Consider the following 57,671-nt stretch of genomic DNA (forward strand, 5'->3'; position numbering starts at 1 on the left):
AAAGCTACTAAACGAAAATGAATAAGGAATAGAGACAGAAATAAGGCACTTCCTGTTCAAAATTGAACAAGAAGTGCCTTATTTTTATCTGAAAAGGGTTCGCTTTTATGAAAACGTAAGTTTTTCAGTGCCCTCATTATGAGTGGTGGCTTTTTATTATGACATGACATCCGATTGATGTATCGAATGGACTTCGTAAATAGAACAATTAACCGATGTGGAAGTGTCTTACATGCGCCAACGCTTGCATACAGTGTTTGGAAGCGTATATTTGAAAGGTTGTGAGGGTAAATGAAAGTAACGGTTAAAGAATGGCGTGCAATGTCTGATCGCAACAAACAATTACTTTTAAATGCGGTAGCAACTAAATAAAACATAGATGAAAAGTGGAGTGAGAACATGCAGCAACAAACACAACACATATTAAAAACGATTGTACAAAAAAATAGCTACATTGGTTATGGATGGTTATACAAGGGGCAGTAGGGAGATTATAAGAACGCATTGACGGTATTGTTCACAAAGGTTGGGGTAAAAGAGAAATAAAAAAGGACTAGGGTATTATTCCCAATCCAAATTAATAAAATATAAACTTGCCCCCAGCAACGTCATGTTAGATAAAACCGTACTCATTCAATGTTAAAAATAGCTGAATAGCTTGATAAACCTTGGTATTACTGCACTATAAAAATAAAGAAGCCAGACTAAACAATGTCTGACTCCATGCGTGCATAACCTTTTAAATCATCAAAAAGCTCTAATGCAAATGAATTGGAATCTGCTTGAGGGCTAACACCCTTTTGAACAAATACTAAAAATTCATCTATCGCTTTTTTTGAACCTTCTACTTCAACCTCAATTTGATCTTGACCATTTAGTTTACAGTAACCTTTTAATCCTAGCTCAATCGCTTTTTGTTTAATGAAAAAACGGTAACCAGTTCCATAAACATCTCCGAAAAATTTAATTAGCGCTCGCTTGTTCAAGCTAACACCTCCTACTAGTTAAGAGGGGAGAGCCCTCCTTTTTGCTTAGTGCATTACACGTTCTTTTTCTAAATATGCAATTAAATTATTGATATAGTAGAGAACCTGCTTCGAAGCTTGATCTACTTCTTTTAAATGAACTTCAGCCTGTTGAATATTCCCAACCTTATAAGCCTCAGCTGCTAACTTCGCCGATTCATGAACACGTAAATGATAGGCGTCTAATTCACGATACTCCTGCAAGTGTCCGAAACGTTCTACAGAGCGAGCAGATGTATACCATTTACCGAGACGACAATCTTTATGCGAAGAAACATCACTTGGCTCGACATTTTCAAGTCCAAGGAACATATTATAAATTCGCCATTTCCATAAAATATGATCGGCCTTTGATAATTGTAAAAGTGCTATAGACGATAGCTGAACATTATTATTCGAAATAATATCATTGCGGAAACGATTAATTTCTTTCCCTAATGCGTGAATATCTCTAGATGTGTTATGGCTATATTCACGAATATCATCTTGAAGGTTAGAAATTTCAATCATTCTTGCTGATACTTCATCAATAGCTGCTGCCTGCTCCTGTGAGATTGCAGCTGTATTTGTAACATCCAGATTAATACCCTCAATGGCACTTACAATCGCATTTAATAATGGTAACGATTCTTTTGCTTCCACTGTTGCATCTTTTATAATCTCTGTCGTTTCCGTAATTGATACTGATACATCATTTGAATAGCTCTTTAAATGATGTACATTTGTAGATACTTCACTAAGTGCTGATACCGTGCCCTCAGCGAGCTTTCGAACTTCCTGTGCAACTACGGCAAAACCTTTACCATGTTCACCTGCACGTGCAGCCTCAATAGATGCGTTCAAAGCAAGTAAATTCGTTTGATCGGCAATTTGGTTTATTAACGTTACAACATTTTCGATATCATTTACCCGTTTTTGTAATTCTGCAAAGGACTCAACAATCGTTGTAAATGTCTCTTCTGTTTTAAAGATTTCAGAAAGGGCATGCTCAATTGCATTTTTTCCTTGTACAGCGTGATCAACAGATTCAGTTGTTTTTTCAGAAATTCGGGAAGACATTCGAGCAACCTCATTAATAGAAGCGGCAATTTCTTCAGTTGCTGCGGTAGAGGATTGGATTTCTTCGTTTTGTTTATCTAAGCTAAATACTAAATCTTTCATGTACATGATTTTTGCGTTGACATCCATTAAAGAAGAAATTTCAGCGACCACATTTTCAATTGTACGTTCTGTTAATACTTCAACGAGTAATTCCTGATCAACATTGACTGCAGATTGGAAAGATTTCATATATTCAAATGCCTTCTTAGGTTTTAAACCAAAATTATGTAATATGTATGTTGTAATATAAAATGCGAATTGATTGAAGATGACGATTAACTTACCAGGCTCATATTGATTCTTTCTGAATAAATTGAAAAATTTAACGGTTTCATCCACATATTCATCATCACGAGTAGCTAAGAAAAACTGAGTTAAGTATCGATTAATATTGTCTTCACTAATCGTTAGCTGAGAGGAGAGAGAGATCTCACTTAAATAGCTATTAAAAATAGCGTTCATTGAAGGCGTGATATCTTTTAATTTATTGAAGAGAGTTTTTAAATTCTCTTCATCTTGAGAATTGAAATGGTTAAATGCAAGTGTTTTATGAAAACGGCCTGTTGCATTTAAATTTGTACCACGCTTTAATAGTTCGTCGAGTTCGGCCTTAGGTCGAATACTTGAAAACATAAAAAAAATACCTCCCAAAAATAATGAATAATAAGGTAATAATAGCATATTACAGAGTGTTTTAATAGACATTTCAAATGTGTTTGCTAAAATGAAAATATCTTATTACAGCAGGGAATGTGGCAAATATGTATACAATCATTTACATGAAAGCTGATTATGAGCCTTGGTGGAAGTTTGAAGGCTGGGAGGCTTTTATTCAAACAAATGAAATCTTTGAAACGGAGGAGCAATTTGAGTCAGCGTTGCAAAGAAAACTGCAGCACTTCCGATTAACATATGACAATGAGGTAACGAAAGAAGGGGGATTTTGGGCCTTCTGGTCAGACGATGAAAGTGTTTTTTGCGAAGCCTGTGATGATGATGTACAAATTTATCACGGTATTATCGCTTTGAAATCTGAGTCATAGAAATAAAATTTTGACATTTTAAAAAAAACAATTTTCTTTATTTGACAAAATTATGAATGCCGGTTATACTTAGGTTAACAATTTAATTGCTTCACCGGAAACATGAATTCACATATTACAAAAAGTGATCGCGTTAGTTCGGTACTCTTTGTAATATGTGAATTTTTTCATACGCTGAAGAAATTACATATTGTTCACTTTTATTTTTTTGGAGGTTTTCTTAAATGAAACAAGGTACAGTAAAATGGTTTAACTCAGAAAAAGGTTTTGGATTCATCGAAGTAGAAGGCGAAAACGACGTATTCGTACACTTCTCAGCTATCGGTGGCGAAGGTTTCAAAACTCTTGACGAAGGTCAAAAAGTGGAATTCGAAGTTGTAGATGGCAACCGCGGACCACAAGCTGCTAACGTAACTAAACTTTAATTCTCAGTAATTAAAAATACTTCGTTAAACTTAAGGCATCCTATTGATATAGGATGTCTTTTTTTGTATTCAAATAGATTTAGGTGATAGGGAATAAACAAAACGCTATGAGCTAGTTTTACGAATAAAATATAATATAATTTTATTATGTAAACTGAATAAACCCATTTAAAGAATGTTGTTTTCGAGCCATTTAATGTAATTAAGTGTATTTATAAAATACTTTCACAATTGAGGGAAAAGAAGAGGAGCTGTCTTACACAAAATATATTATGGTCAAAGAAATTCTGTGATATAATTTTTTTGATATAAAGCATAGATCCTACGGGAAGCAAGAGCACGAGCAGGGAGCGTTAGCGAAACTGTGTTTTATTGAAGTTTGAGTGAACGCAGTGTCAGGAACACAGTGATGTGGCTCGTGTCTTGTCCGCAGAATGCGAAGCGGATTTTTATCATATACAATTATGCTAGAATTCTTATATAGGACTTTTCAAGCCCTTTTTCATTAATTTAGGATGGACAATTTTATTCTTTTTGTTTTATCTCCATATATTTTTTACCCCATTCTCCCATAGTGTTCAATACTGGTATAAAGCTTTTCCCTTGTATTGTTAGCGAGTATTCAACTTTAGGAGGAACTTGTTTATACACTTCTCTGTGAACCATTCCGTCCTCTTCTAACTCTCTCAGTTGTCTTGTCAATATTCCTTTTGAAATGCCTGGTAACAACCTTTGAAGTTCGTTAAATCTTCTTGTTCGCCGACTTAGATACCATAAAATAATAATTTTCCATCTTCCAGCGATTACATTTTGGGTAAGTGTCAAAGAACATACTTCTTCTTGTTCTTCGCTAGGTGGTTCTCCTTGAAAATTAAATCGAGCCATTGATTGTATGATTCCTCTCTCATAAGGTATCTTTTTTGTGACTATGTCATAAAAAAATGCCTACTTTTATTATTGTGACTGTGGATATAGTATATACCTAGATTTCATTTTTCAAAATGAAAATTTAATTGGAGGTAAAAAAATATGAAAATACTAGTTACAGGTGCAACGGGAAAATTAGGGTCAAAGGTAGTAGAAGCATTATTAAAAGTTATACCGGCGAGTGATTTGGTCGTTAGTGTTCGAAATCCAGAGAAAGCAGAAGGATTGCGAGCTCTCGGAGTAGAAGTTCGACACGGAAATTTTGATCAACCAAAAACGTTAGATTCTGCTTTTTCAGGAATCGATCGACTATTAATTATATCTACGTTTGGGGATTATGAAATAATAATGAGACAGCATACGAATGCCGTAGCCGCTGCTGAACGTGCTCAAGTGAAATTTATTGCTTATACTAGTGTAACAAATGCGAGTGAAAGCAAATTTTTCCTCGCTTCATCTCATAGAGCCAGAGAAGAAGCTATTTTGAAAACAGGTATTCCTTACTCATTTTTACGAAACAATTGGTATTTTGAAAATGAAATTGGGAGCATTCAGGGCGCGATGCTAGGGGCACCTTGGGTTACATCCGCAGGGAAAGGAAAAGTAGGCTGGGTACTTCGACAAGATTTAGCGGAGGCAGCAGCGAATGTATTGACTGGGAAAGGACACGAGAATACAGTTTACGAGCTTTCTGGTAAGCTAATGACTCAAGAGAAATTAGTATCTGCTCTTGGAGATGTATTAGGGAAAGAAGTCCATGTACAACAAGTCGATGATACTATTTATGTCGACATTATGAAAGGTGCTGGAGTACCAGAAGCCTACCTCCCTATGCTCGTAAACACGCAAAAAGGTATTCGAGACGGTGGTTTAGAGATTGAAAGTAACGATTTAGAAAAAATACTAGATCGTCCTTCTACACCAATAAACGAAGCGCTTAGCCAAATTATTAGCCAAATCTCTCAAACAGGAAATTAAATTTAATCAATAAAATGACCTTCTCACATGTAATGGAGGTCATTTTTATGTAGAAGGACTAGATGGCTTTACTTCTGATAATGTATGGAATAAGTTTATTCGCATCGTGTATAGCAGTTAAATATCAAAAATTAACCAACTATATTTTCTACCCGCCCTAAATGACGGGATAATATTTGTTTGAGCCTAAAATTTAAATAACTAATAGTCATTTTACAGTTGAATACACGGCTGTATTGGAGTAGCCATAGGTATTATTTATTTAATATACGCTCTAGCACTTGAACGGGTATAAATAAACCGACACGACCATATGGATCCTTTTTCGCCGTTGCAAAGAGAATCCCGATAACCTCACCATCAGCATTTATGACAGGGCTCCCACTATTACCTCGATAAACAGGGGCATCCATCATCATAACAGGCTCCTGCCAATCCTCAAGGTATGTTGATTCCAGTAAAGTACCTTCATTTGCAATGCCCGTAAACGCTAGTGGATTACCAATGAAATAGACATGCTCATTTTTGCTATAGCTAGGATTTTCAGAAAGTGAGAGGGAAGGTAACTCATCACCAGTAACTTGCAATAATGCTAAATCTACGTCTGGGAAACTTTGTAGTAATTTGGCACCCATTAAACCTTCCTCAGGGAAAATGACGAATAATGATTGAGCATCTTCTACAACATGTGCATTGGTTACGATAAGTCCATCTGAAGAAATTGCAAAACCAGTGCCTTTACTTGACCCTGTTGAGATCTCTACAACGGCCTTTTTGTATGTTTTTATATCGTCTTGCGCTGATAGCCGAGCAGAAACCTTCAAAAATTCGAGAGCTGGAATGGAGTAAATTTGAAAGATAAGTGCAAATGTATTCAAAAACAACACAAATGCCATACTCCAGACAATCCATTTGACAATTGTTTTTTGTTTTTTAGGCTTTTTTCCTTGCTGACGTTCTTCTTGTGCTAGTGTTAACGCCTTTTGCTGTTCAGCGAGGACAAGCTCAATCAATTCTTCTTCCGTCAATTCCTCATCTGTTGTTGGCCTATGTATATCATTCATAAAACCCCTCCTTACTCAAAATGAAAGCGCCCAAGCAGGACGCCTGTAAAATAACTCTTATACAATTTTTGTAGGGTAGAGGTAATGACAAACGATTTCTTATTAGTTGTCACCATTGTGTCTTCTACATGAAATATTTCGTTGTCGTCATCATTATACCCTCTGAGCGTAAAAGCTAAATAACATCATGATAGACAGTTACTTCAGTAGTGATAGAAGTCGGATTCGATTGAATTTTTCAAGAATAAGAGCTACTTCCTATTAAGTCTCATACCAGACTCCTTCAGCTATTTTCCTTCATTATACGCGAAGTATATAGGTTATACGAATGTTATGAAAACCAGTTATCTAGAAAGGTAATCTCTTTGCTAGTCGTATTGACGCGTACACGTAAGCCGATGGGCATGGCATGCAGGGGATGAGTGTGACAGCAATCGACATCCGCGATGATAGGTATAGTACGCCCATCTAGCTGCTCTAGCAATACATCATAAGGCTTTCTCCCGGTTCCCAAATCATCATACTGTTCATGTTTACCTAAAATAATCGCCGAAGCTTTGTCGAAAATGCCGTGTAGTTTTAGCATAGCAAAGTTTTTCTCAACAACCGCAATTGTTTTAGAAGTATCTTCAAGAAGTAAAATATCTCCTTCATTTACGTGAGGGAAGTAAGGTGTTCCAATGAAGCCGTACATCGTATTTATATTTCCACCTATTAAACGGCCTTCAGCAATGCCAGGTTGAACTGTAATCCATGAATTATGATGCTGAGTTTTCTCCGTCGTCTTTTCTAACCAGTTTAGTCGATCATCTGTCCAAATAGGTGGGATTGGCATGTTATAGGGAATCGATAATGAATGTAAAAACAAATCTTTAAAATATTGCTCTGTATATTGGACAAAAGGTGGAAATTCACCAAATGTTGAAGCAACAGAAGGTCCATAAAAGACCGGAACACCAGTCTTTGCATACATTGCAAGAAGTATGGCGGTAACATCAGACAATCCTATAAGTATTTTGGGATTCTGCTTAAATGCTTCGTAGTCTAGATAGGGCAGCATACTATTGGCGTTAGTACCACCCATAGTTGGTAAAATCATTTTGATGTGGGGATCATGAAGTAGGGTATTCAGCTCTTCTGCTCGTTCTTTCGGTGTACCGGAGCGATAAAAATCTTCTTTTCCAGTTAAAGAGCCTTCTTTAATAGTAAAGCCGAGTACTTGCAGACGTTCCTTGCCTCGTTCATAGCGAGCCTTTGCAATAGTTGTAGCTGGTTTGGAGGGCGAGTAAATGCCAATGGTATCGCCTTTTTTTAATGGGGAAAACATAAAATACCTCTTTCAATTTAAGATAAAAGCTATTATACATGATTTTACAATTTAAAGAGTCGTATACTTGTTTTGACGAAAGTCATGTAAAAAGTAACTGAATTGAATAGTTATAGCAGATTAAGAAATAATAATATTATGTAAACCTGATGTTAGAAACTTGTAAGAAAGTCTCTTATTTAATAAGATAGAAATGTACTTACGAAAATGGGGGGCGTTATTATGTATCGACAAGTAGATGATTTTTTAAATGAGTGGTCAGCATCAGCACAAGGGACTATTCAAGTATTAAAAGCAATAACAGATGACAAGCTAGAGCAAAGCATCGTGGAAAGTCATAGCACACTAGGTTGGTTAGGTTGGCATTTAGTTGGTGCTACTGGTTATTTCAGTTACTTGGCAGGTTTAAAGGTGCCAATGACTCGACAAGACGATCCAATACCATCTACAGCTGCTGAAATTGTAGCTGCTTACGAAAATGTAGCAAATAGTGTGAAAGAGGAAGCGGCAAAGCTATCAAATGAAGACTTGCTAGAGGAAGTTAAGGGTTTCACTGGACCAATAGCTAGAGGTGCATTATTACGTGTAATGGTCGATCATCAAACGCATCATCGTGGACAAATGACAGTCCTCTTACGTCAAGCGGGTTTACCGGTACCAGGCGTATTGGGACCAACGAAGGAAATGCAAAAATAAGACGTATTAGGCAGATACTCAGTGTATCTGTCTTTTTTGATTAAATATAAAGAGAAAATAGGCAATTCTTATTTTAAAGTTAATAGGAAGTGCCTATTTTTGTTTAACTTCTTTCATAAAGCCTCCGGCGGATGTCACGCAATTATTCCGAGGCATAATGATAGTAAATGAAGGATATAGAATAGGGACTTTTTTATAAGTTTTTAATTCCCTTTATTTAATAATAATCCATCTAAAAATATGGCAATAAAGCCTTTGCTTTCTTCTAATAAATCAAAATCCCTTCCAAAGACTAACCAATCATATAATGAACCTCGCATACAACGAGTAATGTAAATCACAGTTTCCTGCACATTTATTTGCACAGATAATTCACCATCCTTAATTGCTTTTTGTATAAATGAATGCAAGATTTTATACAATTTGCGTTCAGAATTTGAAAAGAAATTTCTTTCATTTTCAATTAAGCCACTTTTGTAAACAGACCGCATTAAATCCATTCCTAAATCATCTTTTAAATATTTCATTTGTGCTTCAATTAATGAGATTACCTTTTCCTTGAAGGAAAGATTTACGGGTAGTGTAGTTGTAAATTCTTCATAAAAATGATCAATTTCGTTAAATTTCTCTAGGAAAATATCGTACTTTGAAGTGAAATGACCATAAAATGCACCTTTTGAGCTTTTACTTTTCGTCACAATTTCATCAACCGTTACTTGATCAAAGCCTTTCGTTTGGAACAATGTAAGTGCTGTTAAATATATATGTTTTTTCGTTTCTTGAGCCTGTTGTTTTCGTGTCTTTTTCATTTCTACATCACCTAATTTCCACGAGATTTTCTACTTAACTTTAGCATAATACTCGGTCATGTAATTAACTTATTTTCTGAATTATTAGAAAAAACATTGACAAATAATTGTCACGCCGATTAATATACAGACTATAGTCTATGAAACTATTTCAAAGGGGTGTAGATCATGGATCTAATTGGTAATAGAACGTTGCGTTCTGTTTTAAGGGAGAGAGTTGCGCAACAGCCTGAAAAAAGTTTTATTCGTTTTGAGGATAGTAAGGGAATCTATTTTGAAAAAAATTATGGGGATTTTTATCAGGAGGTTATGCGCTTCAGTAATGCACTTCTTAAGCTGGGCATTAAAAAAGGGGATCATGTTGTGTTGCATTTACCAAACAATATGGAGTTTTTTACAGCATGGTTCGCACTTGCTGAAATTGGAGGCATTATGGTGCCAACTAACATTTTATCTCCAGCAGATGAGATGACATATATTATCTCTCATTCTGAAGCTGTTCTTATTATTACGGAAGAGGACTATATCGAAAAGTTTGTCAGTATTCAGTCTAACACACCAACTATACAAAATATTATTATTACGAGACAACAAGATAACGCTGATGGTGTCTTATATTTCTCTGAGCTCATTAAAAATGAGAGCGATAATAATGTGCATTTCCCAACAGTTTCGTCAGAAGATATTGTGGCATTGCTTTATACATCTGGGACTACATCCAAACCAAAAGGCATTCAAGTGACACATGCTAATTATATTTACACAGGTGAGTTAATGGCGCGTTCAATCGCTTTAACACCTGAAGATCGAACATTTATTGTTTTACCGCTTTTCCATGGCAATGCGCAATATTACTCCACGATGTCTGCCATCATGGTAGGGGCAGGCATTGCAGTTACGGAGAAATTTAGTGCTTCGCGTTATTTTAGACAAGCAAAGGCATTAGGCGGAACAGTTGGTTCTTTATTTGCCGCACCTATTCGTATGATTTTAGCGAAAGATTATGAAAAAGAGGCAAAGGATAATCCGATACGACTTGTCCTTTTTGCACAGTCAGTGGCAGAGCACCAATTAGTACAATTTGAAGAACAATTTGATGTGAAGTTATTGCAACTATATGGTTTGACCGAAACAGTTGGAATTCCACTGATAAATCCTCTATTTGGAATACGGAAAAATATGAGTATTGGTAGACCAAGCATTGGTTATGAGGTTCAGCTTGTAGATGAACATGGGGTCCCAGTAAATCAAGGGGAGATTGGTCAAATTGCCGTTAAAGGCATACCAGGAAGAAGCCTGATGAAAAGCTACTTTAAAAACGAGCAAGCGACAAACGACACTCTTAAAGATAACTGGTTACTGACGGGGGATAACGCACGAATAGCTGAAGATGGTTATTTTTATTTCGTTGATCGGATAAAAGATATGATCAAACGTTCAGGTGAAAATGTAGCAGCGAATGAAGTGGAGCGTGTATTAACAGAGCATCCATTAGTATTTGAAGCAGCAGTCATCGGTGTTCCAGATGAGATGCGTGATGAAGCTATTAAAGCTTATGTTATTTTACAGGCCGGCGCTGCTGTAAGTGAAGAGGTATTAATTGCGCATTGTCGGGAACGTCTTGCAAAATTTAAAGTGCCAGATAGTATTGAATTTGTGACAGATTTCCCTCGTACACCAGTCGGGAAAATTCAAAAGCATGTTTTACGTAATGCTATTTTTAGTTGAAACGAATAACATAAAAATTTGACTGTAGAAAGAAGGGGCTATATGAAAAATGTGAAGATATTATTAGCAAGTTTAGCAGGCTCAATCATTGAATGGTACGATTTTTATTTGTATGGTACGGCAACGGGATTAGTTTTTACAACCCTATTTTTCCCTTCGACTAATCCGGCTGTGTCGATTTTAATTGCGTTTGCTACTTTTGGAGCTGGGTATGCGGCACGTCCAATTGGAAGTATAATTTTTGGACATATGGGTGATCGTGTCGGAAGGAAAGCCTCGCTTATGCTTACGTTAATAGGAATGGGCGGTAGTTCTTTTTTGATCGGTTTATTACCTACGTATGCACAAGTGGGGTTACTCGCGCCAACGCTATTAGTAATTTTGCGACTTATTCAAGGGATTGCGCTTGGTGGTGAATGGGGAGGTGCTGTGTTACTAGCAACAGAATCAGCTACGAAAGGTGTACGCGGTTTCTTTGGTTCCATTCCACAGCTTGGTGTACCTATCGGCTTAGTGTTAGGAACATTTAGTTTTACGCTTATTTCTTCATTAACGACAGAAGCACAATTTATGGCCTGGGGTTGGCGTTTACCATTTCTTTTTAGCGCAGTTTTAATAGTATTAGCGATATGGATTCGAAGCGGGATCGAAGAAACACCTGAATTTAAACGAAAAAAAGACAATGGTGAATTAGCTAAGTTACCAATTGTCCAAGTATTTAAATATAACAAAAAAGATATTTTCCGAATTATTGGATTAAAAATAGGAGACGGATTCTTTAATGTATTTTTAATGTCATTTATTTTAGTGTATGCGACGACGTATATTGGCTATACAAGGGATGTCGCATTATTTGCTTTAACAGTAAGCTGTGCAACAATGATTGTAACAATTCCACTTGTTGGCTATTTTTCAGATTTTATAGGTCGTAAGAAAATTTATATATGTGGTCTAATCACAATGTTACTGCTAGCTATTCCATATTTCGTCATGATTCCGATCAATTCAACTTATTTCTTTACGTTGCAAGTTATTTTACTTGGTATCGTATGGGCAGCCATTTTCGCGACGCAAGGTACATTCTTCTCTGAATTATTCCCAGCGAATGTTCGCTATACGGGGTTATCCTTTGGCTATCAAATCGCTGCGGCGATTGTCGGTTTTGGACCAATGCTATGGACATCTTTAGCAACAGAATATGGGGCATCACCGTATTTATTTGGTGGTTTGATGATGGCGGGGCTCCTGATATCACTGCTACTTGCCGTATTTTCGCCGGATACACGATTGATCACTCAATATGAAGAAACTGTCGAGAAAGTACAAGAAAATGAACGCATGTCAGACGCTCAAGTGGAAGTGGCAATGACAACTACGACAAAGTAATATTGTATATTACTTTTACAAGGAAAGATAATAGCTAGACTCATTTATAAAAAAACAGGGTTCTCCTTTTTGAATAGGAGAACCCTGTTTTGTTCATTAGTTTAATCCTTGGCTATCTTTCCACTCTAGGAATTCATCATAAGTTAATAGTTTATCTAAAATTGTGCCGTCTTCACGGATTTCGATGACACGGTTCGCAATTGTTTGGATGAACTGATGGTCATGAGATGTGAAAATCATTGCACCTTTGAAGCGGATTAAGCCTTCATTTAGTGCTTGGATTGACTCGAGGTCAAGGTGGTTCGTAGGCTCATCCAGTAAAATAACGTTTGCAGTTGCAAGCATCATTTTTGACAGCATACAACGAACTTTTTCGCCCCCTGATAAAACTGAAGGAGATTTTTTCACTTCTTCACCAGAGAATAGCATACGACCTAAGAAGCCGCGTAAGAAGCTTTCTGTTTCATCATCAGGAGAATATTGGCGTAACCATTCCACTAATGATTTCTCTGAACCTTCGAAGTATTTATCGTGATCATTTTCAAAGTAGCTTTGAGAGGTTGTTACGCCCCATTTGATTGTACCAGCATCTGCTTTTCTTTCGTCCATTAGAATATCAAGAAGAGCCGTTTTTGCCATTGGATTACCAAGTAAAATGATTTTATCCTCTTTGTTCATCGAAAAGCGAATATCTTTAAATAGTGTTTCGCCTTCATTGCTTGCTGTAAGGCCATCCACTGTTAACACATCATTACCGATTTCACGTCCAGTTTGGAAGTTGATAAATGGATATTTTCGGCTAGAAGGTTTAATGTCGTCAAGCTCGATTTTATCCAACATTTTCTTACGAGAAGTTGCTTGGCTTGATTTCGAAGCGTTCGCAGAGAAACGAGCAACGAATGCTTGTAGCTCTTTAATCTTTTCTTCTTTCTTCTTGTTTTGGTCTGCCATCATTTTTTGTGCTAATTGGCTAGACTCATACCAGAAGTCATAGTTCCCAACATATAATTGGATTTTAGAGAAGTCTAAATCCGCGATATGCGTACACACTTTATTTAAGAAGTGACGGTCATGGGATACGACAATAACTGTATTTTCAAAGTTAATTAAGAATTCTTCTAACCATTGGATTGCTTTTAAGTCAAGGTGGTTGGTAGGCTCATCTAGTAATAGAACGTCTGGTTTACCAAATAGAGCTTGTGCTAATAATACTTTGACTTTGTCAGAACCTTCAAGGTCAGCCATTAGCATATAGTGAAGCTCGTCGCCAATCCCTAACCCGTTTAATAATGTTGCTGCTTCTGAGTCAGCTTCCCAACCATTTAGGTCAGCGAATTCACCTTCTAATTCAGCAGCACGCATGCCATCCTCATCAGAAAAGTCTTCTTTTGCGTAGATAGCGTCTTTTTCAGCTTTTACTTCCCAAAGACGTTTGTTCCCCATAACAACTGTATCTAATACATTGAATTCATCGTATTCAAAGTGGTTTTGTTTAAGGACAGATAAACGTTCGTCCTTGCCCATTGATACGTTACCTTCCTGGGCTTCAATTTCACCAGAAAGGATTTTTAAAAATGTTGATTTACCAGCACCATTCGCTCCGATTAAACCGTAGCAATTCCCCGGTGTGAATTTTATATTTACGTCTTCAAATAGTTTACGATCGCCATAGCGAAGACCTACATTACTTACTTGAATCATGCAAGTTCCTCCTTTTTTCACAATGGCACTAGTATATCATGAAATATGTTCCATAGTCTATAAACATTATTAAATCAAGGTTTATTGTCATGTACACTACTTATTAGCCCCAGTTTCTGCCCCAACTACCTGCAAACTGTGACTGAATAAAGAAACAGCTTCCACTTCCATTTCTTTTAAAACATGCCCATAAACTTTAAAAACCATATCAGGCGTATTTCCTAGTCTTTCCGAAATTACTTTAACATTCATTCCTCGATTTAATAAGATGGTGCAATGAGTATGTCGTAAGCCATGCAAAGTTATTTTAGGTAGAGAAGTTCTCTTTGTAATTCTATCAACCATTCTTTTTGTTCTCTCTGCTGATAACGGTTCAAACGAGTTTACCGAGAGAAAGACAAATGTACTTTCAGTTAATTTTTTGCCACAGGAAAATAATAAAGCCCTACACCATTTTTGGTAGACTTCTAGTTGCTTCATCACAATATTATCGACTAAAATGGTTCTATAACTGTTTTTTGTTTTAGGTGAGCGTACTCCTTTATCGTCTCGGGTGCGCTCAATAGTAATTGTATTGTTCGTAAAGTTGATATTTTGCCATTGAAGCCCCAACGCTTCACCTCTACGAATGCCAGTATAGGCAACTGTCAGTAGAAGGCTATAATTTGTAATATTTTCGTGCTTTTTTGCATCATCCAGAAATGTAACCAATTGTTCTGGAGATAGGAAATTGAAATCCTCATTATTGTATTCGTCAGGTTCAGTTAGTTTAACTTTTGTAAAGCGATTTCGAGGAATTAGTTCATTTTCCACAGCTGCATTAATAGCTATTTTGAAGATACTATGTCGTAAACGGACAGTACCTGGACTGTAGCGACCTTCAAGTTTTGCAATGAATTCACGCTCATATGTCAATTTATCTAATTGTTGTAATTTGTAATGACCTAAAAGTGGTTTTATATCCACTCGGATAATCATTTCTCTTTGTGTACTTGTGCTGATCTTCCATTTTTTATGGTTTATTTCGTACCAAGTATCTATCCATTCACCAACAGTCAGGCGATCATTTTCTATCTGTTTAGTTTCTCCACGTAACGTTGCAGCCTTTACTTCCAATAGGGCTTTCAATGCTGTTTTTTCAGTTTTAAAACCACTTTTTTTCTTCTCACGGCGTTTTCCAGAAGCATCATAATACTTATGTCGAAACATCCATAGTTTTTCTTTATTTGCATTGAAATAGTGATATATTTCAGGTTCTTTTACTGATTTATATAACTTCAAACTTGTATCATTCCTTTCATGCGGCAGCGTAAATGGGAATCAAAAATAAAGTAATGAAGTTATGTAGCACCAATTTTTGATATGCTACTCAAATAATTATAGATGAAAAAGAAAACTTAAGAAATGATTTTGGCTATCCTTTTCTTAAATTTTGTGATGAACTCAATATATTTTTATTTTGAAAAGTGGAGTATTATCGTGTTAGTTACTTAACTGTGAGTTGTTAACATGAAACGGTTATTAAATTGATACTAGAGGAATAGTAAATTAAACATTCTTCTAAATTTATAAGCAGGGGGAGAATATGGATTTAAAAGATGAAAAAAGATTTTTAAGATCCCTTATACCAATTGGAAATGATACTTTTGATAAGGAACTTTCGAGTTATACAATAAAAGAGTAAGTTCGTTGGCTCCAAATATTCCTCAATGTGTTTTGGAAAATTGGATTTATAGGCACTATTCTTGTGTAATGGTGAATTATTCCTTTTTGAAATTTGAAAAGATGCATTTTTTAAAAGAAAATTGGTCTATAGAAAAAATTTATCATGAAATCAACTCTTACGAAAAAGGTATGATTAATGAATTAGGATATCAAATATATCGAAACAATGAGAAAAGCTGGCTGCAAAAATATATGTTGGAGAATATGACATGGCCTATACCTATCATTGTAATTGAAAATAAAGAAAGCCAACTTATAAATTCACAAATCGTATTGTTAGGTTGTCCGTTCCATTTAGTGGAAGGGCATTTACGGTTAAATTATTTTAGAGAGATGTATCGTACTGAAAAAGAAAACCTAAAAAAAATACATCAAATTTGGAGAATAGCTATCGAAATTTAGAAATATTCACTCCATAATATTTTACTAAGATTAAAAGGGACTCACCATTTTTGGCGAGTCCTTTATTGTTTCAATTTACAACATACTTTAAGATATAATTAGAAGGTATGGTATAATATGGGGAATAAAATTAACGCTGTGCTGAAATAATGGTATTAACTTGAATCAATTCAGCCCAAAGAATTACCAAAATTAGGGGGAGTACATTGATACGAAATCTGTTTGTTAAACAGTATCCAGAATCAGTGATATTTGATCAATCTTCTATTCAGGGTAGTAATTGGTCAAATCTGCTAAGTTACCTTGGAGTTTTCGAAAAAATTCGACAGAAATATTCTGAGATTTCAGGAAAAAACACTTCGTTATTTAGTTTTAATGGGAAAGGTGCGTGTCCCGAATGTAAAGGAAAAGGAGTTATCAAGTATGATCTTGCATATATGGGAGACTTTATGTAGCTTTGTAAAAAAGATTGATCGTTTATAATAACGATTGATAATTTGTAATAAAGTTTGATAAAAATCATCTCTTTAGTTATCCTTTGAGATGATTTTTTATTGGACATTTATGTTAAAACTGATGTTTAACTTGTGAAGAATTTCTTCCAATCCTTCCACCGTATGGTCCACTTTATCAAACGAACTTAACAATTGACCAAATGATTGCTATTCAACGCTCTCATAAAATTGGCGTCAAGAATATTAAACAAATGGAAATTACCGGAGAAGGGAGAACAATTGGGTATTTGTGGTATTATATAGTGAGCGAAGAAACAAGAATAAAATTTTCCAACGAGCTTCGCAAACAATTGAAATTACCAATAGAGGGTCCTGCCGACAAAATGCTACAGACCTAATTACTGTAAGACACTTTTTGGAAGGATTAAATCAGTTCCTACTTTTATAGAATAGGCTGATATGGTATTTACTTAGGTTATAGTAACAGCTAGGTTTTAATAGCCGAGAATTAAAAGGAGAGATTTCATTATTTATGTTTAAAATTTTTTTTGGAAAGTGCTTAGTAACTTTTTTTGTTTTACTTTTACTTATCCCTGTTTTTACAAATCAAAAGGCTACAGCTAATTCACTACCTCAAAATGAAATGCGTGCAGCCTGGATTGCAACAGTATCTAATATTGATATGAAGGCAGGTATGAGTAAAACCCAATATACTCAATGGGTTCAAAGTACCTTAGACAAATTAAAAGCTGATAACTTTAATACAGTTATTTTTCAAGTTAAGCCATTAAATGATGCACTGTACCCGTCTAAGCTTGCTCCATGGTCATCGTATATAACAGGCAATACACAAGGGACCAATCCGGGTTTTGATCCATTGCAAATAATGCTGTACGAAGCACATAAGCGAGGATTAGAACTTCATGCTTGGGTAAACCCATATAGGGTCACTATGCCTTCTCAATCTTTGACTAATCTTGCTGCCGATAATGTAGCCCGTAAAAATTCTAATTGGGTAGTGAAATACGGTAAACAATACTATTTAGATCCTGGTTTGCCGGAAGTTCAAAATTACTTATTATCAACCATAGAAGAATTAGTAAGCAACTATGATATCGACGCTGTACATATGGATGATTACTTCTATCCTTATAAAATAAAAGGAGAGACTTTTCAAGATCAACAAACTTTTAAAAAGTATGGTGGCTCATTCAATAATATTGAAGACTGGCGCAGAAATAATGTTAATCAATTAGTAAAAAAGGTTTATGCAAGCATTAAGGCAATTAAACCTCATGTTCAATATGGAATATCTCCGTTTGGAATTTGGCGAAACAAAGGGCAAGATTCTACTGGTAGTAACACGAATGGAATGAGTAACTACGATGATCTTTATGCTGATACAAGACAGTGGATTAAAGATGGAAGTATCGATTATATTGCTCCTCAAATCTATTGGTCCAGAAATCATAAAGCAGCAAATTACTCTGTTTTATTAGATTGGTGGGGAAGAGAAGTTCAAACGTACGCAAAAGTCCATCCTGTTAATCTATATATTGGCATGGCCAATCATAAAGTTGGAAATGATTCTGATACTGCATGGAATAATAAGACGGAACTTATCAGCCAAGTAATCGCCAACAGAGCAAATAAAAATGCTCAAGGACAAATGCATTTTTCTCTAAGAAGTATTAACAATAACGCTCTTGGATATGCTTCTTATCTAAATCAGCAACTATACAATTATAAAGCTTTAACACCTACAATTTATTGGAAAGGCTCTGCAATACCTTTATGTCCAACTGATGTTAAATTGAGTAAAGAGTCTTTCGGCATGAAGCTTACTATTACAGATGAAAATAGTACTCAACCAAGGAAATATGTAATATACCGATTTGATGGAACAAAAGAAGGATCATATGAAGACGTTAAAAATATAGTAGACGTGGTTTATAACACACAAGGTAATACTATTTATGTAGATACTATTGCAAATAATAGTAAAGTATACACATATGGTATAAAGTCTATATCTACTACAGGTGTGGAAAGTAAAACTGCTTTTGTTCTAAAAGACGGAAATCCTTACTGAAGGGCCAGAGCAACCAGAAAAACCTGTAGTAAGTGGCGAAGAAGTAAACCGCTTATTGAATTTCATCATTGAACGAATAGAATGGCGTAATCCTAAAGGTACAGATGAAAAACCAAGTATTCATATTGTTTATAAACAATGATTGAATAATAATTTCAAAAAAGGTTCGTATTTCATTACGGATCTTTTTTGTTTTGTTAATATATAGGGGAGGGGGTTGTTATATGGATATAGAGAGTATGCTCGGAGATTCAGATATAAATATATTAGTTAAATTTGTAGAACCTCAATTTGTTGAGACCACTATGGATGGAAACTTCTATTTTGCTAGAAATAAGTTTTTTATTGAGCTTGAAGAACAAGAAGTAAATAAAGGAATAGCAGACAAACATGAAGGTAGTTGGAGTAGAGTTTTAGACGATAGTCATAAAATGTTTATTGAAGTAGATGGGGAAATGATACCATTACATTTTAATACAGCTGTGGTCCATAACAGATATGAAGAAATATCACAACTACCAATATGTTGTTTTGTATTTCTTTCATTGAAGAAAGATTTTGAAATTATACCTAATACGAATAAGGTTAAAATGAAGTCAGAAATTGAAAAAAGCCTTAGAAAACAATTTTTTGGTAGACATTTAATTTTATTTAGAGATATATCAGCTACTTTAGATCGTTTTGATAAATCAATAGAAAAAATGGAATATACATTTTCAAGAAAATTAGTGAAATATTATGATGATAAAACAAGTCCACATCCATTGCCAAAAGAAGAATATGAAGCAAATCCAACCAAGGCTTTGTTTTATAAAAGCAGATTCTTTGAATATCAAAAAGAGTACCGCATAGTTATTACTAAACTTTTAGATAATGATGTTATAGTGCCTTTGGGTGATATTAAAGATATTGCTGCTGATTTAGGAATTGTAGAAATTGATAAAGAATTACCACTTGAAGTAATATTCAAAGAAGAAGTAAATAATTAACAAATTACCAGTGAGATAATTATGAACGGAGGTTTCTAATGGGGAGAGTAAAAAATGAACATTATGTGCCACAATCATATTTAAGATCATTTGCAAATAAAAAAGAGCAGATTTTTGTTTACGACAAAGTGAAAAAGGCTAGCTACATAAATAAAGTTAGCCAAGTTGCTTCGGAAGGAAAGTATTTTGACATTCCTTTACATGATGGACATAATGTCCCTGAAATAGAGCAAATGAATGAAGAACAAACAATTGAAAAATATTTTTCGGAAGATATTGAAGGTCCTTATAAAAAATATTTGGATATGATAAGAACAAGGTATATTATGACTTTCAATCCTGATGGAAAAGTCGCAATAACCAAGGAAGAAAAAAACATCTCTCTTATTTAATAGCTATTCAAATGTTAAGAACAAAAAAATATAGAGAAGATGTAGGTGCGATGGAAAGTAAAATTTCGCAAATGTTCGTGGATCTAATTGGGGAACAAGAAATTCCTGATTATGAAAGCGGTGATGTTACAGTTGATGTTCCAGAAGTAAACAAAAAACTCATGCAAGTCTCGATGTTATTTAATCCAGAAACTATTAGCTCATTTGCAAAGGAGCTTTATAAACATTGTTGGTTTGTACTGGTGAATAATACCGAACAGCCTTTCTATACATCTGATAACCCAATAGTGAAATACGCTCACAAAGAAGACCAATTTAGGAGCTACGCTGGACTTGCTTCAGAAGGTATAGAGATTGCTTTGCCTTTGACATCAAAATTAATTCTCGTAATGCTAGAAAGAAGTTTTCACTCAGAACTTTTACCACTTGAAAATAAATTTGCATATATTTCTTCCGAAGAACATGTGGATTTTTATAATTATTTACAAGTCTCGCAATCAAATTAAATTTATTGTTTAACTAATAAATTTAATTTGATTGAACAAATAAAAAAAGAACAACCAGAAACCTTAGAAGTTCGTGACAATCTAGAAATTTATCATAATGGAAAAGTATACTAATATTTTGATTCGCTTGAAAGACATTGAATAAATAATTTAATGTCTTTTTTATGTGAGATAACAAAAAACACCAGCTCGTTAACAGCTAAAGGCGAATAAAACAACACTGATTTCAATATTTTATATGTTAAAGTATAGTGAATAGGGGGGTGACTTGTCGCAATGAATTGGCAAAAATTAATTGATATAATAAGCAATATTTTTAGTAACAGTTTGGTAGCTTCTCTTTCAGGGGTAGTTGTGGGTGGATTCATTACATATTATGTTCAAAAGCACACTGTAGAAAAACAACAGCAATTTGAACGTGAAAAAATGGAAAAAGAAGAAATGAAAAAGAATGAAAATACTAAAATAAAAGCTTACAGTAATATCTTATATTTAAGTAGCACTCATAATGTAAGTGAATGGGAACATCATACAGGCGAAACTGAATTGTATAGTGATAAATTTATTGAACATATTCAACCTATCCTTTATGAGGTATATCATTTGTTGAATGATGAAATTGCTAAAGAATTTGATTTCATTGAAGGTAAACATGCAGAAATGCGCACAATGGGACCTGAAGATGATGAAGAATGGTTTTTAGGAGCAGCTTATGAAAGAATGGTTAATGAAATAAAAAAGGAACTTGAAGAAATAAGAAATAGCCGTTCATCCTTGTGATGAACGTTTTTTATTTTGAAAGGTATTAACAAATATAAAAAATCGTCACTACAATTAAGCAGTGACGATTGGTGATGTATTAATCTTCATTACAGTTGTTTAAGTAGTTTTGAAACTTTGGTGAGTCGCCATAAAGAGTTTCAAATACTTCTTCCCAGCTACCACGTTGGTGGTTTACGTGAGCTAAATCTTCTGCAAAATGGTAATTTCCATATTTATGTGGGACTGCATTATAAATTTTTTGTTCATAAGTAGCACTAATCCCTGCATCTTCGCCAGCGTCAATTTTTTTGCGATAATCGCTAAAAATATCAGCAATAGCATCACGTTGTTCTCTTGTTACGTCATGGTCGAATAACAATCTTGCATAGGGACTATTGTCAAACAGCAATTCTTGTCGGAACTCGATAAAATCCAGACGCTCTTCTAAAGTCATTTCTCTAGTAGTCATATGTATCACCTCCTTATTTTACATGATATGACATTGGCATTAATTATCCAACTAAATGGCAGTAATATTTAACCAAATAAAAAACGTACCAAGCGGAAAGCTGGCACGTTTAGCGATGTATTATTCACGATGTTCATAATCATACAGTTCTACATCAACAAGATACTCTAAATATTCTTTCAAGTTTTCATTTTTCATAAAAATACGAATTATTTGATCTGAAAATTCATTATTTCCTATAGGCATTAATTTTACTTCATGTAAAACGATATTCCTAAAATATGACACATAAATAGCTATATTATCGACTACAGCTTCATACCAAAATGTATTGTTTGGCGTATCATCTTCATTGATTAAATGACGTTTAAAAAGTATTCCATCGACTTCAATTTCGTCAATCGCTTCGCGGTCATTTGGAATATACATTTGTTCTTCTTCAAATTTTTTAAATATTCTTTTCCTAAATTCCCTTAAATCTTCCAGCATTTTTCCATATGAAATTCCTCCAATAAGGTTTAATTTAATTGTTATATGATTATTGTATTGAACAACAAACAAATTGTAAGGGAGCAAAACGAAGATATTTCAGAAAAAAATCAAAAGAAGTTTTTCATATATAAATAAAACACCGCTAGCTAAGACAGACAACGGTGTTTGATGATTAGCGATTATAAAGTTTTAATACATTATTCACAACCGAATTAATTTGCTTTAACTTTTTTGGTTTTTTGTTTGGAGTAACAATCTCAAATGTTAAGTCCTCATTTATGACAACAATAATTTGAACTTTCATTTCATCATCGTGAACACGCACTTGAGCGCCACCTTCATCAAATTGGTAAACCGATAACAACATGCCCTTATTATCGAACATGTGAGTGAGCTGTTCTGCTAACTCATGTTCTCGTCTAATACCGAATCCATAACTCATCGGACAGCCCAACCTTCTTCAACGTTTTCAGGCAGATTTTGGAAATAATTATGAACTTTATGACCAACGTCTTGAGCAGTATGACATAATGTTGATGGTAATTCGATTAGCTCGCCAATCCAAGGATTAATTACAGATGCATCAATTAACCAATAGCTTCTTTCTTCTTCATGATGTAGTGAAACACTAATACATAAAACATCTTCCCAAGTTTTGCTGCATGGTTCTAGCGATATTTTCCCAGCATCTTCTGCAACGTAATAATCAATATTTCCACGTTTTAATGACCATTCAGCTTCAGTGAACATTACATGTTCCTTCATATACTTGTTTTTTAATGTTTTTTTTATTGTTAATTTCATAATATAATTCCTCCGAATGTGTTGTTTTATGTTATAAAGGTATTATATTGAGAAATTTCCGCCTGACAGTCAATAAATGAAAATAATTTAAAAAGTTGAGGTTCTTCATATATAAATGAAAAAAGAACGCACCACGTTTGGTACGTTCCATTTAAATATTCATTTGTGTATACACATACATAATCATTTAAAACACGTTAAATCAACAGCAAATGACGTTTAGTGATGTTATTGATCTCGTGATTTATTTGTGGTCAATTCTATTAAGTCTGCGATGAACTCAGGTGTCTCAGTGAACGTAAAAACTTGGAACCTCGGATTATGCTTGTTTCGCATTGTGTGGTCCAAATTGTGTCCTCGTTTTATCAATTCAAAAGCGAGCGTTTTTTTGTAAACGTTCTTCAATCCATAGGCTTTCGCATTTAAAGCGATATTTAAGAGAAAAAGTTCTTTGTCTGTTAGCGGTTTTTCTTCCATATATAAAACCTCCACCGATAATTTTTTTGTATCTTAGTAATTGGTGGATTTTGTGTAATTAATATTTATGATAACAGACTGGTAAATGGCTTACAAATAGAAAAATAGCACTCATCGCTGAGCGCCATCGAATGTTTCATTTTGATTGTCAGGTTTATTTTCGAAATATTCTTTTATATAGTATCCTTCCTCCTCTGGAGTGGACAAACGAGTTGCTTTTCCTGGAGCGTCTTCATCTCCTCCTTGTTGTAATTTCCAAATTTTGTTATGGTCGTCAACGGCGTTTGAAAAATCACCTTTCGACCATCTTTCCAATATTGGAATGTAAAGATCGTTATGTTCATAATCGTTCATTTTACATACAGCCAACAATCGGTCAACTTTTTCTTGTGTTATTTGCTCGTGACCCCATTGGGCACCAGATTGAACCTTTTGGTGAGACATGCTGTGAATGGCTTCATTTACTTTGTCTTCTATTAAGTTGTCAGGATAAAGCAATTCTTCTTTTGTAACAATTTTATCTTCAAGCGGTACTCCAGCAACTTCAACAGTTGCTTTTTCTTTTTCTTTTTGTGGCGTAGGTTTCTCCATTTGTTCGGTGAATTTGAAGTAACCAAAAATCCCTCCAAAAGTGACCATTATTACAATGATGACGATAGTCGCCTTTGTTTTTCTCTGCATATTATCAAACCTCACTTATAATTTGTATGTATTATGTAATTTGGTTTATATTATGTAATTTGTTTAATAATAACAGAACATTGAAACGAGGTACAATAGGTGTTCTATAAAACGGAGAGTACCTACACAACTGCATTTAATAAAACGAGACATGGGTGAGGTACGTTTCTAGCTTCTACACAAAAGCATCAGCTTAGAAATATTGCCGATGTTTATATTAGATGATGAAAAATCAAAAAAGAATGTCGAATTAACGCGACAAATTCATGAAAAGGAAGCCATTCGCGTTATAAGTTGGGGAGATTTAAAAAGATTTAGTCGAAAAAACTACTATGATAAAATTGTTCAATATATTGACATGTACAAAAATAGTTCTTTAGATTAAGTCATATAGAAAATACAAGAGGACTCACCGATTCTGGTGAGTCCTCTTGTATTTTTTAGTAGAATGAATCATCTCTATTTTTTATCTTTTAACCTGGTTCTTTTTGTTTTAGCTCTTGTAAGGCTGAAAATGTTTGCCCTTTTTTCTCTGCCTCTAACTGATGTCGATAATTAGCTAGTTCAGCTTCAATTTCTTCATCAACAGTTGCTACTGTTTCATTATTTACTGGTTTAAAAATAGCTTCTAGTTCATTCATTAACTTTTCACGAACAACACGATCTAAATTCATATAACTACGCATTATCGCAATTTCCAATTCAGAAAGATACGGTTATCACCGACTTTTTGATATTGGTTTATTAAATATTGACCGTATAAATGGTCGTACATATATTCAATTGCCAGCAGTGACTGCTTATGTGCCAACTGCAAAAAATCCTAAGATACCTGGTTATTTTCTTGTGCCTAAAGCTATTTTTAGCTGTGGCTTTTTAAGAGATTTTATTAAAGCACGTGATGTACGTGGGTTATTAGGGTTACTGGACCTTATAAATGGTCTTTATAGAGAGCCTAAACGTAAGGGTAAATGGTTAAAACGTAAGAAAATCACGTTATTCAATAAATATAAGCAGTCTAAGCAGGTGTTTAACAAATGGCTGCAACGTGTATTCTATGGTAAGAATAGTTTGATTCAGGTCGAACAGGAACTAGAAGGTTTGTACGAATTGAAGTTTATAGATAAAGTCTATAGAGAAAGAAAGCACGATGCGAAGTTTGAGCAATTCCAAGCATCTTCGCACAATACATTGTCATCTCTATTAAGATCGAGTAGTGTACACTATACAAACGATGATTTACAAGACATGCAGTTTGCTTGTAAGCAAGAGATCATTACGCCAATGTATTATGCTGTGGAGTCGAATGAAAACGCAATGTCTACAGTGAAAGCTGTCATGGCCGACATTTTAAGTGTGAGCGTGCGAGAAATTGAACGACAAACTGGTAACATTCAGGTACTAGGGGCGTATTTCCGAAAGACCCTACGGCTTCAGACAAAACGTATTTTGCAGGAGGAGCAGTCGTTACGCTATCTCATCGCCAGCTCGTACAAAGATGCTCATTGGGATGTACCGGAGCAGTTTCAATAAGAGCCTTTTCTGAAAAAAGTATTCAGAAAGGGCTATTTGTCATACAGGCATATATGTATCAGTACTATGTATGCCTAAAAAAATCAGAGAAATAGAGAAATTGTCGGTAGCACCAGGAGAATGATCAGGTGCTGCTTTTTTTAATGGCGTACTAATCCAATTCGGGCTGTGGAATAGTCGACTTTTGAAAATGAAATCCATTTAGTTATGTGGACGATTTTTCTCGTAGGTTGCTTATTTCGTGGATAATTGAAGTGATTGTGTGAATGAACCATTTCTTTTCGTCATTTTTAGCGGATAAACCATTTCTTAAAAAGAATAAGTCGTGAAAGCCTTGCTATCACTGGCTTTGCCAGCTTAGTAATTGCTCTCTATTAATATATGAATACTATATTGATTACTATGCGCTGTTTTTTTTCTATTATTTTTTCTATTATACTTTCCTCATCGATGATGATGATGTTGAAGTTGGTTATGTTTTTCTTTCTATCAACTAAAGAGTGAAAATCTTTAAGTAATAAATAATGTCTACTATTTCTTATAAGAAATACAAATATAAACACAAAAAAAATACAGATCCTCCATCTTAAACGAACAGAACAAAGCATAATGTATTTGTTATAATGTAAGTAATATATATAAAAGAAGTAATAATATGGATAAACCTGAACTGGTTCTACATAGTCACAGTTATTCGTTCCATTTTTAAGCTAAAGAAAGTAGGGGATGTATATGTATGAAAGGCTTTCAGCAGATGAAAGAGAGAAACGATTATCGGTACTAACCGCAGAACAACGGAATTATTTAGAGAACGAAATGAAACGTAGTAGAAAGACGGTGTTTGAACGTTTCATGAGAGATGAAAAAATAACAGCACTTAAGTCTGTAGATATAACACTTGAGGATAATGAAAGAAATGTCATAGACTGGATGATAACTGATTATGATGATTTTGGTCCAGGGAATTACATTGGTCGCTGTGCTTGTAATCGAAGGCTGCGGTATATGTTTACAGTAGAACATCAAAAAACGCATAAAAAGCTTCATTATGGTAAGGATCATTTAAGCATATTTTTAAATATAGAAGTGAAAGACGTAAATGGAATAATAAATGAATTAGATGACATTGATTATGAACTAAATGAACTCTTATTTAAAACAAAGAATAATCAGTACTACCACGAATACTATGAAAGAATCCCTGATAAAACAGTAGTTTCTGAAAGCATTAAAAAGCATATTGAATTAAATCTTCCGTTTTTAGACCCACAAATTAATAGGTTGAATAAATATTTTGAAAAACAAATGGAAGCATTAGAGGAAGAAAAACGTAAAATTCAGCGTGAGGTTGAACTCGAAAAACGTAAGGAAGAAAGAAGACGAATTGAAGAATTACTTAAAAAAAAGAAAAAAATTGAGGCTACTTTAGAAGCTGGAAGAAAGGCTCAACGAGAAACTGAATTTAAAAGACAACAACAGGAAAATGAACGTATAGAAAAATTGTCACAAGAGCAACGGGTGAGAGACGCTAAACTAATTGAGTCAGTAAAAGCACAGCTCGGCTATCATGCTACCTTCGATGAAGTAGCATATTCACTTGTATTGAACGGTCTACATAGTGCCGTAGCGATTAGCCGTATTATGGCCAATGATTTTGGGTTTGATAAACATCTGTCTGTAGGCACAATGCACAGGCCGTTCATATATTTTGATGTATTACTGGCTTTGAAGAAACAAGTGGATAAAGGAAATTTAATTATGGATGAATCATCAAACATAGTGGATTGTATTTTCTATGTGAATCCTTACCATGAGGAAGATAGAAGGAATGAAACTGAGGAGTTGCAACAACAAACGTTATCTCTGTTTTAATTTAAGTGTAGTGGAGAAAATCACGAGTTTTGGAACAAATATTGAGTTTAAGAAATATTGACAGGATGCTTTTTTTTGATAAAATGCGCTTTTTTAATTTTGTTCCGCAATCGGGCCAGATTGTAGAGGAACATTTTCAATAAAATTGGATATTTATGTTGAAATATAAAGTAGAGATCGTGATTTTTTTCACTTAAAATAACGGAGCAGGTTAGTGCAAGAAGGATTCTCTGATAAATGGAGTATTTTGTTTGTTATATTGGCTCTAAGAGCATATAAAAAAGGATTTACTCCATCCTAAATAGGTATATAAATTATATGTTGCTCTGGCGGACCTTTCCAAGTCGCTTCATCTAACTCGCTCTTTTGTAACTCCGTATAGAGTGTCCTACAACCCCAAGAGGCAAGCCTCTTGGTTTGGGCTCTTCCCGTTTCGCTCGCCGCTACAATTACGTTAAAAGAAGCGATTAATATTGGATTACAGAGAGCAAAAGAATGGAATGAAAAAGCAACACTTATAAGTGTAAACAGTGTGGATGAAAAGATGGGAGGCTCGAGAGGAGAAAAAGGGAAACGCTTTAATTGGTTTATGTTCTTTATGGTTCCAGGTACAGAGGATTATGTACTAATTGGTATCTCAGAAAAGAAAATTACCGTGTGTAGACCGAGCAAGCAATCTCAGGTTCCAACAATACCCTACGATGAGATTAAGTTCGATAGCTCTGATGTTATCCAACTGGCAAAGGATAAATTCAGACTGAAACAAGGAAAAGATTGGGCAACAGGATATCATTTTACACTTGATAGTATCGATGGTATGCCTATTCTAACAGTGTTTGGAAATGATCGAGATAACCGTTTTACTCGAATTTCATTCAATGCCCAAAACGGTGATGTGGTTAGTGCCATTCATAAATTACCATACGGTGGAGGATTAATATCCAAACGTATTGGCATCGATAACCTAACAAAAAAAGGGATGGCTATTACGGGGGTTGTCGCTGGAAACAACAATTTAGTGGTATGGGGAGACAAAAAGCCAACACAATTTAGTACAACCAAGCAACCTTTTATTGAATGGAGCCATAACAATGGAGAAACATGGACAGAACTCCAAGCTAATAATTATGTAACACACGCGTGGTTTGATATAAACGATCAATTATATGTAGCTACGGAAAAAGAATTATGGGCAGGTATTACATCAAAAAGTAAAGGAACGAAAATTCTTTCATTAGACCAATCAATCGAGAAAATTGATTATTCAATCAACAACCATATAGCTGTGCTATCAAATGGAAAGGTTTACTATACGACCAATCAAGGGGAGAATTGGGCACAAGCTATAGTACCTAAACCATTTTATGTGATTCAAATATCGGATGATGGTGATTTGGTAGGACTTACAGAGGAAAGGAAGATTCTTCAAAAGACAAATGATAAGTGGAACGAGATAACTATGCCGAATAGAAATGATGAACCTCTAGATATGAAAGTAATTAATAATAGGCTATTTATTACCACACAAAGTGGAATTTGGATCCGAGATCTTCAAGAGGGAAATTGGAGAAAAATTAAAGTTGATGAAGAGATAGTTATATTCGTTAAAAAAGGAGAGAAATTATTCGGAACTACACATAGAGGTGAAGCTAATTATTCCATCAACACGAAAGATAAAAGAAAATCTGAAAAAGTGTTTGATGCGAGGGATTTCATCGTTTGGGATGTGGATATCATGGGAGATACTTTATGGATTGCAACTATACCCGATTATTCGTGGGAAGAAATGACGATTCCGCAGAGACGGTAAAAGTTTGAAGTATATATCCATGAAAAAAACAATGTGAAGCATTTCACTTAAACTCCCATGAAAGAACTTAATCATCTTTCATTATCTGTGGTGAAGTGCTGATTTTAGCGATTCATGGATGGCTAACGGGGAGCTTTACTTGAAGACCATTGAGCTGCTAAGTCAGCTCTTTTTTCTTATTGTACTAACGGTGCAGTTTAGTTGAAGAGTGTTTTTTAACTTGTTGTTCAACAATCGGGCCAGATTGTGGAGCTAACCTTTATTTTATTCCCGTATTATCAAGGAAGCTAAACAGATGAAAGCGAATCGTTTGATAGCGGTCGAACAATATGTTGCAGAAAATCAAAAAAGGTGGCTAATTGACCAATTTAACCAGTTTAAATAAAGTCTTAGCTAAACTTGAAATCTAATTATTTACAACACCCTCAACAATTACAGTTGAGGGTGAAAAAGTTTAAAAGTATTAGATGTAGATTTGAAATAAAGATATACCGTTTATAAAAAAGGGTATAGTTTTTAATTATAGTAGTTTATTTTCAGTTTATATTTCTCCTTTACAGTAAGAGAAGAAGGAGGAATGAAATTTGTTAGAGTTAGTCAATGTACGAAAAGTTTATAAAACAGAAAGCTTTGAACAAGTTGCTTTAGAAGAAGTAAATATTGCATTTCGCAAAAGTGAATTTGTTTCTATTTTAGGTCCTAGCGGATCGGGAAAAACAACTTGTTTAAATATAATTGGAGGTTTAGACCGATACACTTCTGGTGACTTGAAAATAAATGGGCGCTCAAGTACTTCTTTTAAAGCCGAAGATTGGGATGCTTATCGAAATAATACTGTTGGTTTTATTTTTCAAAACTATAATCTTATTTCTCATTTATCAGTCATGGATAATGTTGAAATGGGGATGACTTTAAGCGGTGTTGACTCCGCTGAGCGACGCAATAGAGCTAAAGAGGTATTAATTAAGGTGGGGCTGGAGGAACATCTATACAAAAAGCCCAATCAATTATCTGGTGGTCAAATGCAACGTGTTGCAATTGCACGAGCGCTCGTAAATAATCCCGAAATAATCTTAGCTGATGAGCCAACAGGAGCATTGGATACTGAAACAAGTGTTCAAATTATGGAATTGATTAAGGAAATAGCAAAAGAAAAATTGGTTATTATGGTTACGCATAATCCTGAACTAGCTGAAGAGTATTCTGATCGTATTATTCAATTCTCAGATGGTCAAATAAAGAATGACTCGCATCCTTATCGAGAGGTAGAAGGTTCGAGTGACTACCAATTAAAAAAGACAAGCATGAGTTTTTTGACTGCTTTAAAAAGCTCCGGTAGAAATGTGATTACAAAGAAATGGCGTACAGGATTAACTGCATTTGCATCCAGTGTGGGAATCATAGGAGTGGCTCTAGTACTTGCACTTTCCAATGGTTTCAGTGAAAAAATTTCAGAATATGAATCTGAAATGTTGTCAGGTTTTCCAATTACAGTAAGTAACGGTGTAGTGAACTCGATTCCTACACAGCCAGTGGTAGTAGGCAACGAGGAAATCAAAGCATATTCAAACAATGAATCAATAATTGCATACAATTCCAAGGAAGAAACAGTGGAGCAGAAAAGACATGAGAATATACTATCTTCTGAATATATTAATTATGTGAATAAAATTGATGAGAAATATATAAATGGAATTTCTAAAACAAGATCTGTTTCACTACCTATTCTAAAAACAGAAGACAATGTAGCAACGAAGTTAAATATGAATAATTTAATGTTTACAACTTATCCAGTGTCAGATCATGATTCTGATTCAACTGCATATCTAGAAAAGAATTTTGACTTGTTAGAAGGATCGTTCCCCTCAAAGGAAACAGACTTATTGTTAGTAGTAGATGAATATAACCGTATAGAAGAAACTGCCTTAAAAGAACTAGGGTTCAATAGAAAAGAAACATCACTAAAAGACGTGATTGGTACTGTATATAAGTTACTTCCCAATGACCTATATTATGTAAAATCAGGAGATACCTTTGCGGTAAACGGGAACCCATCAGACTTGTCAAATCTTTATAAAAATGAAAAAGGAAAAACATTAAAAATTTCTGGTGTCATTCGATTAAAAGAGGATGCAACTGTTTCTAAATTACCTAGTGGTATTGCCTATTCAGATAAATTAGCACAAGACTTTATTGCAGAGGCCCAAGAGTCTGAAATCGTTAAAGTACAGGAATCGGTAGATTATAATGTCCTAACAGGTGAATTGTTAAGTGAAGAAACAGGAACAAATCAAATAACTAAAGATAATATGTTAAGTATGCTTGGAGCATCTTCTATTCCTACATCTATTTCCATTTATCCTATGAATTTGGATGCGAAAGATTCAATAAAGTCTTATTTGGATAAATGGAATGAAAAAGTCACTGAGGATAAGAAAATAGAATACTCTGATATGGCTAGCATGATGACAGGTATGCTCGGTTCAATCGTGGATATGATTAGTTACGTATTGATCGCATTTGCCTCTATTTCGCTAGTTGTTTCGATGATTATGATCGGAATTATTGTCTATGTTTCAGTTCTAGAAAGAACAAAGGAAATAGGTATTTTGCGTGCGCTTGGGGCAAGAACAAAAGATATCACTAGATTATTTAATGCCGAAACATTTATTATTGGTGCTGCTTCTGGCATCATTGGTGTAGGTATAACGTATTTATTGACAATCCCGATAAATAAGATTATTTATCATCTGACTGATTTTGATAAAGTAGCACATTTAAATCCGTTACATGCTGTTACTCTAATTGCATTAAGTATTGTTTTGACACTGATTGGCGGACTTTTACCTTCTAAAATGGCAGCCAAAAAAGACCCAGTGACAGCTTTAAGAAGCGAATAATGCGTTAAAAGCCCAAATTCTTTATAAATACTGAGAATTTGGGCTTTACGTTATTTTAAGGTAACGGAAAATGTACTGCCATTTTCTATTTCACTTTGAACATGAACATCCCCATCGCATAGTTCCACTATACGTTTTACAATTGAAAGTCCTAAGCCACTACCAGCTTTGGAATGAGATGTATCACCTTGATAAAATTTATCAAAAATATGAGCTTTTGTCAGCTCATCCATGCCAGGGCCGTTATCTTGAATTACAAACAGAATACTGCTATTTATTTTTGTAAGACTAATATTTATTAGTCCACCCTGTTCAGAAAATTTAATAGCGTTGTCTAAGAGGTTATACCAAATTTGCTGTGTCAAATCTTCATTTCCAATATAAATTACATTATCTAACTTTACATTTACTGTAAGCACTTTTGCAGACCATTTGGGTTCCATTAAAACGATTGTCCTTCTTATCTGTTCATCCATCCTGAATGTGGCTTTATCAGTAATGATTCCAAGATTTTCATACTTGGAGAGAGTGAGAACACTGGTGGAAAGATCAGCTAAACGTTCTGATTCCTTAATGATAATATCAAGATACTCCTGTCTATCTTCCTCACTAAGATTATTTTCCTTGAGAAGCTTTGCAAACCCGCGTAGAGATACAATAGGTGTTTTAAATTCATGAGAAAAATTGTTAACAAAATCACTCCTCAATGTTTCAATGCTTGAAAGCTCTTGAGTCATTTTATTAAAGCTCTGAGACAGCTCTTCCAATTCTCCAATGCCTTTTATATCTACCTTAACATTAAAGTCACCACTGGCCACTTTATGAATGGCATCTATTACTTTACGGATAGGATTTAGCGCTTTTTTACTAAGAAATGCAGTAAATGCTGTTCCGAGTAAAATGCAAAAGCCCAAAAAGTAAATTAGCGGAAGTACGTGAAATCCGGGGTTTTGACTTTTATTTTGAGCAGTTTGGCTAGAAGAAGATATAATGTCCATGTACTGTAGTAGTATGGTAATTCCACCGGCCACCAGAAATGTTATCATCAAAACTCCGAACACAAAGAGTACCAAAGTAATAGTAAGGCTCAGACGCTTTTTAACAAATTCTTTCATGCTTTTTTCACAGCCTTATAACCAAGGCCACGTACCGTTAGAATTTCAAACTCTGGCCATTCACGAAATTTGTCTCGTAAGCGATTAACATGAACATTGAGTGTTCTGTCATCGGTTTGAGATTCTACTCCCCATATCTCATCCATGAGCTGTAAACGGGTAAAAATTATGTTTGGATATGAAAGCAACTTAAATAAAAGGTTAAACTCTTTTTGTGGCAGCGTTATAACCTTATCTTCACGGGAGACGGTAAGGGCATCATAATCGAGAACGACTTGTCCGACTGATAGTCGATGTTCACTTGCAATCTTTGATCTGCGGAGAAGCGCCTTAATACGAAGTATCATTTCCTGTTCGTCTATTGGCTTTGTCATATAATCATCTGTTCCTACAAGGAATCCTTTTCTTTTGTCTTCTGGCTCCTGCTTAGCTGTAACCATTAATATAGGTAAATGTTCCCATGAAAGTCTGAGTAGACGGGTTAGTTCATAACCGTCCATATTTGGCATCATTAAATCAACCACTACTAAATCAATGTGCTGCTTATCCATTATTTTAAGCGCTACGAAAGCGTCTTCTGCACCGTATGTTTCAAAACCATTCTGCTTTAATACTGCGCACATTAGCTTTCGAGTATTTGTATCATCTTCAACAACCAATATTTTAAACATATAAAATGCCTCCATATAGTTAGTATTACATAATAAACTATACATATAAAATATAAACTGAAAATCAACTATTTAGCTCTATTCTTATTCTTTCTTTATCATGTATACACTCATAAGTATGGAAAAAAACAAATTTAAGAAAGGATTTAATATTTTTAATGTCTGAGAATGGGTTTTCTTTATTTAGACATATCATATAGTAAGACTAGAAGTTAGTCTTTTGACAGTCAAGTCTGTATATAAACGATAGATTAAAATGAATGACCTTCAATAAACCAACTAATAAAAGCTGATTGTTATTCCAGAATCGGGCGCGATTGTGGAAGAAGCGTCGCTGTTCTTATTAAACTAACGGGGTGCTTTAGTTCAATAAGAATTAAACAACTTTACTATCGCTATAAATCAGAAAAATGCGGATTTACAACGTTACGCACTTTATGTTACCAAACGACGCTTTGGGTGCTTTTTCATTATTCAACAATCGGGCCAGATAGAAGATAGCCAAACCCGAAGCAACAATATAGTTGAATAAAAGTAATGTACAGTTTGGCCTCGTTGTGTGTATCACTAAGGCTTAAGACGGATATTAATTTAGACTCAAGGCGTATGGAAATATTAATCAAATAATGTTAATTTTTTCTTATATTGAGTTTTAAAGTTCCACCCTGGGGAAAGAATGAGGTAAAATGCGTGAGTTCAGTTTATTTGGCATCTTAATGGTGAATTTACTGGTTTTCCAGTTTGACATGGCTGGGCGAAAAATAATTTTAAAGAAAACTGTTCGATCCACTTGTTCTGAATGACGGTAACATATAAATAGAATCTCAATGAAATGTTCAAAAGACGCTTTGGGTGCTTTTTCATTATTCAACAATCGGGCCAGATTGTTGAGGTGCTATATGTAAAGTGAACTTACCAAAAATTATTCTTATGGAGGTTGTAGAATGAGAAATGGTGTTATCTTAATGACCACAATTTCGGGGCTACTTTTCTGTTTTATAATGATTGCAGCTTCGCTATCTCCCTTTCCGGATCCTGGTGGATTCAATTCTTTAGGTATGTGGCTGAATATTATAATGTTTCTTGTCTTTTATATTCTGTCTTTAATTTTGTATTGGGTAGGAGTTAAAGGAATGAAATATGTTATGGCAGTTTTTTGCGGAGTAGGGTTACTTATATCACTTTCAATAATTGGACTGGCATTTGTAAAGGGAATGGTTACTTATAATGTTTCTGATTTTCTATATGTGATCGTTCTTTGCGTTATGTCACTAATTGCCAATATCGTTTGGTATATTGTTGCATTTAAACAATCGGGCGTAATTGTTTAAGAAGCGTTTTTATTTTTATTAAATTCAAGATTACTTTAGTTCATTAAAGATTTATAAAGTATACAAAACAAACCCAATAAACGTTCCCAAATGAAAGTTTGGAAAGAAACCGAAATCCAAGAAATGCTGTTAAACCAACATTTCTTGGATTTTCCTTTGAATATTGTCTATACAGCTTTTTATGCAAATATATAAACATGTCTACTATAGTACTTTTCAAAATTATTCAGAGTGTGTTATTTGAATAAAAACCTGTAAATTTAACGCTTTAAAAAATGCATTATTAATCGTTCCTATACTTCAATTACATGGGCTTTAGTTGAAAACAATCCTCAACGATCGGGCGCAATTCTAGAGTAGGGATTGCGCTTCTTCTTTATGAATCGGGCCATTTAATTGAATAACGCCTTTGGTAAAATTAATGAATTTATGTTAGAATTTAGGTTAAATTATAAACTGATGTACATAAACTAATGACGCAATTTAGTGGAGGAGGGATTATATGTATGAGTGAAATATCTTTTAATGAGTTAGAGAAGAAAGTGAAGAAGATTAAAATTGAAGGTTTTGTCATTTATAAAGGAAATACACAGATCTTTGAATATTTAAAGAATAAAAAAGTCGTACAAAATCCGACAAAGGTTTATTCGATTACAAAGAGTATTATTTCTATATTAATTGGAATTATGGTCGATAAAGGGCTAATAAAAAATATTCATGAACCTCTTCATCGCTACTTCCCAGAAATATTAGAGTTCAATGACCCAATGAAGGAGGAAATTACACTATTTCATTTGCTAACGATGACTTCGGGGTTACAGGTAGGTAGATACCAAAGTTCAAAAAACTGGGTTAAATTCATACTAGAACAACCAGTTATACATAAACCAGGTTCAACCTTAGAATATAATAGCGGAAACTCTCATTTACTAAGCGCGATCATTCAAAAAATTTCTGGACGTTCTACCGCCTCATTTGCAGAAGAATTTTTATTCCATCCATTAGGGATAAAAAAATACATCTGGGTAAAGGACCCTCAATGTGTTTACGAGGGTGGCTTTAGTCTTTCATTAAATTTAGAGGACATGGTGAAGTTTGGGTTTTTATTATTAAACGAAGGGCAATTTAGATCAAAACAAGTCGTTTCATCTAACTGGATCCACGAGGCAAGAAAACCATATAAACAATTTGAACCAGAAGAGGACAGAACATTTGGTTATGGTTATCAGCTATGGACTTGTGAAATTGCTAATAGTAACAAGAAAATTGAATATTACTATGCAAATGGATTATACGGGCAATATATATTTATTGTTCCGAAGCTAAATATTATGGCTGTGGCAAAAAGCTATCTACAAGATGACCAGTCCTCTGCGCCGAAACTCTTTTTCGAAGAACTTTTACGTAGTTGGATGGATGAGTGAGACATTTAAACAAATGAAAAGGGGTTTTTCTCCTCTTCCGAGATCATAAAAGTATCTTGTAAAAAGGAGAAATCACTATCTTGATATTAAACAATCGGGCGCGATTGTTGAAGTACATAGGAAGAAAATAATCAATTTTTTTTATAAAAATCAATCTAAGTATTACAATATAAGACTCCATTTTGATCAATCTCAAAATGAAGTCTTTTTATTTATAGAAAAATGCTGGTTAGTGAGATATTTTTGATCAAACTTTATTACAAAGCTACACTCTGCAGCATCCGATCCAGTCAACGGTTGTTGTAGCTTTGAAATAAAGTTGCGATGTTTATAAAAAAGATACGATGTCTAAAATAAAATCGCGACGATTATAAAAAAGTTACGATTAATAACCCTGGGTATTGGTTCAATGGGCCACGTCCGGACGTGGCCGGGTGCGTGCATTACTGTAGGTCGCCGGTTACAAATGGCCTTTATTCAACTTCAGGATGAGTTTGGAACGGTATCTGAAATCTTATTCTCGCAAGTTTTCATCTTGTTCAAGAGCTGTTACTAAAAGATGAATTGCTTTACATTGAGAGAACGCTTGAAAAGAGACCTCAAGAAGTAAAACATGCACAAACGACGAAAAGAATATGAAATTGAAGGAATTTTAGAAATTGCATAAATTTTTATGCAGTTTTTTCTTTACTTTTAAATAATTATTTTGTAAGATAAAGCCAACTTCAAAAGTGGCCAGACCACTTTTGTATTCATTCAGTAAGAGACGCCATCATCTGAAGGTGGTGGATTTTGTTTCTTTATAGTAGGTATCCAAACACCTACTGAATGAAGATAAAGCCTTTGGATGCATTGTTTATCTGCGCGAAAGGAAAGTGACAGCAATAATTATTCCAAGGCGAATAGATTGACCGAGGAGTTGATCGTATGGATAAAAAAACCGAACAAAAGAAAGTGTTTTTAGATATCGTCCAACAATTACGACAACTTATTAAAATGGAAAAAATACAGGCTGGTGAAAAGTAACCTTCCGAACGAGTCCTTTCAGAACGTCTAGGTGTCGGGCGATCCTCTGTGAGAGAGGCATTGCGAAGTTTAGAGTTGTTAGGTCTTATTGAAACGAGACATGGGGAGGTACATTCCTAGCTTCAACACAAAAGCATCAGCTCGTAGAAATATTGTCGATGTTTATATTAGAAGATGAAAAATCAAAAAAGATGTCGAATTAACGCGACAAATTCATGAAAAGGAAGCCATTCGCGTTATAAGTTGTACAGAGACTCTGCGAACACTACCAGTGTGGGACAGTTTTTTTGTAAAGCTAGAGATAGAAAGTACGATTAATTGTCGGGATGTTTTACGAGAAATAATCATCACGTCAGGAAATCGTCTATCACTAAAAATCTGGTTTCAGTTAGCTGCTTATGACGGTGACCGTTTAAATCGAAACTCAACAGAAGAAGAAAAATTAATCATTCAAACTATGTTGAAATCGATGCAGCTTGGCTATGAAAAAGAAGCATTAAAAGCTTACGAACAGTGGATGAATACTGAACAAGGCATTTAGACAACAAAGGGGGAGTCAAACATGGCAATACGTAGCTTATTTAGTAAAAAGAAAGAGGACGGACAGGAAAAGGGATTTCCAGAAGGACTTATGACAAAATGTCCAGAATGCCGTCACATTCAGTTAACAAAGGAAATAGAAAAAAATCATAAAGTGTGTACAAAATGCGACCATCATTTCAAAATGACTGCACAGGAGCGCGTAGCATATTTCTTAGATGAAGGTTCATTTGTTTCAATGGATGATCATTTACAAACAAGTAATCCACTTAATTTCCCTGATTATGTAGAAAAAATTTCAGTGGCTAAACAACAAACGGGATTAAGCGAAGCTGTACTGACTGGGTTAGGTACTCTTGATGGAGAAGAAATTGTTGTAGCAATTATGGATTCTCATTTCCGTATGGGCTCAATGGGCTCCGTTGTAGGAGAAAAAATCACACGTGCCGTTGAAAAAGCTATTGAATTACGTGTGCCGGTTATTATCTTTACTGCTAGTGGTGGAGCGCGCATGCAAGAAGGTATTCTATCATTAATGCAAATGGTAAAAACGAGTGTTGCATTAAAACGTCATAGTGAAGAAGGACTATTATTTATTTCGATCATGACGCATCCTACATACGGTGGCGTTTCAGCAAGCTTTGCTTCTGTTGGAGATATTAATATTGCTGAGCCACAAGCATTGATTGGCTTTGCTGGTCGCCGTGTAATCGAAGAAACATTAAGAGAAAAATTACCAAATGATTTCCAAAAGTCAGAGTTTTTACTAGCGCATGGTCAGCTTGATGCAGTTTTCCATCGGAAGGATTTACGAAATCAAGTAGCAATGCTTGTAAAAATGCATACAAAAGGCGGTGTGCAACATGTCTAAAAATTTAGCTTTTGAAGAACCAGTAGTACAATTACGAGAAAAAATTGATGAATTAAAAACGATTGCTACAAAGGCAGATGTAGACATGACAGGCGAAATCGAAAAGCTTGAAACACGTCTAACACAGCTAGAACAATCCATTTATGCCAATATGAAGCCATGGGATCGTGTACAGGTTGCTAGACATCCAGAACGACCAACAACTTTACAATATATAGAAGCTATGTGTGAAAACTTTATTGAGTTACATGGAGATCGTACATTTGGTGATGATGCAGCTATTCTTGGAGGAATTGCTCTCTTTGAAGGACAGCCAGTAACAATTGTTGGACACCAGCGCGGAAAATCAACTAAAGAAAATATTCGACGAAATTTTGGTATGCCACACCCCGAAGGATATCGTAAGGCATTACGCTTAATGAAGCAAGCTGAGAAATTTAAGCGCCCAATTATTTGTTTTATTGATACGAAAGGAGCCTATCCGGGTAAGGCAGCCGAGGAACGCGGCCCAAGTGAAGCAATTGCTAGAACTCTCTCTGAAATGGCGATTCTAACAGTACCAGTTATTAGTATTGTTATTGGGGAAGGCGGAAGTGGGGGTGCAATTGCATTAGGGGTAGCTAATCGCGTCTTTATGTTAGAGAACTCAACGTATTCGGTTATCTCGCCTGAAGGGGCTGCATCGATCTTATGGCGAGATGGTAGCCTAGGGAAGCAAGCAGCAGAAGCAATGCGTATAACAGCACCTGACTTAAAAGAGCTTGACGTTATTGATGGAATAATCCCTGAAATAACTGGTGGAGCACACCGCAATGTTGCGAAGCAAGCATTTTATATAAAAGAATGTATAAGCGTCACACTAAAAGCATTGAATTCTCTAAATGGCGAACAATTAATTGAAGATCGCTATGAGAAATTTAGAAAGATTGGACAATATACAGAAGCTTAACTGTCACTACTGGTTTATTAATAGAAAGCAAAGATAGTTATGGTATTTATGATGTGATGACAAAAGAAGCATTTAGAGGTAAAGGACATGGTAGTGAAATGTTTCAATTTCTTCTAAATCAAACAAAGGATAAACAAAAATCAGTTGTATTACAGGCTTCGGATGATGGGAAAAATATCTATAAGCGATTTGGATTTATAGATGTCGGAGAAATGGTTGTATTTGAATAAGGGGTTTTCTTATTAAGCTAAAGGGCACGATTGTTGGGCAACATAGATAGGAAATGATCAAACTTTTTTTAAAAAGAGTGACCATTTGAAAATATTAAGGGCGTGTTTTGATCAAACTTTTTTCAAAACACGCTCTTTCTTTTTGTTCGTTTATCAAGGTTATTTACAGTAATTTGAACAAACTTTATTCTAAAACAACAGTTGTATTTCTTTTCGATATTCCTTTGATTACACTAGGGAGCATCGTAGTATCGCGATGCCAACGGCAAGCGATACTCTGGACTTTTTCTGGACTTTTTCTGGACTTTTTCTGGACTTTTTCTGGACTTTTTCTGGACTTTTTCTGGACTTTTCTTGGACTTTTTTTGCGAAAATCTGTGCTAAAGTATTAGTATCAGAAGATTTGATATTACGAATAAACAACTACATCTATGATAAATCAGGATCTTTCCTAAATATAGGGAAGGTCCTTTTCTCTTCTGATCTATTTTAAGTGAATGGGAGGTGAATAGAAAATGAAGGATCTTACGAAGCAACAGATTTATGGTTATGGTGCTGAACCTGTAGAAATTTCTGACGTGTTATCCTATGTAGAAAGTAGAAACGAAGCATATGGGAATAAACCAAACGTTAAAATTTTTATGTATGGTGATGCTGGAAAGTGGCGTGTGGATGCAGGTGTTCACTTTATAGGCCATAATGGAAGGGATGAGTATCAACCTTTTCTATTAAAGGCATATAAGCAGTATGGACGCGCTGAAAATTATGCAAAGGCACTTGCTGAGGAACATGATTTTTCATTTGAAGGGCTTAAGCCGGAACTAACGAATGAAAGTATGTTATTACAGTATCAGAAACGGAAATTTGGAAAAGATGCATTTACAGACAGCCTAGAAAATGAAATGGCCAAGCATGGTACAGAATTGATGCAGACGATTGAACAGTATGCGGTTGGCGATGAAAATGAGAAAGCGTTCTTGTCCAAACAAGAGTTTGAACAAATGTTAAATAATCACTTTATGCGCATCGAAGACAGCATGGCAAGTTTACTTAAATCAAATGAGTCACAACAGAATAAAAATTCATTCAGTGATTATTTAATTGAAATGAAGAAGCAACTCAAGGACCATAGCCAACATTTCAAGGGAAGTGTCATTGAACGTACTGTAGCAGCCAAACAAAAAATGAATGACAATGTAAATGGATTACTGAATAATGTTCGAGATAGTATCACAGATGTAAAAGAATCAGCTAAAAACACTGTGAAACAGACCATCCTCAGTATGAATGAACGCTTAAAAGATTTTTCTACAGCCATTGATCAGAAATTACATGAGCATGAACCTGTACAACTTGATAGAAAAAGTAATAAAGCTATGGCTGCACAGGAGCTTGAAAGATAGGGATTCACCAAAAATGGGGAGTCCTTTTTTTGTGTAAAAAAATGAAAGGAGGTTGTTTAATTTATGGGGTCACAAGTTGTTGTAGTAAATGGAAAATTATTGGATTTAGCCATACTAGCAGAATATATGAATGATGAACTTCGTGAAAGGATACATGATGAAATGATTGTACCAAGCGATCAATTATATATCGATTGTTACATTCTGCTTGTGAAATATAATAAATTAGCTACCTGTAATTGGTAGCTTTTTTTGATAAATTCTCACTTATTCTGCACATACATTTACATACTTATTTAACCCTTTATTATGCGTTTATCCTCATGTTACATTTATTATTCAAAGCATATATAGAATATATTAACTTTATCAGAATAGATCCTTTTAATTTTATAATAGTGGAAAGGGAGCGGATTTTGAAAAGATTTTTATTTATTTTGATAATCATCATAATGATTTGCATTGTCTTTAGTAAAAAAATATTTTCAATTGAGGATCATAATGCTTCTGAATCTAAGCTTTACATCAATGTGTTTGATCTTAAAAGTTTGAAGTTTACATTCTATCAATTTGACCAGTTTCAAAATAAAAGTAAATTTTTATTAAGTAAGGAAACGGCGGATTATACTGCTTTCGCTTATTCTGAACTTAATAATAAATTGTATTTTGCTGATGGCATATCAGATCATACAATACAATTATTTGAAAATGACCTAAACACGAATCAAATGAAACAATTAACCACTGTATTTAATAACGTTGATTTTATGCAAATAGACAAATAGCAAAAAATCATCTTTATGAGAGTGCTATTAAGAGATGCATTTAGAAATTTTAATATAGCTACGTATAATCTTCAAACTAAGAAAATAAAAATATGGGAAGAAGGAAACAACGATAGAAGTGTTTTAGTTTTTAATTATAACCCGAATAATAATCAATTAATTGTAGTCTCTTTCTCCGAGAACGAAGATCAGAAGAAACTCACAGAGGCTAATAAAAATCAAACGAAATTACAGCCAATCAAACACAGTTTAGATATTTATGATATTGAAGGACAAAAAAAAGAAACATATAGCCGATGTTGAGAGATTTATAAGTGGAGCATCATTGGCACCAGATGCTAGCTCAGTAATAATCAGCTATGATGAAGCCGTAGACAGTCCTATTTCGCATGTTGTAGAAATAGATATCCAATCAAAAAAGGTAAAGCCTTTACTAGATAGTGCTGGTATTTATTCAAAAATTCGCTCCGTTAAATTCGATGAAAACAAAGACGGATTTTATTTTTTATCTAGTATAATTGATGGAAATAAACGTTATAGTATTTTAGAAATGCCTAAAGAGAGCGTACTCTCATACTATGACATCACGAAAAATAAGGTGCGAAATGTATGGAGGGCTGAAAAAAGTGTTATTGTTAATTATTCAGCAGAACATTTTTAATGTACAATTTACTTCTTAATAATTCTGAAAAGACTGTTGACTTAAAATGGTGGCTCGTGTAGAATATTTTGAAATTACAGTTAAATTCAGTGAAAAAGAGAGTAGTTTATGGAGTTACTGGAAAGCGAATTAGGGATGGTGTGAGCCTAATGCAGAACCCATAAATGAAACGCACTTTGGAGAAGGTTCTCGAATTAGTAGTAGAGAATATCGGGGAGTCACCTCGTTAACAATGGAAAGTGGTCATATTATATGGCAACTAGAGTGGTACCACGGGATAACTATGCTCTCGTCTCTATATTTAGAGACGGGGGCTTTTTTTATCTTCATTCAGTAGAAATCTCTTACCTCTATTGGTACGAGATGAAAAGGAGATGTGGTCCCTTTTCAGTGAATGTACAAACACCTACCGAAAATAGAGGAACTCAGTCTAAGAACGCCACGTCCTGTGGCAACGACTGAGTGACCAACATCATGTTGGCCTAAAGCCTCCGGCGGATGTCACGGATTTTCAAAGGAATGAATTGTGCTGGCACAATTCAAAATCCGGACGCAATTACGCCAAGGCGAAATTGATTTTAAATTGAGAGGAGAATGAACATGAATACACAAATCGCGAAAAGAATCGCTGTGGCATTAAATAACGAGCTGTCTGTCAATGAAATTCAAAATTTACTAGAAAAACCGAAAAATTTGGACTTAGGGGATGTGGCATTTCCATGCTTTACGCTCGCAAAAAAATTTAGAAAATCCCCACACACAATCGCTATCGAAATTCAAAACAATTTAAGCAGTGATTTAATACAAGAGGTTCAAGTAGTAGGAGGTTATGTCAATTTATTTTACCATCAGCCAACGATTACACATCAAGTGCTTAGCCAAATAGTAAAAGAAAAAAATTTATACGGGACTCAGCAGGAATCGAAGGGGAATATAGTGTTGGATTTTTCTTCACCTAATATAGCGAAGCCTTTTTCCATGGGTCATTTACGTTCTACAGTGATCGGCAATGCATTGGCCAATATTGTGGAAAAAAATGGATATCGAGCAATTCGCATTAATCATCTAGGTGATTGGGGAACACAGTTCGGTAAATTGATTGTTGCTTACCGAAAATGGGGTGATCAAAAAACAATTGAAGCTGCTCCAATAGAGGAACTGTTAAAAATTTATGTGAAGTTCCATGAAGAAGCGGAGCAGGATGAAACACTCAATGAACAGGCACGTACCGCTTTTAAAGCATTAGAAGATGGAGATGAAGAGGCGTTAGCTCTTTGGCAATGGTTTAGAGATGCATCACTAGAAGAATTCAAGACCATTTATCAACTGCTTGGAATTAACTTTGATTCTTTCGCTGGGGAAGCGTTCTACAATGACAAAATGGCTGCTGTTGTTAAGGAATTGGAAGAAAAAGAGCTGCTTGTGAAATCTGAGGGTGCTTATGTCGTTGAATTAGATAATATGCTTCCATGCTTAATTACGAAAACAGACGGTGCTACGCTCTATGCTACACGTGATTTAGCAGCTGCTTTTTATCGTAAACAACTATATGACCCTAAAAAAATATTTTATGTTGTAGGGCATGAACAATCTCTTCATTTTAACCAACTATTTAACGTTATTGAGAAGATGGGGTATGATTGGGCAAAAGATTTACAGCATGTGCCTTTTGGAATGATACTAAAAGAGGGTAAAAAAATGTCGACGCGTAAAGGAAAGATCGTTTTATTAGCAGATGTATTAACAGAAGCGATTGCCACTGCGAAGCGAAATATCGAGGAAAAAAATCCAAATCTAGTGGATAAAGAGAACATTGCACTTCAGGTTGGTGTAGGAGCGGTTATTTTTAATGATTTAAAAAATGATCGTCTTCATGATATTGAGTTTTCGATTGAGCACATGATGCATTTCGAAGGTGAGACAGGGCCATATATTCAATATACGTATGCACGTATTTCATCTCTTTTGGAAAAAGCAAATAAACATAGTTACGAAGTATCGTTTGAAGCATTAGGGGAGCAAGCATGGCCGGTTATTTTATTGTTGGAATAGTTTCCGAAAGTAATTGCCAACGCTTTTGAGCAAGCAGACCCATCGCAAATTGCTAAATATGCCTTACAATTAGCGCGTCAATTTAATAAATATTATGCGCACAATAAAGTATTGGTCGATGACAGCCAAAGAACATCACGATTAGCATTTTGTCATTGTGTAGCTGTTGTTTTAAAAGAATCGCTAGCATTATTGGGAATGGCTGCGCCTAAAAAAATGTAAGGACTATTCATTAATTGCCATGAAATTGACCGATACTAGAAAAAATGGTAAAAGGAAATAGTGAGAATTCAGAGGTCTGACAATAATGTTAGATTTCAGTTGATTTTTAACTGTATTAATAGAGAGAAGGTTTTTAGAAAGTATGGAGAAAAAGCAATGGCGTGTTTCCATGGTAATTGTGGTTGTTAGTATTTTCTTCGTTGCGCTCAATATGCGCCCAGCAGTCACAGGAATAGGGCCACTATTTAATGTACTTTTGGAATCACTCCATATATCAAATACCAAAATGAGCTTTTTAACATCTATTCCGGTGTTTTGTATGGGACTCTTTGCACCATTCGCAGTACCATTACAAAGGAAACTCGGAACAAAAACAGCTATTACGCTCTTAATAATTATCCTAGCATTAGCAAATGGGCTACGATTTTTAAACGAAAGTTATGTACTACTTGTAGTCACAAGCTTTGCTGCAGGATTTGCCATTGCACTTATTGGACCCATATTAAATGCTTATATAAAGAAAAAATTCCCGACCCGTTTTACTACCGTGGTTGGTATTTATTCATTTGGAATAGGAACAGGGGCAACATTGAGTGCGGCACTAACAATAACATTTTATAATCATTTTCATGAGAGCTGGACGATAGCGCTCGGCAGTTGGGCAATTCTTGCTATCATCGCTCTTTGTATATGGATACTAGTAATACAAAATCAAGAGCTGCCAGAGACAGGTGTATTGACAGAAAATGCAGCACGAAACCCTTGGAAAAATGCCCGTGCTTGGACAATTTTAATTTACTTTGGCATACAAACATCTTTGTTCTTCTCCATAATGTCCTGGCTAGTACCGATATTACAGGCTAAGGGCTTTTCCCTTGTCGCTGCAAGCTCTATGCTAACATTTTTGTCTATTGTACAAATGATTGGAAATATTTCGGTCCCCATACTAATGGAAAAATGGTCGAGTCGAATAGGTTGGCTCTTTTCTTTAGGGATCTTAGGTATGGTTGGCTTTGTGTTGCTATGGTTAGGCTCGGGATCTTTGTTGTGGATTGCTGTATTAATCATAGGTATCGTATTAAGCGGCTTATTCCCAATTGGTTTATTATTACCATTGGATGAGGCAAGAAATGACGAGGAGGCAAATAGCTGGTCATCTATGGTGTTTTCAGGTGGCTTTATGATTAGCTCCATTATCCCTATACTTATCGGCTATTGCTATGATGTGACTGGAAACCATACATTTACCTATATGATTTTTATAATATTAATGACTGGCATTATAGCTACTACAATTATGCTAAAGAAAAAATAATGTCGAGACATGCACGAATTTACGAGCATGTCTTTTTTAAATGACATTTTAACCGCAAATTATAAGTCATTTTTCATAGCAAATCTAAAAAAGAGTCGTTTTTTATAGGTATAACGAATTGAGTAAAAGGTGAGAGCAATATTTTTATAACACTTAATCTTAAATAATATTATTATGTAAACTTGAAACGTATAGTAACCTTGTTTATGATAGTAAAGAAAGATGTTTAACTTGCATTCAGCACTGAAAGTCTTCACCTCTATTGGTGATGGATGAATGCGGGTAAGGTTACTTTTTGGCGGGTGTAACAAATATCCGCTGAGATAGAGAAACACAGGCTATGAACTTCACATCCTGTGAGAACGCCTGAGTGAACAACATCGTGTTGGCCTAAGCCTCCGGCGGATGTCACGGAATTATGCAAAGGCAGATTTGATAGAAAGTTTTGGTGAACGTATGCGGAAAAAGATGCTCATTCTTGGAGCAACAGCTTTATTATTAACGGGCTGTGGAAATGAAACATTGGCAGAGGTGTTTCAAACTAAAAAGACCGATGTGAAAACGGAAAAGGCTGTGACGAAGCAGCAAGAAAAAATTGTACCGGAAGTAAAAGTAATTGGTGAGAACGGAATCGGTGCAGGGATCATTGTTAAAAAAGAGGACGATAAGCTCTATATTGTGACAAATGGTGCGCTCGTATCTTCAAAGCCAACTGCGCTCGTACAATTTAATAATGATAAACTTAAGGAAGCCGATGTGCACTTTATATCTACAGCTTATAATATGGCCATTTTAGAAGTACCTTATAACGCATCGGTAAAGGTGCCGACCGTCTATAACGGTGAATTAAATCAGTTAGCTGTTTATGTTGAAAGCTTACCGCACATCATTAAAAAATATAGTGACAGAGTAGCAGCTTATTACATAGATGCAGATCAAAATACACTTATCGGGAGCCCCGTTCTAGAAGCAGAGAATGGTGAACTTGTGGGCATCTATTTTAAACGCAAACAAAACGGTGTAACACAGCCGTTTATTTTGCCATTTAAAGATATTGCACAGTTATTGGATGAATGGATCGAGGGTAATATGAAGACAAGTGATCGACTAACTCAATCCAAAAACTTATATCCATATATAGAGCAGGGCGATAAAGAAGCAGTCCAGCAAGCTATAGATCAATACGGAAAGAATATTTTTGCTTATAATGTCGATGAGGTAAAGCTGTTTTTAGATACATTTTATAAATATTTAAAAGCTGCTGTTGACATTCATGATGCTAGTGTCATGAAGCCTTTTGTAGGTACAGAAGATTTACAAAGCACACTGGATAATATGGTAGCGAATTATGCATCTAAACAAGCGAAAATCCGTTTTTACAATACGACGATTAAAAACATCAGCATGGAAGGACAAAATATTGTAGTTCGTGCTATAACAGAATATGTACTAACAAATTCTGCTGGTCAAGAGGCACTAGCGAACTCTATGATGGTATATGAAATAAATAAAAATGAACAGGGCGAGTATAAACTTATTCGTCTAACAACTGAGGAGTGAAAAGTTGGATGGAGCAAGCAAGACAAATGCTACAACATCATTTTGGCTATGATTCATTTCGCAATGGACAAGAACCAATTATTGAACAAACATTACGAGGTCAATCAAGTCTTTGTGTGATGCCAACTGGCGGAGGTAAATCAATTTGCTATCAAATTCCGGCACTCATGCTAGATGGCCTCACAGTCGTCATATCTCCTTTAATTTCTCTTATGCAAGATCAGGTAGAAGCATTACGTGCTGCAAATATTCCGGCCGCGTATATAAATAGTACTTTAACCGTGCAAGAAGTGAATGAAACGATACAGCTAGCGAGTGCAGGTTATTTAAAGCTTCTTTATATAGCGCCAGAGCGATTAGAGAGTGCAACATTTTTACAGGTATTATCGAATTTATCTGTACCTTTGCTTGCTGTGGATGAAGCACACTGTATATCCCAGTGGGGTCATGATTTTAGACCAAGTTATCGAGCAATACAAAAATTATTTACATTGTGGCCGCAAAAACCAACTGTCTTAGCACTTACAGCAACAGCTACACCAGCTGTTTGTGAAGATATTAGACAATTATTAGAAATTGATGAGCAATCAACTGTGATTACCGGTTTTTCGCGCGATAATTTAGCATTCTCTGTGTTAATCGGTGAAAACAAAGAGCGCTACATTAAAAATTATTTAGTGAAAAATAAAAATGAAGCGGGCATTATTTATGCAGCGACACGAAAGGCTGTAGACGCAATTTATGAGCTTTTAAGTCGTTCGGGCGAATCTGTGGCAAAATACCATGCGGGCCTGTCAGAGGGCATGCGTATGTCAGAGCAGGAGCGCTTTTTAAAAGACGAGGCGCGCATTATGGTTGCTACCAATGCATTTGGAATGGGTATTGATAAGAGTAATGTACGCTTTGTTATTCACTATCAAATGCCGCGTAATATGGAGAGCTATTATCAGGAAGCGGGACGTGCAGGGCGTGACGGCTTGCCAAGTGCCTGTATTTTGTTGTATGCATCAGGTGATGTTCAAACACAACGCTTTTTAATTGAACAGACGCAGGATGAAACACGAATTGCACAGGAATTAGCGAAGCTGCAAACGATGGTTGATTATTGTCATACAGAAGGCTGCTTACAAAATGCTATCTTAACGTATTTTGCTGAGGTAGCAGGGGCGCCTTGTAGTCGTTGTAGTAATTGTAATGATGGACGGGAAGTCAAAGAAGTGACGGTAGATGCACAAAAAGTGTTAGCTTGTATTGTAAGGATGGGGCAAAAATTTGGTAAGACGATGGTGGCCCAAGTGTTAATTGGCTCCAAAAATCAAAAGGTCACGGAATTTGGCTTTTCAAGGCTGTCTACCTATGGGATTTTAAAAGGACAATATTCCTCAAAGGATGTTGCAACCTTTATTGAGTTTTTAATTGCTGAGGGTGTACTTGCCGTTAAACATGGCACGTTTCCAACCATCTATGTATCAGAAGAAGGCAAAGAAGTTCTACTGGGGAATCGACAGGTCATGAGAAAAGAAGCTGTTACTGTGCGTAAGCTTGTAGACAATGATCCTTTATTTGAGCATTTACGATTATTGCGTAAAGAGATTGCAGATGAAGAAAAGGTACCACCATTTGTTGTATTCTCTGATAAAACATTACGTGAATTATGTGACAAAAAACCGATGGAGCTTGAAGACTTACGACATGTTAGCGGGATTGGTGAAGTAAAATTCGAAAAATATGGTAAGCGTTTCTTCGATGCTCTTCAGTCTTTTTTGAAAACAACAACAAACTAAAGAAAAAAGGGAAGTGCTTAATTCAAAAGAATTAGGCACTTCCTTTATATTTGCAAAGTATTACAAATTACTATTTCTCCCAAAGCTCGACCAGTCGACCATCAGGATCTTTAATCCAAATAAACTTTCCGAATTCACTAATCTCTTTTTCCTTTTCAAGAGGTACACCAATATGTTCAAGATGCTGAATAGTCTCGTTTAGATCATGAACTTGGAAATTTATCATCACTTGTTGTTCTGTTGGAAAATAACTGTCATTTTCGTTGAAGAATGAAAAGATCGTCTCATTTCCTAATTCGGGTTTAATCACAGTACCATTCCAATCTTCTATATCAATCTTCAACACTTCACTGTACCATTTTTTGATAACATCAAGATTGTTCGTTCTCCAAAATATTCCCCCAAAACCTTTTATCATCGTATCTAACTCCTGTCTGTCTTTAAATTTTAAGTTTTTCGATTTTATATTTAGTTCCTTCATCAACTATACCGCTCGAATAGTTTAAGTACAATTTTTTACAAGATAAAAATAACCATAAAAAAATCACCTCAAAGAATATAGAGGTGATTTTACAAAGCTACTGTACAAAAACAAAAAAATAACCCGGAATTTATATTCCGGGCTTGATTCTCACTTACTTATAGTGCTCCATGACACACTGCCTCGCTTCCGCATAGATCTTAAATTTTTAAGACAACTGTGCTTTAGCTGCATTCAGCTTTGATGGTCCTTCTGAGTTACCGGTCAGCCCCACTCATCGGGTTAACCCTCCTTGTCATTGGATTTGAAGTGAAATCTTAAATAGTATAGACCGTTCATTATTTTCTATACACGTTATTAAAAAGGAAAAAATCCAACATACCTTGAGGTCAATTATACTCCGGCATAAATGCGTCCTGAATCGGCTTTGTACTCTGGCCTGCAGATGTTTTTTGCGCGGAAGCGAAGCGTCAGCAGCAGATGTTTTTTTGTGCGAAATCGCAGTGCTAACGTAGCGGCACCAACGTGTTTTTGTCTGTGCGAAAGCGAAGCGACAGCACAACGTGGTTTAGTTAGCCGTTATCGTATGAAGAAAAACTAAAGAGGTGATAAAAACAAAAAAATAACCCGGAATAATTATTATTCCGGGCTTGATTCTCACTTACTTATAGTGCTCCATGACACACTGCCTCGCTTCCGCATTGATCTTAAAATTTTTAAGACAACTGTGCTTTAGCTTCATTCAGCTTTGATGGTCCTTCTGAGTTACCGGTCAGCCCCACTCATCGGGTTAACCCTCCTTGTCATTGGATTTGAAGTGAAATCTTTAATAGTATAGACTGTTCATTATTTTTTATACACGTAATTTTAAAACGTTTTGATTTTAAAGAGATAAACGATAAGCCGCTATTAACCATAAGCTTCAACGTAGAAAAATCCTTTGATTATATAAATAATTGTTTTTTTAAAATGACGATTAATGTAACAAGCGTATAAAAAAATGCCGAATTTTTAGTGTTAGAACTTATTTTTTCTGATTTTGAAAAAATCCATTTCGAACGAGCTCATATCTGTATAAACCCTGTTTTTATCGAGAAATACGTTTTTTTATTTATTTTAATATCATTAAATTTAAGGAGCCAAAATAAAGGCTCCTTAAATTATTTTGTAATACGTTATTCTAACTTGGAGATATTAAATTTGAGGTATTTTAAAAACTCTCGAGCTGCCAAAGAAAAATGCTTTTTCTTTGATCGTACCCATCCAAAAGATCGTTGATGAGATTCGAAATTTATTAATGGAATGGGAATAATATCTCCACTATTAACATAATGATCATCTTTTAGTGCTATATCCATTAAAAAGCTTATCGCTAAACCATTTGCAACAGCCTTTTTAATGACTTCGGTATTGTTAGATGTAAATAAAATATTCATGGGTCCGTATTTATTCATAAATAAAGAAATCGAATCTTTCCATATTACCCCATCATACATCACTATTGTTTCATTTATTAACTCCTCAGGTGTTATATAATCACTGAATGCGAATGGAGAATGTTTGCTGACACATACCATGATCTTGCCCTCTAATAAGGATTCGAAAATCAACTCTTCATGCGCATTCCAATCGATTTCATCGAGCATAGCTAATCCGATGTCAATCCTTCCTTGGATAACATCTTCAATAATATTCGGTGACTTTTTTTCTGTCATAAGAATTCGAAAGTTAGGATAGTCTTTTTTAAAGTTTGTTAACGTTCCCAGTAAAATTGGCAGGAAAAAGCTCGGACTGGCCGATAAATTTAATTCTCCGTTTATTAATGATGCTTGCTCGTGCGCTTCTTCTTGTATTTCTTCAAGTTTAATGACAATTTCATACGCTTTTTTAAGAATATTTTTCCCCCCAGCTGTCGGCAGGGCTCCTAACCGTGAACGTGTAAACAATTGAATGCTTAATTCTTGCTCTAAACTGGTAATTGCCTTACTAATGGTAGATTGAGAAACATGAAGATTTTGGGCAGCGACGGAAATCGAACGTGTTTTAGCTACTTCGACAATATATTTTAATTGCTCTAAATGCACAACGTTATCCCCTTTGTATGAATTTAATTCAAGTGTATATGATATATTACCATTTTACTTTACCTACAGCCATATATAAAATAACCATTAAGAATATTATAACTATTCTGAAAATCACTCAAATGAAACCGCTTTCTAATTTAGGGAGAATGTGTTTTGGAAAGGAGTAAAGTATGCATGGAACAGTTCAAATCGAGAATATTCAACATTTAAAAGAGAGGTTACTTGAGTTCATTTACAACGAATTGTTACCGTTTGAAAATGAACATGAAATTGATTCAGAACAAGAGATTCCAATGGAACACATTAAATGGGTCAGAAAGCGATCAAAGGAGCTCGGGTTTTATGGTATCAACCTTCCTAAGGAGGTAGGGGGACAGTCACTTAGCCTAAAAGGGCTATGTATCCTAAAAGAAGAACTGGCAAAATCAGGGGCGGCTTTATGGGGGCATGTTTTAGGTGAAATAGGGGGACCTTTACGCATTGGTCAGATGTTAAAAATATTTACTCCGGATCAAATAATAAGGTATGTAATGCCAGTGATTAATGCTGAAGCGGGATGTTGCTTTGCATTATCAGAACCTGGGGCAGGATCTGACGCCCGTGCCATTCAGACCACGGCAGTTCGCGAAGGTGATAACTATATATTACATGGTAAAAAGCATTTTATTAGCGCTGCTCCATATGCAGATTGGGCTATTGTTTTGGCAAAGGAGATTGTGGAGCCAGCTAGTGAAAGAGTAACTGCTTTTATTGTAGAGAAACAATTAGAGGGAAGACCAGGTTTTGAATTAGGAAACATTCAGGTTCCAATTTCCGGAGAACGGAGCACAGCCGAGCTAATCTTTAATCATTGCCGAGTCCCATCTGCCAATATTCTTGGTCAACCGGGCAAGGGGTTGATGCTCGGACTCGGCAGAATAAATGAAAATCGGGCTTCTTGGGGAGCTACATACCTTGGGGTAGCACAGCGACTACTAGACTTATCTATCGATCATGCCAAACAGCGGATTCAGTTTGGACGACCAATTGGAGATTTTCAAGCAATTCAACATATGTTAGCGGAGATGGCAACTGAAATATACGCGGCACGTTGCATGCTCTACGATGTGATTGAAAAGATTGATCACGGTGAAGATATAAGAGGAAGTGCATCGATGGTTAAATTGTATTCCTCTGAGGTTGCTAATCGAGTTGCTGACAGGGCAGTTCAAATCCTTGGCGGTCAAGGGTTAATGAAAGGGCACCCTGTTGAGAAAATGTACAGAGACGTACGGATGTTTAGGATTCTGACTGGTACTTCTGAAATTCAGAAAAATATGATTGCTAAGGAATTACTGAATAAATAAAAAGAAAGAATGACTCATTCGATTATAAAATCGAGGTTTCAAATTGAAAACAACTATTTTTATATTTTACTAGGGAGAGGAAGTTTTCATGGATACTTTAACTTTTCAGGCTTTTCTATTCAATAGTATAAATAAATTTGATTATCAGCCAGCACTTACTTGTGTTGATACAAATAAAACCATCACTTACAGGGAATTACGGGTTAAAGCTGAGGTGGTAGCGAGCCAGTTGATACGCCTAGGCGTACAAATCGGAAGCCGTGTTGCGGTACTAATTCCGAATAGTATTGAAAATGTCGTTTATAATCTTGGTGTAAGTCGTTGTGGGGCAACCGTCGTCCCATTAAATGATAAGCTGGGCGTTAAAGAGATCGAGTTTATCTTAAGAGATGCCGATCCCAAAGTGGTCATTATGGCAACTCAGAAACATGTAGAAAGTGTCCTTAACTATCAAAAAGAGGTTGGTGAAAACAATATAACAGTTATTGGTCTGCCAGGCTTCGGTGTTGAATACCCAGAAGATTTTTATGCTATTGATTTTAATGCAAATACAGGCGACGTAGCTTTCCCTATTGCCACAATAGATGATTTAGCAATTATTTCGTACACAGGTGGTACAACAGGGACACCAAAAGGGGTCATGCACTCTCAACGGGGGTTTGGTGCATCACTCCTGGCTTCATGTATGGAATATCCTTACGATGACCAAGACAAGGTTTTGTTCTGTACACCAATTATTCATGCTGCAGGAGTGTTACTACAGAGGTCATTAGCATCTGGATGTCATGTATATATCATGAAGGCATTTCATCCAGAAGTATTTATGCAGATTGTACAAACAGAACGGATTACAAGCACTTTTGTGGTTCCAACTATTATTTACCGATTGATCGATGAAGCTAAGCGAAGAAGCTATGATGTCAGCTCATTGCGTAATATAAACTACGGTTCCTCGCCCATCTCTTCAGAACGTCTAAAAGAAGCACTTGAAATCTTTGGACCTATTTTTAGACAGCAATATGGGATGACTGAATGCAGTATTGTCATTGCGAAACTTACAAAAAGCGATCACCTTTTTGCTTATGAGAACAATCTTGATGTATTAAAGAGCTGCGGAAAACCGTGTATGCTCAGCAAAATTCGCTTGGTTGATGATAATGGGCGAGACGTGAAACCATTGCAACCGGGGGAGATTGCTGTCAAAACCCCTTCTGTCTCCGTTGGTTATTACAAAAGACCAGACCTGACAGCAGAAGCTTATCGAGATGGCTGGTTCTTTACGGGGGATATTGGGAAACTGGATGAACACGGATATCTTCATATTGTCGAACGTAAAAAGGATTTGATCATTTCTGGCGGTTTTAATGTATACCCTGCTGAAGTAGAAAGGATCGTGAATCAGCATCCTAAGGTGGCGATGAGCGCTTGCATTGGCATACCGCATAACGATTGGGGTGAAGCGGTCTGTATATTTGTTGTACTACGTAAGGGTGAAACTTGTAAGAAGGAAGAATTAATCGAGTTTTGTAAAGAACGTACTTCAGTTTATATGGTTCCAAAAGAGATCTTTTTTGAGACGTCTTTACCGTTAACAATGGTAGGGAAGATTGATAAGAAAGAGCTGAGAAAACCTTTCTGGGAAGAAACGGCACGTTTGGTGAATTAGGAAAATGCAATATGGTAGCAGTTATACCGATAATAGCTATTATTCAGTTGGTGTTTTTGGTGAAATCGAGAATGAAATGGAGTCATTTATAAATAGTATTTTTAAAATTTTGTTTAGTATGGTGATGATTACGGCCATTAATGGAATGCCGCAAAGGGTACGAATCATATAGCGATACTTTAAAAGGAGTGAATAAAAATGCAAGTATATGCTTCTGATAAAAAGCGTAAATCCATTATTATCATTCTACTATTTATTGGGACGGTATTAAGTTACATTGATAAAACATCAATGAACGTAGCCATCATTCCAATTCAGAAAGCTTTGGACCTTAATTCTTTTGAATCAGGTTTAGTTTTAAGTATCTTCTTTTTCAGCTACGCAGTAATGCACCCAATAGGAGGGTGGCTTACCGATAAGTACGGAGCACGAAATGTGTTGGTCTTTTCCATCTTAGGATTTTCGCTTTTTACGGCACTTACGAGTCTTGCCTGGTCATTTATCTCGTTGCTTTTAATTCGTTTCCTGTTTGGTATAGCTGAAGGCAGTGTCTTTCCTGCCAGTATGAAATCGATTTCTGACAACTTTGGCGAAAATGAAAGAGGGAGGGCCAGTTCATTCTTTCTTTCTGCACAAACGGCAGGTGGTGTGATAGGTTCCGTTGCAATAGGTTTTTTGTTGGTTTCATTTGAGTGGAGATGGATGTTTGTTAGCATTGGGATTTTAGGAGTTTTTATAGCATGGGCCAGTTGGAGTTATCTAAAATCTCCAGAAAATCAGCGAATAAATAATAAAGAACAAAATAAAAAGAAGGTTCCTTACAAAATGGTATTTAAAACCGATAATTTTTGGAAGTTCTTCTTTACGAAATTTTTTTCTAATATCGTGAATTGGGGGATGATTACCTGGATGCCATCTTATTTGGTAAGTAAAGGTTTGGACTTGTTATCTGCAAGTATTTTAATGGCCATCCCCTATGTTGCTTCCTTTATTATGTTTAATGTAAGCGGCTTGATTTTAGATAAATATATGGCTGGAAGAGAAAAATACCTAGCAATGGGAGGATTACTATCTTCCAGTGTCTTTCTATATTTGATGTTTAATGCAACATCTGTCTCTCTTGGGATTGTTTATTTGACCTTCAATGCTATCTCCATCTCGTTTATCGGAACTTCATTATACACGATGATTATTAAGTATTCAGGTAATGAATTAACTGGTTCTGTGACAGGATTTGTTTCCTTTGGTGGACAGATTGCTGGGGGGATCTCACCGATGGTCATTGGGTTTGTTCTTACTATTTTCAACGGATCTTATACGGCTGTTTTTTGGTTTTTAATCGCTTCTGCACTGGTTGGGGCAATTGCAGCATTAACGATTAATAATAAAGGTAAAGAATCAAAAGAAGATGTGCTAATAGGGCCTTCTTTTTAATGAAGGAGAGATTGTCATGCAGAATTTAACAACAAATAAAATGCAAGCTTTTCCGCCAAATTCAGCGGATATCGTGACGAAGGATAATTGGTTTACTTCAAAAAAAAATTTGCAAGGGTATTGTCATAGCGGTGAACTGAGTCCTTG

49 protein-coding genes, 4 pseudogenes and 1 other annotated feature (1 of these 54 running past the window's edge) are annotated in these 57,671 nt (G+C 35.3%); of the genes and pseudogenes, 34 read left to right on the forward strand and 19 right to left on the reverse strand.

Translation table 11 applies throughout. From position 1 onward, the window contains the following. Positions 1-704: 704 nt before the first annotated feature. On the reverse strand, positions 705-986 hold the full coding sequence (locus ABH968_RS18040) for an acylphosphatase (RefSeq protein ID WP_370046156.1): 282 nt from the start codon (positions 984-986) through the stop codon (positions 705-707). Between the two features lie 45 nt (positions 987-1,031). Beyond that, positions 1,032-2,759 (reverse strand): methyl-accepting chemotaxis protein, encoded by a 1,728-nt coding sequence (locus ABH968_RS18045; RefSeq protein WP_370046157.1) that lies wholly within the window; start codon positions 2,757-2,759, stop codon positions 1,032-1,034. Positions 2,760-2,887: 128 nt separating this feature from the next. On the opposite strand from ABH968_RS18045, the gene ABH968_RS18050 reads away from it, so the two are divergent. Together ABH968_RS18050 and ABH968_RS18055 are read left to right on the forward strand one after the other, a co-directional pair. Then, the gene (locus tag ABH968_RS18050; protein WP_370046159.1) at positions 2,888-3,169 is read left to right on the forward strand and encodes a DUF1033 family protein; all 282 of its coding nucleotides are present in this window, start codon (positions 2,888-2,890) and stop codon (positions 3,167-3,169) included. Between the two features lie 224 nt (positions 3,170-3,393). Then, the gene (locus tag ABH968_RS18055) at positions 3,394-3,594 is read left to right on the forward strand and encodes a cold-shock protein (protein WP_049665398.1); all 201 of its coding nucleotides are present in this window, start codon (positions 3,394-3,396) and stop codon (positions 3,592-3,594) included. A 525-nt stretch (positions 3,595-4,119) separates the two neighbouring features. On the opposite strand, the gene ABH968_RS18060 is transcribed toward ABH968_RS18055, so the two are convergent. After that, positions 4,120-4,479, reverse strand: coding sequence for a winged helix-turn-helix transcriptional regulator (locus tag ABH968_RS18060; RefSeq protein ID WP_370046161.1), 360 nt, complete (start codon positions 4,477-4,479; stop codon positions 4,120-4,122). Positions 4,480-4,623: 144 nt separating this feature from the next. Between ABH968_RS18060 and ABH968_RS18065 the strand changes: the two genes are divergently transcribed. Then, positions 4,624-5,499 carry an SDR family oxidoreductase gene (locus ABH968_RS18065; protein WP_370046163.1) on the forward strand — a complete coding sequence of 292 codons (876 nt, stop codon included), beginning with the start codon at positions 4,624-4,626 and terminating at the stop codon, positions 5,497-5,499. A gap of 254 nt (positions 5,500-5,753) precedes the next feature. Here the strand turns inward: ABH968_RS18065 and ABH968_RS18070 are convergent, their stop codons facing one another. Together ABH968_RS18070 and ABH968_RS18075 are read right to left on the reverse strand one after the other, a co-directional pair. Beyond that, positions 5,754-6,563: a S1C family serine protease gene (locus ABH968_RS18070; protein WP_370046164.1), complete on the reverse strand. Its 810-nt coding sequence runs from the start codon at positions 6,561-6,563 to the stop codon at positions 5,754-5,756. 331 nt (positions 6,564-6,894) lie between these two features. Further along, positions 6,895-7,890, reverse strand: a complete 996-nt coding sequence (locus tag ABH968_RS18075) for a S66 family peptidase (protein WP_370046166.1) — start codon at positions 7,888-7,890, stop codon at positions 6,895-6,897. A 222-nt stretch (positions 7,891-8,112) separates the two neighbouring features. Here ABH968_RS18075 and ABH968_RS18080 point away from each other — a divergent pair, with 222 nt between their 5' ends. Beyond that, positions 8,113-8,586, forward strand: coding sequence for a DinB family protein (locus ABH968_RS18080; RefSeq protein ID WP_370046168.1), 474 nt, complete (start codon positions 8,113-8,115; stop codon positions 8,584-8,586). 203 nt (positions 8,587-8,789) lie between these two features. Here the strand turns inward: ABH968_RS18080 and ABH968_RS18085 are convergent, their stop codons facing one another. Further along, positions 8,790-9,395, reverse strand: a complete 606-nt coding sequence (locus ABH968_RS18085; protein ID WP_370046170.1) for a TetR/AcrR family transcriptional regulator — start codon at positions 9,393-9,395, stop codon at positions 8,790-8,792. A 168-nt stretch (positions 9,396-9,563) separates the two neighbouring features. On the opposite strand from ABH968_RS18085, the gene ABH968_RS18090 reads away from it, so the two are divergent. Continuing rightward, a complete protein-coding gene (locus ABH968_RS18090; protein ID WP_370046172.1) occupies positions 9,564-11,123 on the forward strand; it encodes an AMP-binding protein in 1,560 nt (519 codons plus the stop codon). Positions 11,124-11,165: 42 nt separating this feature from the next. Continuing rightward, on the forward strand, positions 11,166-12,509 hold the full coding sequence (locus ABH968_RS18095) for an MFS transporter (protein WP_370046173.1): 1,344 nt from the start codon (positions 11,166-11,168) through the stop codon (positions 12,507-12,509). Positions 12,510-12,605: 96 nt separating this feature from the next. On the opposite strand, the gene ABH968_RS18100 is transcribed toward ABH968_RS18095, so the two are convergent. Together ABH968_RS18100 and ABH968_RS18105 are read right to left on the reverse strand one after the other, a co-directional pair. After that, positions 12,606-14,210, reverse strand: a complete 1,605-nt coding sequence (locus ABH968_RS18100; protein WP_370046175.1) for an ABC-F family ATP-binding cassette domain-containing protein — start codon at positions 14,208-14,210, stop codon at positions 12,606-12,608. A gap of 96 nt (positions 14,211-14,306) precedes the next feature. Then, a complete protein-coding gene (locus ABH968_RS18105; protein ID WP_370046177.1) occupies positions 14,307-15,491 on the reverse strand; it encodes a site-specific integrase in 1,185 nt (394 codons plus the stop codon). 408 nt (positions 15,492-15,899) lie between these two features. Between ABH968_RS18105 and ABH968_RS18110 the strand changes: the two genes are divergently transcribed. The 5 genes and pseudogenes from ABH968_RS18110 (at position 15,900) to ABH968_RS18130 (ending at position 21,551) form a co-directional block, all read left to right on the forward strand. Next, positions 15,900-16,337, forward strand: coding sequence for a hypothetical protein (locus ABH968_RS18110; protein WP_370046179.1), 438 nt, complete (start codon positions 15,900-15,902; stop codon positions 16,335-16,337). A 987-nt stretch (positions 16,338-17,324) separates the two neighbouring features. After that, positions 17,325-18,884 (forward strand): glycoside hydrolase family 10-like protein, encoded by a 1,560-nt coding sequence (locus ABH968_RS18115; RefSeq protein ID WP_370046181.1) that lies wholly within the window; start codon positions 17,325-17,327, stop codon positions 18,882-18,884. A gap of 224 nt (positions 18,885-19,108) precedes the next feature. Then, complete coding sequence (locus ABH968_RS18120; RefSeq protein WP_370046183.1) at positions 19,109-19,873, forward strand: hypothetical protein; 765 nt, start codon at positions 19,109-19,111, stop codon at positions 19,871-19,873. A gap of 38 nt (positions 19,874-19,911) precedes the next feature. After that, positions 19,912-20,771 (forward strand): annotated as a pseudogene (locus ABH968_RS18125) (DUF4238 domain-containing protein). Positions 20,772-21,047: 276 nt separating this feature from the next. Next, positions 21,048-21,551: a hypothetical protein gene (locus ABH968_RS18130; protein ID WP_370046185.1), complete on the forward strand. Its 504-nt coding sequence runs from the start codon at positions 21,048-21,050 to the stop codon at positions 21,549-21,551. A 79-nt stretch (positions 21,552-21,630) separates the two neighbouring features. Here ABH968_RS18130 and ABH968_RS18135 read toward each other — a convergent pair whose 3' ends face one another. The 7 genes from ABH968_RS18135 to ABH968_RS18165 form a co-directional block, all read right to left on the reverse strand. Then, complete coding sequence (locus tag ABH968_RS18135) at positions 21,631-22,002, reverse strand: DUF1878 domain-containing protein (protein WP_370046187.1); 372 nt, start codon at positions 22,000-22,002, stop codon at positions 21,631-21,633. A gap of 120 nt (positions 22,003-22,122) precedes the next feature. After that, entirely contained in the window at positions 22,123-22,491 is a 369-nt protein-coding gene (locus ABH968_RS18140) for a hypothetical protein (protein ID WP_370046189.1), read from the reverse strand. Between the two features lie 175 nt (positions 22,492-22,666). Continuing rightward, on the reverse strand, positions 22,667-22,936 hold the full coding sequence (locus ABH968_RS18145; RefSeq protein ID WP_370046191.1) for a hypothetical protein: 270 nt from the start codon (positions 22,934-22,936) through the stop codon (positions 22,667-22,669). Next, entirely contained in the window at positions 22,933-23,298 is a 366-nt protein-coding gene (locus ABH968_RS18150; protein ID WP_370046193.1) for a hypothetical protein, read from the reverse strand. The genes ABH968_RS18145 and ABH968_RS18150 overlap by 4 nt, the downstream gene beginning before the upstream one ends. 228 nt (positions 23,299-23,526) lie before the next feature. Beyond that, a complete protein-coding gene (locus tag ABH968_RS18155; RefSeq protein WP_370046195.1) occupies positions 23,527-23,775 on the reverse strand; it encodes a hypothetical protein in 249 nt (82 codons plus the stop codon). Between the two features lie 111 nt (positions 23,776-23,886). Beyond that, the gene (locus ABH968_RS18160; protein WP_370046196.1) at positions 23,887-24,456 is read right to left on the reverse strand and encodes a DUF6241 domain-containing protein; all 570 of its coding nucleotides are present in this window, start codon (positions 24,454-24,456) and stop codon (positions 23,887-23,889) included. A 473-nt stretch (positions 24,457-24,929) separates the two neighbouring features. Next, a complete protein-coding gene (locus ABH968_RS18165; RefSeq protein ID WP_370046198.1) occupies positions 24,930-25,142 on the reverse strand; it encodes a hypothetical protein in 213 nt (70 codons plus the stop codon). Between the two features lie 118 nt (positions 25,143-25,260). Between ABH968_RS18165 and ABH968_RS18170 the strand changes: the two genes are divergently transcribed. The 4 genes from ABH968_RS18170 to ABH968_RS18185 all read left to right on the forward strand — a co-directional run bounded on the left by ABH968_RS18170 (position 25,261) and on the right by ABH968_RS18185 (position 32,571). Further along, positions 25,261-25,989: a hypothetical protein gene (locus ABH968_RS18170; RefSeq protein ID WP_370046200.1), complete on the forward strand. Its 729-nt coding sequence runs from the start codon at positions 25,261-25,263 to the stop codon at positions 25,987-25,989. Positions 25,990-26,721: 732 nt separating this feature from the next. Further along, positions 26,722-27,861: a hypothetical protein gene (locus tag ABH968_RS18175; RefSeq protein WP_370046201.1), complete on the forward strand. Its 1,140-nt coding sequence runs from the start codon at positions 26,722-26,724 to the stop codon at positions 27,859-27,861. Positions 27,862-28,273: 412 nt separating this feature from the next. Beyond that, the gene (locus ABH968_RS18180) at positions 28,274-29,671 is read left to right on the forward strand and encodes a beta propeller repeat protein (protein WP_370046203.1); all 1,398 of its coding nucleotides are present in this window, start codon (positions 28,274-28,276) and stop codon (positions 29,669-29,671) included. A gap of 584 nt (positions 29,672-30,255) precedes the next feature. Beyond that, complete coding sequence (locus ABH968_RS18185; RefSeq protein WP_370046205.1) at positions 30,256-32,571, forward strand: ABC transporter ATP-binding protein/permease; 2,316 nt, start codon at positions 30,256-30,258, stop codon at positions 32,569-32,571. A gap of 50 nt (positions 32,572-32,621) precedes the next feature. Here ABH968_RS18185 and ABH968_RS18190 read toward each other — a convergent pair whose 3' ends face one another. Both ABH968_RS18190 and ABH968_RS18195 read right to left on the reverse strand, forming a co-directional pair. Then, complete coding sequence (locus tag ABH968_RS18190) at positions 32,622-33,686, reverse strand: HAMP domain-containing sensor histidine kinase (RefSeq protein WP_370046207.1); 1,065 nt, start codon at positions 33,684-33,686, stop codon at positions 32,622-32,624. Then, positions 33,683-34,357, reverse strand: coding sequence for a response regulator transcription factor (locus ABH968_RS18195; protein WP_370046209.1), 675 nt, complete (start codon positions 34,355-34,357; stop codon positions 33,683-33,685). Before ABH968_RS18195 ends, ABH968_RS18190 begins: the two co-directional genes overlap by 4 nt. A 944-nt stretch (positions 34,358-35,301) precedes the next feature. Between ABH968_RS18195 and ABH968_RS18200 the strand changes: the two genes are divergently transcribed. The 14 genes and pseudogenes from ABH968_RS18200 (at position 35,302) to recQ (ending at position 50,510) form a co-directional block, all read left to right on the forward strand. After that, the gene (locus ABH968_RS18200) at positions 35,302-35,688 is read left to right on the forward strand and encodes a DUF5391 family protein (protein ID WP_370046210.1); all 387 of its coding nucleotides are present in this window, start codon (positions 35,302-35,304) and stop codon (positions 35,686-35,688) included. A gap of 506 nt (positions 35,689-36,194) precedes the next feature. Next, on the forward strand, positions 36,195-37,112 hold the full coding sequence (locus ABH968_RS18205; protein ID WP_370046211.1) for a serine hydrolase domain-containing protein: 918 nt from the start codon (positions 36,195-36,197) through the stop codon (positions 37,110-37,112). Between the two features lie 927 nt (positions 37,113-38,039). Then, positions 38,040-38,679 (forward strand): annotated as a pseudogene (locus ABH968_RS18210) (FadR/GntR family transcriptional regulator). A gap of 21 nt (positions 38,680-38,700) precedes the next feature. Next, the gene (accD, locus tag ABH968_RS18215; protein WP_370046213.1) at positions 38,701-39,549 is read left to right on the forward strand and encodes an acetyl-CoA carboxylase, carboxyltransferase subunit beta; all 849 of its coding nucleotides are present in this window, start codon (positions 38,701-38,703) and stop codon (positions 39,547-39,549) included. After that, positions 39,542-40,498, forward strand: a complete 957-nt coding sequence (locus ABH968_RS18220) for an acetyl-CoA carboxylase carboxyltransferase subunit alpha (RefSeq protein WP_370046215.1) — start codon at positions 39,542-39,544, stop codon at positions 40,496-40,498. Before accD ends, ABH968_RS18220 begins: the two co-directional genes overlap by 8 nt. Beyond that, positions 40,495-40,728, forward strand: a pseudogene (locus tag ABH968_RS18225) (GNAT family N-acetyltransferase); the annotation flags it as partial. The gene ABH968_RS18220 and the pseudogene ABH968_RS18225, both read left to right, overlap by 4 nt. A gap of 515 nt (positions 40,729-41,243) precedes the next feature. Beyond that, the gene (locus ABH968_RS18230) at positions 41,244-42,131 is read left to right on the forward strand and encodes a hypothetical protein (RefSeq protein WP_370046217.1); all 888 of its coding nucleotides are present in this window, start codon (positions 41,244-41,246) and stop codon (positions 42,129-42,131) included. Between the two features lie 63 nt (positions 42,132-42,194). Then, positions 42,195-42,377, forward strand: a complete 183-nt coding sequence (locus ABH968_RS18235) for a hypothetical protein (protein WP_370046219.1) — start codon at positions 42,195-42,197, stop codon at positions 42,375-42,377. Between the two features lie 170 nt (positions 42,378-42,547). Next, the gene (locus ABH968_RS18240; protein WP_370046220.1) at positions 42,548-42,916 is read left to right on the forward strand and encodes a hypothetical protein; all 369 of its coding nucleotides are present in this window, start codon (positions 42,548-42,550) and stop codon (positions 42,914-42,916) included. A gap of 265 nt (positions 42,917-43,181) precedes the next feature. Beyond that, the gene (locus tag ABH968_RS18245; RefSeq protein WP_370046222.1) at positions 43,182-43,577 is read left to right on the forward strand and encodes a hypothetical protein; all 396 of its coding nucleotides are present in this window, start codon (positions 43,182-43,184) and stop codon (positions 43,575-43,577) included. 80 nt (positions 43,578-43,657) lie between these two features. Then, positions 43,658-43,877: a binding site (T-box leader), on the forward strand. Positions 43,878-44,171: 294 nt separating this feature from the next. Beyond that, positions 44,172-45,851 (forward strand): annotated as a pseudogene (argS, locus tag ABH968_RS18250) (arginine--tRNA ligase). A 142-nt stretch (positions 45,852-45,993) separates the two neighbouring features. Further along, positions 45,994-47,166 carry an MFS transporter gene (locus ABH968_RS18255; protein WP_370046223.1) on the forward strand — a complete coding sequence of 391 codons (1,173 nt, stop codon included), beginning with the start codon at positions 45,994-45,996 and terminating at the stop codon, positions 47,164-47,166. 405 nt (positions 47,167-47,571) lie between these two features. After that, positions 47,572-48,726: a hypothetical protein gene (locus ABH968_RS18260; protein ID WP_370046225.1), complete on the forward strand. Its 1,155-nt coding sequence runs from the start codon at positions 47,572-47,574 to the stop codon at positions 48,724-48,726. A gap of 8 nt (positions 48,727-48,734) precedes the next feature. Continuing rightward, positions 48,735-50,510, forward strand: a complete 1,776-nt coding sequence (gene recQ / locus ABH968_RS18265; RefSeq protein WP_370046227.1) for a DNA helicase RecQ — start codon at positions 48,735-48,737, stop codon at positions 50,508-50,510. 70 nt (positions 50,511-50,580) lie between these two features. On the opposite strand, the gene ABH968_RS18270 is transcribed toward recQ, so the two are convergent. Then, a complete protein-coding gene (locus ABH968_RS18270; RefSeq protein ID WP_370046229.1) occupies positions 50,581-50,928 on the reverse strand; it encodes a VOC family protein in 348 nt (115 codons plus the stop codon). Between the two features lie 1,238 nt (positions 50,929-52,166). Then, positions 52,167-53,075 carry a LysR family transcriptional regulator gene (locus ABH968_RS18275; protein WP_370046231.1) on the reverse strand — a complete coding sequence of 303 codons (909 nt, stop codon included), beginning with the start codon at positions 53,073-53,075 and terminating at the stop codon, positions 52,167-52,169. 173 nt (positions 53,076-53,248) lie between these two features. Here ABH968_RS18275 and ABH968_RS18280 point away from each other — a divergent pair, with 173 nt between their 5' ends. The 5 genes from ABH968_RS18280 to ABH968_RS18300 form a co-directional block, all read left to right on the forward strand. Next, positions 53,249-54,424: an acyl-CoA dehydrogenase family protein gene (locus ABH968_RS18280; RefSeq protein WP_370046233.1), complete on the forward strand. Its 1,176-nt coding sequence runs from the start codon at positions 53,249-53,251 to the stop codon at positions 54,422-54,424. An 88-nt stretch (positions 54,425-54,512) separates the two neighbouring features. Then, positions 54,513-56,090 (forward strand): class I adenylate-forming enzyme family protein, encoded by a 1,578-nt coding sequence (locus ABH968_RS18285; protein WP_370046234.1) that lies wholly within the window; start codon positions 54,513-54,515, stop codon positions 56,088-56,090. A 4-nt stretch (positions 56,091-56,094) separates the two neighbouring features. Next, on the forward strand, positions 56,095-56,262 hold the full coding sequence (locus ABH968_RS18290) for a hypothetical protein (protein ID WP_370046236.1): 168 nt from the start codon (positions 56,095-56,097) through the stop codon (positions 56,260-56,262). Between the two features lie 26 nt (positions 56,263-56,288). Further along, the gene (locus tag ABH968_RS18295; protein ID WP_370046238.1) at positions 56,289-57,524 is read left to right on the forward strand and encodes an MFS transporter; all 1,236 of its coding nucleotides are present in this window, start codon (positions 56,289-56,291) and stop codon (positions 57,522-57,524) included. 16 nt (positions 57,525-57,540) lie between these two features. Next, positions 57,541-57,671: the 5' portion of a serine hydrolase domain-containing protein gene (locus ABH968_RS18300; RefSeq protein ID WP_370046240.1), read on the forward strand. It continues 1,054 nt past the right edge of the window; 131 of the gene's 1,185 nt are visible here — the first part of the coding sequence; the start codon lies at positions 57,541-57,543; its stop codon lies beyond the right edge, outside the window.

The sequence above is a fragment of the Lysinibacillus sp. RC79 genome, from assembly GCF_041262405.1.
Lineage (GTDB): Bacteria > Bacillota > Bacilli > Bacillales_A > Planococcaceae > Lysinibacillus.

Coding starts and splice junctions, on each gene's coding strand:
- ABH968_RS18045 (WP_370046157.1), bottom strand. CDS start 2,759: ATGTTTTCAAGTATTCGACCTAAGGCCGAACTCGACGAACTATTAAAG.
- ABH968_RS18050 (WP_370046159.1), top strand. CDS start 2,888: ATGTATACAATCATTTACATGAAAGCTGATTATGAGCCTTGGTGGAAG.
- ABH968_RS18055 (WP_049665398.1), top strand. CDS start 3,394: ATGAAACAAGGTACAGTAAAATGGTTTAACTCAGAAAAAGGTTTTGGA.
- ABH968_RS18060 (WP_370046161.1), bottom strand. CDS start 4,479: ATGGCTCGATTTAATTTTCAAGGAGAACCACCTAGCGAAGAACAAGAA.
- ABH968_RS18065 (WP_370046163.1), top strand. CDS start 4,624: ATGAAAATACTAGTTACAGGTGCAACGGGAAAATTAGGGTCAAAGGTA.
- ABH968_RS18070 (WP_370046164.1), bottom strand. CDS start 6,563: ATGAATGATATACATAGGCCAACAACAGATGAGGAATTGACGGAAGAA.
- ABH968_RS18075 (WP_370046166.1), bottom strand. CDS start 7,890: ATGTTTTCCCCATTAAAAAAAGGCGATACCATTGGCATTTACTCGCCC.
- ABH968_RS18080 (WP_370046168.1), top strand. CDS start 8,113: ATGTATCGACAAGTAGATGATTTTTTAAATGAGTGGTCAGCATCAGCA.
- ABH968_RS18085 (WP_370046170.1), bottom strand. CDS start 9,395: ATGAAAAAGACACGAAAACAACAGGCTCAAGAAACGAAAAAACATATA.
- ABH968_RS18090 (WP_370046172.1), top strand. CDS start 9,564: ATGGATCTAATTGGTAATAGAACGTTGCGTTCTGTTTTAAGGGAGAGA.
- ABH968_RS18095 (WP_370046173.1), top strand. CDS start 11,166: ATGAAAAATGTGAAGATATTATTAGCAAGTTTAGCAGGCTCAATCATT.
- ABH968_RS18100 (WP_370046175.1), bottom strand. CDS start 14,210: ATGATTCAAGTAAGTAATGTAGGTCTTCGCTATGGCGATCGTAAACTA.
- ABH968_RS18115 (WP_370046181.1), top strand. CDS start 17,325: ATGTTTAAAATTTTTTTTGGAAAGTGCTTAGTAACTTTTTTTGTTTTA.
- ABH968_RS18120 (WP_370046183.1), top strand. CDS start 19,109: ATGGATATAGAGAGTATGCTCGGAGATTCAGATATAAATATATTAGTT.
- ABH968_RS18130 (WP_370046185.1), top strand. CDS start 21,048: ATGAATTGGCAAAAATTAATTGATATAATAAGCAATATTTTTAGTAAC.
- ABH968_RS18135 (WP_370046187.1), bottom strand. CDS start 22,002: ATGACTACTAGAGAAATGACTTTAGAAGAGCGTCTGGATTTTATCGAG.
- ABH968_RS18140 (WP_370046189.1), bottom strand. CDS start 22,491: ATGCTGGAAGATTTAAGGGAATTTAGGAAAAGAATATTTAAAAAATTT.
- ABH968_RS18145 (WP_370046191.1), bottom strand. CDS start 22,936: ATGAGTTATGGATTCGGTATTAGACGAGAACATGAGTTAGCAGAACAG.
- ABH968_RS18150 (WP_370046193.1), bottom strand. CDS start 23,298: ATGAAATTAACAATAAAAAAAACATTAAAAAACAAGTATATGAAGGAA.
- ABH968_RS18155 (WP_370046195.1), bottom strand. CDS start 23,775: ATGGAAGAAAAACCGCTAACAGACAAAGAACTTTTTCTCTTAAATATC.
- ABH968_RS18160 (WP_370046196.1), bottom strand. CDS start 24,456: ATGCAGAGAAAAACAAAGGCGACTATCGTCATCATTGTAATAATGGTC.
- ABH968_RS18165 (WP_370046198.1), bottom strand. CDS start 25,142: ATGCGTAGTTATATGAATTTAGATCGTGTTGTTCGTGAAAAGTTAATG.
- ABH968_RS18175 (WP_370046201.1), top strand. CDS start 26,722: ATGTATGAAAGGCTTTCAGCAGATGAAAGAGAGAAACGATTATCGGTA.
- ABH968_RS18190 (WP_370046207.1), bottom strand. CDS start 33,686: ATGAAAGAATTTGTTAAAAAGCGTCTGAGCCTTACTATTACTTTGGTA.
- ABH968_RS18195 (WP_370046209.1), bottom strand. CDS start 34,357: ATGTTTAAAATATTGGTTGTTGAAGATGATACAAATACTCGAAAGCTA.
- ABH968_RS18200 (WP_370046210.1), top strand. CDS start 35,302: ATGAGAAATGGTGTTATCTTAATGACCACAATTTCGGGGCTACTTTTC.
- ABH968_RS18205 (WP_370046211.1), top strand. CDS start 36,195: ATGAGTGAAATATCTTTTAATGAGTTAGAGAAGAAAGTGAAGAAGATT.
- accD (WP_370046213.1), top strand. CDS start 38,701: ATGGCAATACGTAGCTTATTTAGTAAAAAGAAAGAGGACGGACAGGAA.
- ABH968_RS18220 (WP_370046215.1), top strand. CDS start 39,542: ATGTCTAAAAATTTAGCTTTTGAAGAACCAGTAGTACAATTACGAGAA.
- ABH968_RS18230 (WP_370046217.1), top strand. CDS start 41,244: ATGAAGGATCTTACGAAGCAACAGATTTATGGTTATGGTGCTGAACCT.
- ABH968_RS18235 (WP_370046219.1), top strand. CDS start 42,195: ATGGGGTCACAAGTTGTTGTAGTAAATGGAAAATTATTGGATTTAGCC.
- ABH968_RS18255 (WP_370046223.1), top strand. CDS start 45,994: ATGGAGAAAAAGCAATGGCGTGTTTCCATGGTAATTGTGGTTGTTAGT.
- ABH968_RS18260 (WP_370046225.1), top strand. CDS start 47,572: ATGTCACGGAATTATGCAAAGGCAGATTTGATAGAAAGTTTTGGTGAA.
- recQ (WP_370046227.1), top strand. CDS start 48,735: ATGGAGCAAGCAAGACAAATGCTACAACATCATTTTGGCTATGATTCA.
- ABH968_RS18270 (WP_370046229.1), bottom strand. CDS start 50,928: ATGATAAAAGGTTTTGGGGGAATATTTTGGAGAACGAACAATCTTGAT.
- ABH968_RS18280 (WP_370046233.1), top strand. CDS start 53,249: ATGCATGGAACAGTTCAAATCGAGAATATTCAACATTTAAAAGAGAGG.
- ABH968_RS18285 (WP_370046234.1), top strand. CDS start 54,513: ATGGATACTTTAACTTTTCAGGCTTTTCTATTCAATAGTATAAATAAA.
- ABH968_RS18290 (WP_370046236.1), top strand. CDS start 56,095: ATGCAATATGGTAGCAGTTATACCGATAATAGCTATTATTCAGTTGGT.
- ABH968_RS18295 (WP_370046238.1), top strand. CDS start 56,289: ATGCAAGTATATGCTTCTGATAAAAAGCGTAAATCCATTATTATCATT.